This is a genomic window from Dyadobacter sp. LHD-138 (assembly GCF_030929615.1).
In the GTDB taxonomy this organism is placed as follows: Bacteria; Bacteroidota; Bacteroidia; order Cytophagales; family Spirosomataceae; genus Dyadobacter.
This window is the reverse complement of the sequence record NZ_JAVFVU010000022.1, coordinates 115,343-167,176: the sequence shown is the minus strand read 5'-3', so window position 1 is coordinate 167,176 and position 51,834 is coordinate 115,343. Positions and strand designations below refer to the sequence as shown.

47 protein-coding genes (1 of these 47 running past the window's edge) are annotated in these 51,834 nt (G+C 43.7%); 33 read left to right on the top strand and 14 right to left on the bottom strand.

Going from position 1 to position 51,834, the window contains the following annotated elements; translation table 11 throughout:
- The 5 genes from RB622_RS17780 to RB622_RS17760 all read left to right on the top strand — a co-directional run.
- The coding region (locus tag RB622_RS17780) for a hypothetical protein (protein WP_308047931.1) at nt 1-222 on the top strand (222 nt) is incomplete at its 5' end.
- 168 nt (nt 223-390) lie between these two features.
- Complete coding sequence (locus RB622_RS17775; RefSeq protein WP_308047930.1) at nt 391-1,014, top strand: DUF6134 family protein; 624 nt, start codon at nt 391-393, stop codon at nt 1,012-1,014.
- A gap of 181 nt (nt 1,015-1,195) precedes the next feature.
- Nucleotides 1,196-1,591: a hypothetical protein gene (locus RB622_RS17770; RefSeq protein WP_308047929.1), complete on the top strand. Its 396-nt coding sequence runs from the start codon at nt 1,196-1,198 to the stop codon at nt 1,589-1,591.
- Between the two features lie 91 nt (nt 1,592-1,682).
- Nucleotides 1,683-3,254 (top strand): serine hydrolase domain-containing protein, encoded by a 1,572-nt coding sequence (locus RB622_RS17765; RefSeq protein ID WP_308047928.1) that lies wholly within the window; start codon nt 1,683-1,685, stop codon nt 3,252-3,254.
- 4 nt (nt 3,255-3,258) lie between these two features.
- Nucleotides 3,259-3,630 carry a DUF1801 domain-containing protein gene (locus RB622_RS17760; RefSeq protein WP_308047927.1) on the top strand — a complete coding sequence of 124 codons (372 nt, stop codon included), beginning with the start codon at nt 3,259-3,261 and terminating at the stop codon, nt 3,628-3,630.
- Here RB622_RS17760 and RB622_RS17755 read toward each other — a convergent pair whose 3' ends face one another.
- The 3 genes from RB622_RS17755 to RB622_RS17745 are packed head-to-tail and all read right to left on the bottom strand — an operon-like array spanning nt 3,631 to nt 6,822.
- Nucleotides 3,631-5,442, bottom strand: a complete 1,812-nt coding sequence (locus tag RB622_RS17755; protein ID WP_308047926.1) for a PDZ domain-containing protein — start codon at nt 5,440-5,442, stop codon at nt 3,631-3,633.
- A 22-nt stretch (nt 5,443-5,464) separates the two neighbouring features.
- Entirely contained in the window at nt 5,465-6,190 is a 726-nt protein-coding gene (locus tag RB622_RS17750) for an alpha/beta fold hydrolase (protein ID WP_308047925.1), read from the bottom strand.
- A 35-nt stretch (nt 6,191-6,225) separates the two neighbouring features.
- Complete coding sequence (locus RB622_RS17745; protein ID WP_308047924.1) at nt 6,226-6,822, bottom strand: GDSL-type esterase/lipase family protein; 597 nt, start codon at nt 6,820-6,822, stop codon at nt 6,226-6,228.
- A 128-nt stretch (nt 6,823-6,950) separates the two neighbouring features.
- On the opposite strand from RB622_RS17745, the gene RB622_RS17740 reads away from it, so the two are divergent.
- The 5 genes from RB622_RS17740 (at nt 6,951) to lspA (ending at nt 11,455) form a co-directional block, all read left to right on the top strand.
- On the top strand, nt 6,951-7,451 hold the full coding sequence (locus tag RB622_RS17740) for a GNAT family protein (RefSeq protein ID WP_308047923.1): 501 nt from the start codon (nt 6,951-6,953) through the stop codon (nt 7,449-7,451).
- Nucleotides 7,452-7,502: 51 nt separating this feature from the next.
- Nucleotides 7,503-9,017 carry a glycosyltransferase family 39 protein gene (locus RB622_RS17735; protein WP_308047922.1) on the top strand — a complete coding sequence of 505 codons (1,515 nt, stop codon included), beginning with the start codon at nt 7,503-7,505 and terminating at the stop codon, nt 9,015-9,017.
- Nucleotides 9,018-9,043: 26 nt separating this feature from the next.
- The gene (locus RB622_RS17730) at nt 9,044-9,736 is read left to right on the top strand and encodes a DUF1080 domain-containing protein (protein WP_308047921.1); all 693 of its coding nucleotides are present in this window, start codon (nt 9,044-9,046) and stop codon (nt 9,734-9,736) included.
- A gap of 30 nt (nt 9,737-9,766) precedes the next feature.
- Complete coding sequence (locus RB622_RS17725) at nt 9,767-10,843, top strand: winged helix DNA-binding domain-containing protein (protein ID WP_308047920.1); 1,077 nt, start codon at nt 9,767-9,769, stop codon at nt 10,841-10,843.
- Between the two features lie 111 nt (nt 10,844-10,954).
- On the top strand, nt 10,955-11,455 hold the full coding sequence (lspA, locus tag RB622_RS17720; RefSeq protein ID WP_308047919.1) for a signal peptidase II: 501 nt from the start codon (nt 10,955-10,957) through the stop codon (nt 11,453-11,455).
- A 26-nt stretch (nt 11,456-11,481) separates the two neighbouring features.
- On the opposite strand, the gene RB622_RS17715 is transcribed toward lspA, so the two are convergent.
- Complete coding sequence (locus RB622_RS17715) at nt 11,482-12,732, bottom strand: serine hydrolase (protein WP_308047918.1); 1,251 nt, start codon at nt 12,730-12,732, stop codon at nt 11,482-11,484.
- Between the two features lie 48 nt (nt 12,733-12,780).
- The gene (gene rluF, locus RB622_RS17710; RefSeq protein ID WP_308047917.1) at nt 12,781-13,524 is read right to left on the bottom strand and encodes a 23S rRNA pseudouridine(2604) synthase RluF; all 744 of its coding nucleotides are present in this window, start codon (nt 13,522-13,524) and stop codon (nt 12,781-12,783) included.
- Nucleotides 13,525-13,660: 136 nt separating this feature from the next.
- Between rluF and RB622_RS17705 the strand changes: the two genes are divergently transcribed.
- The 3 genes from RB622_RS17705 to RB622_RS17695 are packed head-to-tail and all read left to right on the top strand — an operon-like array spanning nt 13,661 to nt 17,197.
- Nucleotides 13,661-14,986 (top strand): acetylxylan esterase, encoded by a 1,326-nt coding sequence (locus tag RB622_RS17705; protein WP_308047916.1) that lies wholly within the window; start codon nt 13,661-13,663, stop codon nt 14,984-14,986.
- Nucleotides 14,987-15,042: 56 nt separating this feature from the next.
- On the top strand, nt 15,043-15,861 hold the full coding sequence (locus RB622_RS17700) for a purine-nucleoside phosphorylase (RefSeq protein ID WP_308047915.1): 819 nt from the start codon (nt 15,043-15,045) through the stop codon (nt 15,859-15,861).
- A gap of 31 nt (nt 15,862-15,892) precedes the next feature.
- Complete coding sequence (locus tag RB622_RS17695; RefSeq protein WP_308047914.1) at nt 15,893-17,197, top strand: Gfo/Idh/MocA family oxidoreductase; 1,305 nt, start codon at nt 15,893-15,895, stop codon at nt 17,195-17,197.
- A 71-nt stretch (nt 17,198-17,268) separates the two neighbouring features.
- On the opposite strand, the gene RB622_RS17690 is transcribed toward RB622_RS17695, so the two are convergent.
- Both RB622_RS17690 and RB622_RS17685 read right to left on the bottom strand, forming a co-directional pair.
- On the bottom strand, nt 17,269-17,625 hold the full coding sequence (locus RB622_RS17690) for a hypothetical protein (RefSeq protein ID WP_254560451.1): 357 nt from the start codon (nt 17,623-17,625) through the stop codon (nt 17,269-17,271).
- A gap of 183 nt (nt 17,626-17,808) precedes the next feature.
- The gene (locus RB622_RS17685; RefSeq protein WP_308047913.1) at nt 17,809-18,135 is read right to left on the bottom strand and encodes a tetratricopeptide repeat protein; all 327 of its coding nucleotides are present in this window, start codon (nt 18,133-18,135) and stop codon (nt 17,809-17,811) included.
- A 138-nt stretch (nt 18,136-18,273) separates the two neighbouring features.
- Between RB622_RS17685 and RB622_RS17680 the strand changes: the two genes are divergently transcribed.
- The 9 genes from RB622_RS17680 (at nt 18,274) to RB622_RS17640 (ending at nt 26,128) form a co-directional block, all read left to right on the top strand.
- Nucleotides 18,274-19,011, top strand: a complete 738-nt coding sequence (locus RB622_RS17680) for an electron transfer flavoprotein subunit beta/FixA family protein (RefSeq protein WP_308047912.1) — start codon at nt 18,274-18,276, stop codon at nt 19,009-19,011.
- Between the two features lie 58 nt (nt 19,012-19,069).
- A complete protein-coding gene (locus RB622_RS17675; protein WP_308047911.1) occupies nt 19,070-20,035 on the top strand; it encodes an electron transfer flavoprotein subunit alpha/FixB family protein in 966 nt (321 codons plus the stop codon).
- Between the two features lie 276 nt (nt 20,036-20,311).
- The gene (locus tag RB622_RS17670; RefSeq protein WP_308047910.1) at nt 20,312-20,911 is read left to right on the top strand and encodes a bifunctional nuclease family protein; all 600 of its coding nucleotides are present in this window, start codon (nt 20,312-20,314) and stop codon (nt 20,909-20,911) included.
- 136 nt (nt 20,912-21,047) lie between these two features.
- The gene (locus RB622_RS17665) at nt 21,048-21,932 is read left to right on the top strand and encodes a permease-like cell division protein FtsX (RefSeq protein ID WP_308047909.1); all 885 of its coding nucleotides are present in this window, start codon (nt 21,048-21,050) and stop codon (nt 21,930-21,932) included.
- A gap of 42 nt (nt 21,933-21,974) precedes the next feature.
- On the top strand, nt 21,975-22,190 hold the full coding sequence (locus RB622_RS17660; protein WP_254560457.1) for a DUF3098 domain-containing protein: 216 nt from the start codon (nt 21,975-21,977) through the stop codon (nt 22,188-22,190).
- Nucleotides 22,187-22,966, top strand: a complete 780-nt coding sequence (locus RB622_RS17655; RefSeq protein ID WP_308047908.1) for an undecaprenyl-diphosphate phosphatase — start codon at nt 22,187-22,189, stop codon at nt 22,964-22,966. Before RB622_RS17660 ends, RB622_RS17655 begins: the two co-directional genes overlap by 4 nt.
- 50 nt (nt 22,967-23,016) lie before the next feature.
- The gene (gene truB / locus RB622_RS17650) at nt 23,017-23,718 is read left to right on the top strand and encodes a tRNA pseudouridine(55) synthase TruB (RefSeq protein WP_308047907.1); all 702 of its coding nucleotides are present in this window, start codon (nt 23,017-23,019) and stop codon (nt 23,716-23,718) included.
- On the top strand, nt 23,715-24,650 hold the full coding sequence (locus RB622_RS17645) for a bifunctional riboflavin kinase/FAD synthetase (protein ID WP_308047906.1): 936 nt from the start codon (nt 23,715-23,717) through the stop codon (nt 24,648-24,650). Before truB ends, RB622_RS17645 begins: the two co-directional genes overlap by 4 nt.
- 140 nt (nt 24,651-24,790) lie before the next feature.
- Nucleotides 24,791-26,128 carry an amidohydrolase family protein gene (locus tag RB622_RS17640; RefSeq protein ID WP_308047905.1) on the top strand — a complete coding sequence of 446 codons (1,338 nt, stop codon included), beginning with the start codon at nt 24,791-24,793 and terminating at the stop codon, nt 26,126-26,128.
- An 8-nt stretch (nt 26,129-26,136) separates the two neighbouring features.
- Here RB622_RS17640 and RB622_RS17635 read toward each other — a convergent pair whose 3' ends face one another.
- From RB622_RS17635 to RB622_RS17620, 4 genes are all read right to left on the bottom strand, one after another.
- Entirely contained in the window at nt 26,137-27,192 is a 1,056-nt protein-coding gene (locus tag RB622_RS17635) for an AI-2E family transporter (protein ID WP_308047904.1), read from the bottom strand.
- Nucleotides 27,193-27,372: 180 nt separating this feature from the next.
- Nucleotides 27,373-29,067, bottom strand: a complete 1,695-nt coding sequence (locus RB622_RS17630; RefSeq protein WP_308047903.1) for a RagB/SusD family nutrient uptake outer membrane protein — start codon at nt 29,065-29,067, stop codon at nt 27,373-27,375.
- A gap of 10 nt (nt 29,068-29,077) precedes the next feature.
- The gene (locus RB622_RS17625; protein ID WP_308047902.1) at nt 29,078-32,143 is read right to left on the bottom strand and encodes a SusC/RagA family TonB-linked outer membrane protein; all 3,066 of its coding nucleotides are present in this window, start codon (nt 32,141-32,143) and stop codon (nt 29,078-29,080) included.
- 431 nt (nt 32,144-32,574) lie between these two features.
- A complete protein-coding gene (locus RB622_RS17620; RefSeq protein WP_308047901.1) occupies nt 32,575-34,278 on the bottom strand; it encodes a hypothetical protein in 1,704 nt (567 codons plus the stop codon).
- An 83-nt stretch (nt 34,279-34,361) separates the two neighbouring features.
- Between RB622_RS17620 and RB622_RS17615 the strand changes: the two genes are divergently transcribed.
- The 11 genes from RB622_RS17615 to RB622_RS17565 all read left to right on the top strand — a co-directional run bounded on the left by RB622_RS17615 (nt 34,362) and on the right by RB622_RS17565 (nt 48,489).
- The gene (locus RB622_RS17615; protein ID WP_308047900.1) at nt 34,362-35,384 is read left to right on the top strand and encodes a hypothetical protein; all 1,023 of its coding nucleotides are present in this window, start codon (nt 34,362-34,364) and stop codon (nt 35,382-35,384) included.
- A complete protein-coding gene (locus RB622_RS17610; RefSeq protein WP_308047899.1) occupies nt 35,384-36,535 on the top strand; it encodes a glycosyltransferase family 4 protein in 1,152 nt (383 codons plus the stop codon). Before RB622_RS17615 ends, RB622_RS17610 begins: the two co-directional genes overlap by 1 nt.
- 50 nt (nt 36,536-36,585) lie before the next feature.
- Nucleotides 36,586-37,734 (top strand): glycosyltransferase, encoded by a 1,149-nt coding sequence (locus tag RB622_RS17605; RefSeq protein WP_308047898.1) that lies wholly within the window; start codon nt 36,586-36,588, stop codon nt 37,732-37,734.
- Between the two features lie 60 nt (nt 37,735-37,794).
- On the top strand, nt 37,795-38,721 hold the full coding sequence (locus RB622_RS17600; protein WP_308047897.1) for a glycosyltransferase family 2 protein: 927 nt from the start codon (nt 37,795-37,797) through the stop codon (nt 38,719-38,721).
- The gene (locus RB622_RS17595; RefSeq protein ID WP_308047896.1) at nt 38,678-39,244 is read left to right on the top strand and encodes a WcaF family extracellular polysaccharide biosynthesis acetyltransferase; all 567 of its coding nucleotides are present in this window, start codon (nt 38,678-38,680) and stop codon (nt 39,242-39,244) included. The genes RB622_RS17600 and RB622_RS17595 overlap by 44 nt, the downstream gene beginning before the upstream one ends.
- The gene (locus RB622_RS17590; protein WP_308047895.1) at nt 39,241-39,984 is read left to right on the top strand and encodes a glycosyltransferase family 2 protein; all 744 of its coding nucleotides are present in this window, start codon (nt 39,241-39,243) and stop codon (nt 39,982-39,984) included. The genes RB622_RS17595 and RB622_RS17590 overlap by 4 nt, the downstream gene beginning before the upstream one ends.
- Nucleotides 39,985-40,159: 175 nt before the next feature.
- Nucleotides 40,160-41,356, top strand: a complete 1,197-nt coding sequence (locus tag RB622_RS17585) for an MraY family glycosyltransferase (RefSeq protein ID WP_308047894.1) — start codon at nt 40,160-40,162, stop codon at nt 41,354-41,356.
- Nucleotides 41,357-41,466: 110 nt separating this feature from the next.
- Entirely contained in the window at nt 41,467-43,737 is a 2,271-nt protein-coding gene (locus RB622_RS17580; protein ID WP_308047893.1) for an NADP-dependent malic enzyme, read from the top strand.
- Between the two features lie 333 nt (nt 43,738-44,070).
- On the top strand, nt 44,071-45,183 hold the full coding sequence (locus tag RB622_RS17575) for a T9SS type A sorting domain-containing protein (RefSeq protein WP_308047892.1): 1,113 nt from the start codon (nt 44,071-44,073) through the stop codon (nt 45,181-45,183).
- Nucleotides 45,184-45,293: 110 nt separating this feature from the next.
- Nucleotides 45,294-45,821: a hypothetical protein gene (locus RB622_RS17570; RefSeq protein WP_308047891.1), complete on the top strand. Its 528-nt coding sequence runs from the start codon at nt 45,294-45,296 to the stop codon at nt 45,819-45,821.
- A gap of 199 nt (nt 45,822-46,020) precedes the next feature.
- Entirely contained in the window at nt 46,021-48,489 is a 2,469-nt protein-coding gene (locus RB622_RS17565) for a TonB-dependent receptor (protein ID WP_308047890.1), read from the top strand.
- Nucleotides 48,490-48,693: 204 nt separating this feature from the next.
- On the opposite strand, the gene RB622_RS17560 is transcribed toward RB622_RS17565, so the two are convergent.
- The 3 genes in view from RB622_RS17560 to RB622_RS17550 are tightly spaced (at most 51 nt apart) and all read right to left on the bottom strand, a layout consistent with a single transcriptional unit that may run on beyond the window.
- Nucleotides 48,694-49,551, bottom strand: coding sequence for an AcvB/VirJ family lysyl-phosphatidylglycerol hydrolase (locus RB622_RS17560; RefSeq protein WP_308047889.1), 858 nt, complete (start codon nt 49,549-49,551; stop codon nt 48,694-48,696).
- A gap of 51 nt (nt 49,552-49,602) precedes the next feature.
- Entirely contained in the window at nt 49,603-50,094 is a 492-nt protein-coding gene (locus tag RB622_RS17555; protein WP_308047888.1) for an AcvB/VirJ family lysyl-phosphatidylglycerol hydrolase, read from the bottom strand.
- Between the two features lie 2 nt (nt 50,095-50,096).
- Nucleotides 50,097-51,834 carry the 3' portion of a phosphatidylglycerol lysyltransferase domain-containing protein gene (locus RB622_RS17550; protein ID WP_308047887.1) on the bottom strand. The gene runs 878 nt beyond the window's last position, so the window shows 1,738 of its 2,616 coding nt (coding positions 879-2,616); its start codon lies off the right edge, out of view; its stop codon occupies nt 50,097-50,099.

The following is a 51,834-nucleotide window of genomic DNA, read 5'->3' as shown; positions in this document are numbered from 1 at the left end:
TGCTTGGAAGTCAATCTACTCTCACTTCTTTTTCACTTTACAAGTCAAATTTATTGGTATTTACAAAATATTAAACCAATATTTATCACTACCGTAAACATAGGAGAAGTCAAGACTGGGCGTCCCCGTTTCCAAAACTTGATTTCTCTTTGCCTTCTCCCTGCTCCTCTTCATTTTTTGCAACAATTATCTTTCCGTTTGCTCAGTTATTTAGTACATTAGGAAAGCGATTACTATCATTGTTTCGTAAATCATCTAAATGTAAACGGGGATGAGATTTCAATGCGCCAGAAAGCGCATTTTATCGAATGGCATGCTAATTGTAAACCTTTCTTTGAAGGAGCGGTGTGCAATGCAATCGCGCCCGGTCATTCATCAACAAAAGAAAGTATGCCGGTAGATAAATTCCATACATATGTTTCCGCTGGCCTCAAACAGGTTTTCATCCTGATGATCTGTTTGTTTGCCCACGATGCGTATGCCCAGCAATACAGAAATTATTCGGTGCTGTGGCGGGGAAAAGAGGTCGGTTTTTTGAAGGCAACATCGCAAAGTCAGCCGCACGGACAGTTTTACGCAACCGATAGTGAGATGAATGTAAGCATGTTATTGTCCTTTCACATTCAGTCCAACACGACCAATTTATTCACAAACTCGCGGCTTAAAGAGGCGCAGGTGCAACGTTATGTGAATAAAAAAAAGAAACTGACAAGCACCACCTATTACAACGATAACCAATACGAATTAAAAAAAGACAAGAACGATGTTGTGAAAATGAAGAGCAATATACCCGCAACTGTAACCTGGTTATACTTCAATGAACCCATTGCAAAAAGTGAAATCTATTCGGAAGTTTTCCTCACTTTTCTTAAATTCAAGGAAATTGCAGCTTCGGTTTACGAAACCACCCTCCCGGATGGTGACGTCATGACATACACCTACAGGGCCGGCGTTTTACAGCGCGTCGAGATCGAATCGGGGTATGGAGAATTTATTTTTAAATTAAAAATTTAACTTCTTTTCTACCAACACATTAACAGGAAAAAGAATTATTTCATCCCTGAAATACCAAATTAACGAAAACAAAAAACTCTTTTCATGCGTTGTTAATTAACCTGGCACCGAAAAAAGATCAAAACCTGGGTTCAAAACAGGAACGATTTTTTAAGCATGAACTGTAAACCAACCAATCGTTATGAAGAAACTACTATTGTGCATCTTTGCCGTTGTGGCACTGCTACATCTCAGTTGTTCAAAAGATAAGTCTTTGGACAATGATGTGGAAGCAAAGGGCGATGTAGAAATCAGAGTAAAAAACGCAAGTTTACTGCCTTTTGAAAACATAGAAGTAAACACAAGTGGCGGGACCAACAAATATGGAACACTGCCTGATAGTCAGATCTCTGATTACAAAAAATTCGATTTCGCCTACCGGTACAGCTTCGTAAAACTCAATATTAACGGAGAACCCTATGTCATTCAACCCATTGACTACGTAGGAGAAAACAAGCTTAAAGGAGGAAAATATACATACGAAATCCATCTGGATCCGGAAGGAAATCAGATTTATATGAAATTGTTGAACGACTGATATCTTAAATTGAGAAATTCCTGAGGTTAATGGAGGACACATTGTGGATTCCATTAACTTCACGAAGAAATAAATACTCAATTACTGTATCATGAAAAGATTTATTCTCCCGCTATCTGTTCTGTTATATCCGGCTGCCTACGGCCAAACAAAAAATCCCCCGGTAAAAACTTCCGTTACCACACATTCACAAACCTATCAACCGCCCGTATTCACCGATCCCGATCGTCTTGCTAAGATTAAAGCCGCTTTGCCGATTGTAGAGAAGCTATACAGGGAGTACGCAGAAAAAAATAATTTCCCCGGCCTGGCTTTTGGCGTGATCGTCGACGATCAGGTTTTGTACGCAGACGGATATGGTTACACTGATCTGGCTAAAAAGACAAAAGCATCCGGAAAATCGCTTTTCCGAATTGCTTCCATGAGTAAAAGTGTCACAACGATGGCGATTTTGAAACTCAGAGACGAAGGTAAATTAAAGCTGGACGACCCGGCTTATCGCTACATTCCGGAGTTAAAATCAATGCCCCTGCTTACAACCGATTCTCCGGCCATCACAGTCCGGAATTTGATGACGCATACAGCAGGTTTTCCCGAAGACAATCCATGGGGCGACCGCCAGCTCGACACCCGAGACGAAGCGCTGATTCAATTGATACAAAATGGCCTGTCAAATTCCAATGTTCCGGGTGTTCAGTACGAATACAGCAACCTCGGCTTTGCCATGCTTGGGAAAATTATTGGCAATGTCACCGGTATTTCCTATCAGCAGTATATCACCGATAATATTTTCAAGCCGCTTGGCATGACAAACACGCTTTGGGAATATTCGAAAGCGCCCGCAGATTTGCTCGCCCATGGTTATCGTCGGGAAGATAACCAATGGAAAGAGGAAGAATTACTGCACGACGGCACCTATGGCGCGATGGGTGGCATTTTGACATCAATCGAAGATTTCGGAAAATACATGGCATTTCATCTGACTGCCTGGCCTCCAAAAGACGGCAAAGACACGGGGCCGGTCAAACGTAGCTCGGTTCGCGAAATGCAGCAGCCCTGGACTTTCAATAACCTGAACACAAAATTCAAATATCCAAACGGCCGAACCTGTGCCTTGGTAAGCAGTTATGGTTACGGACTGCGCATAAGCCGGGATTGTGATAACCGCCTATTTGCTGGTCATACGGGTGGATTACCAGGATTTGGCAGCCAATGGTGGATTATGCCGGAATACGGGTTTGGCGTCATTGCCAATGGAAATTTAACCTATGCCGGCATGAATACCGTCAACTTTGCGGTAATGGATACGCTCATTTCCATTGCGGGACTAAAACTCCGGGAACTTCCCGTTTCGCCGGTTTTGAAACAGCGTAAGGCTGAACTGGTTAAACTCCTTCCCGACTGGATAAATTCCGCAGCATCCGGAATTTTTGCCGTCAACTTTTTTCCCGACAAATCCTTAGAGATCAGAAAGAAAAACACGCAGCAGCTTTTTGCTAAAATTGGTAAAATCAAGCATGTAACGGAATTGATACCAGAAAACCAGCTTCGAGGTAATTTTCATATCGAAGGAGAAAACGGGACGCTGGAAGTATATTTTACATTAACGCCGGAAAATCCTGCGCTTATTCAACAGCTGGACATAAGGGAAGTTTCAAAATAAGCCGATGAAAGAAACAGATAATTATTATTTGCAGAAAGACGAGCCCGTTAAAAGCTGCCTGTCGGCGTTACGTCAAATAATACTCGACAGAAATCCGGATATCACGGAAGCCTGGAAATACCGTATGCCTTTTTTCTGCTATAAAGGCAGAATGTTCTGTTATCTGTGGATCGATAAAAAGACAAACTTCCCCTATCTGGGTATTGTTGAAGGGAAAAGGATCAATCATCCCGGACTCGTCCAGGATGATCGATCCAGAATGAAAATTATGACATTTAACCCCGTCGAAGACCTTCCACTGGAGACAATACAAAATATTCTGGACAGCGCGTTATTCCTCTACACAAGCGGATTGATCAAAACGAAAACCCGATAACTACCTAACCTTTGAATCCAGCCAGCTCTTTCTGAACGCTTGCATGGCATCGGTTACCGGAAGATTCAATTTTTCATTTGGCACAAGAACCAGCCTTGGGTTTTCGGCAAGTTTCATCATGGCCAGCTTTGGCTCGCCGCGGTGTTCATATTCCACACTGATTTCGTCACCGGGTTTATGACCGGTCAGCAGCGTTTTTATGTCCGATTCCGACTTAACCGATTTCCCGTCCAGTTTGAGGATCTGGTCATCAATATCCAGTCCCGCCTGATAAGCCGGCGTACCCTTTATCGTGTTGGCAGCGATAACAAGTTCACCGTTGTAACGCAAATTGCCAAGCCATGCCTGTCCTTCAAATTCTTTCTTTAAAGTCAGGCCTGCATTTTGAAACCATGGCGTGTAATCAAAAGATTCGTGACCATTAACATACTTTTTGAAAAAATCCAACGCAAAAGCCTTGTCGCCGGTTACCGTTTCCAGCACCTGCTGCAAATCCGAAATCGTATAGGCAATTTCTGTTTGACCATATTGGGCCCAAACAGCCCTCATATACGCATCAAGCGAAAGCTTGCGGCTCATCAATTCCAGATCAAGTGCCAGGGCAATTGATGCGCCATACGGATAATAGGAAGTATAGGTGTTGGGATAATTTGTTTTGTCAACTGCCACACCGGCATCGACAAACACAGCCATGCAACTCGCCTCAGCGGGTGACACGCGCCTGGCGCCTGGCGTATTTTCTTTTGTATTAACAAGTCCGGAAAAAGTCCTGGCAATGTCTTCTAATGTGGTAAAACCGGCTCTTTTCAAAATCAATTCGCCATAATACTGGGTAAATCCTTCCGCAAACCACAACGCCTGGCTCATGTTGCTTTTTTCATAGTTAAACGGTTCCAGACTTTTCGGACGGATACGCTCCACATTCCAGCTATGAAAAAACTCGTGCGAAAACACGCCCAGCAGATTATTTGAACCATCGAACTTCACAGGCAGTGCGATCATCGTGCTGTTACGATGCTCCATGCCATCGCCTTTTACATAAGGATTGATGCTCGCAAGAAAGGTATACTGGCCATAGTCGAACGAAGGAAACTCTCCAAAAACCGCTCCGGACTCCTCCGTGATTTTCTGTATCTTATGGGCAAACTGTGTCGCACCCGACTGATCGGTGTCAGCCTCCAGCGCCAGTCTGAAATCCAGATTTTTGTTATCCTTATTTTTCAAGGACCATTTTTTCACGATCAGCTTGCCAATTTTCACCGGCGAATCCATCAGGTACTGCAAATCCGGCGCCGTAAAAACGTTGGCTTTCTCCGTCGGTTTAAGCTGCGTGGCTATCGTCCATCCCTTGCCTTCCGGCAACCTGAAATTCACCTCAGCAGGAGCCTTTTCCAGTTCTTTCACCCACATTAACGATGCGGGCATGTTAAGCTGAATGCTGTTCTGGTCAACACCTGCATAGGTTCCATCCGGGTGATTTGCATACAAAGTATAACGTACTTTGGCAAATCCGTCGGCGGTGTTTACCCGATAAACATCGCCATCCACCCGCTCCACAGGTACTTGTTTGCCAGCCTGATCCAGGGCGATAACATCGTATACATTTTTACCAAATTCGTGGGTGGCATAACGTCCGGGAGACGATCTGCTCATTCTGAACAATAACTGCTTTTGCGGAGCGCCGGTTACGGTTACCTCAATGCTGGCTTCGTGGTGAACCATATTTGGGAAGGAAACATCATAGCTGATCTTCTGCGCAGAAGCCGCATGCATGGTAACGAGCAGCGCAATCGTGTTCAAAAGTCGGGTCATTTATCGGGTCGGTTTATTAAATCTATAAATATAATTGTACCATCTGGCGCCAGTACCGCGACCGGTGTGCTTCTTCCTGCCATTCGTAATAGGCGTGCGGAATTTTCAGATTCGTCAGGGCATTGCTTAGCTGCCGGTTATTTTCAAGGAAAGAGTCTTCCAGTCCGATAACCAGGATGATTTCCAGTTTTTTGATCTGCCTGACGATCCGCTTATCTGAAAGCATGGCGATAAACCGTGTTGGCATATTGTAATAAATGGTATCATTGAAATACCCGTCAAACAGATCATCAAAAAATGGAAGTGAGATCGTCAGATCATACCGTGCACTCATACCAACCACCTTGGTGAAAAGCTTGGGATGCCGGAAGGCGATGTTCACCGCGTGATAACCACCCAGGCTGCACCCCGCAGATACCAGCCGCTTGTCACTATTTTGTTTCCTGATAAAAGGAATCACTTCTTTGAGGATATAACTTTCATACTGTCCGTGCCGTAAAATTCGGGCTTCGGGCAGTGCGTCAGAATAAAAACTTTCGTTATCAATGCTGTCCACACAGAACACCTGAAGCTTACCGGCTTCTATTTTCTCCCGCATGGCTTCGATCACCTTCCAGTTTTCAAAATCATAGAAACGAGCCCCTCTGGTCGGAAAAAAAATCACCGGCTCACCCGAATGTCCAAAAGCCAACAGCTCCATGTCCCGATCAAGTATCTTACTGAACCACTTATGATATCCTCTTTCCATGGCACTCCGACAGTTAAAACGGTTGCGTTATAAAGTTAATTATTCAGGCTGATTTCTTTACCTATTACTTCCTTCCAAACGGCATAGCCCGCATTACTCAGGTGCAGGCCGTCAGCCTCGAAAAACGCTTCCTGGGGATAACCAAATTCATTCAATGTTTCCGGAAAAATATCAATATAATGCTGGAATGCGTCTTTTTCTATTTCTGCGCGAATCAGCCTGTTAGCCGATTTTATCTGCTCAATAATTTCCCATCGCTGCAAACTTGGCTTGATAGAAACAAAGGAACAGGGAATATTCCCAAACCGGTTTCGTATCTGGCTTATTAGCTGACGATAAAACAGGCAAACCTCCTCCGGCTGCCTCCCGTCGCCAAGATCGTTGTCCCCTGCATAAATAATAATCGACTTTGCAGAAGTAACGGGGGCTAGAATCCGGTCAAAAAACCATGCGCAGGCGGCTAATGTGGATCCGCCAAAACCTAAATTTACAGGCTTTAATGTCTGAAAATCGCTGTACAACGTTTCCCATAATGTAAATGTGGAACTGCCATAAAAAACCGTTTCCGGCAAATAATCCAGACGCAACAATTCCTTCTCAACGCGCACGACTTCCTCTTCATACCAAAACATAGACCACTATACAATTTTACTTTAATACTTACCACTCCTACCAAAGATATAGGAATGATGTTAACTGTCGGTTAAGTTTAGGTCATAATTGAATAATTTTTCATAAAACCATTGCGCATTTCCAATTCATGAGGCTTCAAAACTATTCGCAAGATCATTTCGATTTGTTAAACAGCTGGGTCACAGATGCCGATCTATTATTTCAGTTCGCCGGAACTGCCTGGACGTTCCCCTTAACTCCGCAACAAATTACAAATTACCAATTGTCCTTTCCAAAGCGGCGATTCTACATGGCTTTTGACGATCAGGATGAAGCCTTTGCTTTTGGAGAAATAATCGTCGACGATATCAACACGCCTCGCCTCGGCCGACTACTGGTAGGAAAACAAAGCAGCCGCGGGCAGGGCTTAGGTCTTAAATTTGTTAACTTGCTGATTGACGAATGTAAACGGACCTTCTCCCCCGATCTCATTTATCTATACGTATTTGAAAATAATTTGCCAGCCATCCGCTGTTATGAAAAAGCCGGATTTGTGTTTGACGGAGGTAACAAAATCGTTTTTACACACGAAAGTAAAAGTCAGACGGCTTTGGTGATGAAATTTGCGGTGGATCTGGCCAAATCATAAATTTTGTAAAACCTGGTTTAATTATCTCCAAACCCTGAAAACAGCGTTCCTTTGAAGAAAACCCTTATACTCTGGCTTTTTATTCTTGTAAAATTTGTGCTGCACGGCATCATCATCGATCCCGGTTATGACCTCCATCGCGACGAATACCTGCATCTCGATCAGGCGAAACATCTGGCCTGGGGTTATTTGTCGGTTCCTCCCTTTACATCCTGGATTTCCTATCTGATTTTACTCCTGGGTAATTCCATTTTCTGGGTCAAGTTTTTCCCGGCACTGTTTGGTGCCTTGACCATGGTCATGGTTTGGAAAGCCATTGAAGTCTTAAAAGGGAATCCGTTTGCCTTAATTCTCGGAGCGACGGCTATCACTTTTTCTGTTTTGGTACGGATCAATATGCTGTATCAGCCAAACTCCGCTGATGTATTATTCTGGACACTGCTTTATTTCTCGATTCTGAAATACATCGATTCCGAAGACAATAAGTGGCTTTATCTGATGGCCATCGCACTTGGTTTTGGCTTCCTGAACAAATACAATATCATTTTCCAGGTTCTGGGACTTATCCCTGCCCTGTTGATCACTCCTCAGCGCAAGATTTTCGTCAATAAACATCTATACTTTGCCGCAGGGCTTGCATTGCTGATCGTTTTGCCGAATCTGATCTGGCAGTATCAGAACAATTTCCCGGTTGTGCATCACATGAAGCTGCTTGAAAAAACACAGCTGGTGAACGTGAACCGGCTCGACTTCCTTAAAGAACAACTCTTGTTTTTTATGGGGTCGATTTTCGTGCTTGCTGCTGCATTTATTTCATTTTTCCGCTATCCGGCTTTTAGAAAATACCAGGCATTTTTCTGGGCTTTCCTTTTCACGTTATCCCTGTTCACCTACCTGAAAGCCAAAGGATATTACGCGATTGGGCTTTACCCGATTTTCTTCGCTTTTGGCTCTGTGTATCTTGAAAACGCACTCCGGTTAAAATTTACCTGGCTTCGTCCGGTAGCTGTGCTGGTTATTTTGCTTTTGTTTATTCCCATATTCAGGGTAGCTTTCCCGATCAACAGTCCGGCTGTAATGAGTCAGCATTCGAAACGTTATCAGGCGCTGGGTTTGCTGCGCTGGGAAGATGGAAAGGATCATGCTTTGCCTCAGGATTTTGCGGATATGCTCGGATGGAAGGAACTGGCGGAAAAAGTAGATGCTGTGTATGAAACTATTGAGGATAAAAGACATACGCTTGTGCTTTGCGATAACTACGGACAGGCGGGCGCCATTAACTATTATTCCCGATACAATATCCAGGCCGTTACGATGAATGCGGATTATATAAACTGGGTACCGCTTGATACCGAAATTAAGCATGTGATCCTGATTCAGAACGCGGACGATGATGACAAAGAGCGAAAAAAAGAACAGCCGCTTTTCAAAGTTATTTTGCGTACCGGAAAAATAGAAAACCAGTTTGCCAGGGAACACGGGACCAGCATTTATGCACTACTGGACGCGAAAGTTTCCATCAATAAAATTCTGAAAAGCGATATTTCAGAAAACAAGTGGGATTAACAATTTAAACCAAATATAACCTAACCATGAGAAACCGTTTCCTTTTAATTATCTGCATTTTTATTGCCGTACCCCTTGTTTCACAGGCGCAAAAAGCCAAAAGTATTTTTAATGGAAAGGACTTAAAAGGCTGGCATACAGACGTGCCGGATATGGACAAAGATCCAAAGTTAAAAACGCCATTTATCATCAGAGATGGGTTGCTCGTCAGTTTGGGAAAACCGGGTGGGCATTTGATCAGCGATGCGCAGTACGAAAATTTCCGTTTTACGTTTCAGTACCGTTTCGCAGGGAAGCCGGGAAATTGTGGCGCGCTGGTTTTTGTATCCACGCCAAGAGCATTGTATGATATGTTCCCCAAATCCATCGAAGTGCAAATGATGCATGAAAACGCCGGCGATTTCTGGTGTATTCAGGAGGATATCACAACACCCGACATGGAAAAACGCCGTGGCCCAAAAGAAAAATGGGGTGTAAATGGTGATAAATTAAGAAGAATTCCCAACCTGACTGACGGAACCGAAAAACCGCTTGGGCAATGGAACAGCATGACCATCGAGTGTGTCAAAAACTCCATCAAAGTATGGATCAACGGCGTTTTTGTCAATTATGGTTATAATGCAACGGCACAGAAAGGCCAGATTGCCTTGCAGTCGGAAGGTTCAGAAGTTGAGTTTAAAAAAATCGAAATAACGCCGATCACACAATTGACAAAATAAATCAGAACCAGTTTCAAGTATTTAGAAGCCATGAATACTCAGGAAATTATTCATTCCAGGCTGATCAATCAGAAAATTGCCCATAGTACTTTTAATGATCCTGCGGAAATTGTGAAATATATGGTGGCGATGCAAGCGCAGGAATATGCCATGGCAAAATGGGCTATTGGTCTGCGTGTCCCTGGCACAACAGAGGCCGATGTAGAAAAAGCCTTTAATCAAGGGGCTATTCTCCGAACGCACATCATGCGCCCAACCTGGCATTTTGTTGCACCGGAAGACATTCGCTGGATGATTACATTGACGGCGCCGCGGGTCAACGCAATCAATGCCTTTATGTACCGAAAATGCGAAATCGATGAAAAAACGTTTAACCAGTGCAATGATATTCTTACCAAAACGCTGGAAGGAGGAAAACATTTAACCCGCAATGCTTTAAAATCAGAACTCGATAAAGAAATAATTACCGGCGATGGGGTCCGGCTCAGCTGTCTGATGATGAAAGCTGAGCTGGACGGACTGATATGCAGCGGTCCGCGTGAGGGCAAGCAATTCACCTACGCACTGATTGACGAACGGGTGCCCGCCGCAAATGTTCTGACAAAGGAAGAATCGCTTGCAAAGCTGGCAAACCGGTATTTTTCGAGCCGCGGCCCTGCCCAGTTGCAGGATTTTGTAATGTGGTCAGGATTGACCGTAAAAGACGCTAAAACAGGGATTGCTGCTTTGCCTGATGATTTTATCCACGAACAACTTGACGGTAAAACTTACATATATTTACCGGTTCCAGAAACTTCCGTAAAAATGCAGACCACTTTTTTGATGCCGGATTATGATGAATACGGCATGAGTTACAAAGACCGGTCCTCCTTGTTCAGTCTGCCGCCAAAAATCCTGGAAAATCCTAAACTAAATATCCCATACAACCGCATGATTGTTGCAGATGGCCAGATTGTGGGCAGTTGGAAACGGACGATTAAGAACAAGGAAGTCGATGTGGAAACCGATTATTTTAAACCTATAAATAAAAAGCAGCAAGCTGCGGTTCAGCGAGCCGTTAAAAAATACAGTACTTTTGTCGGAAAAGCTTTACTTGAATACGCCTAGAAGAAAGCCAGCCTGAGATAAAACCGAATTATTTTCTAAAAAGTTATGGGTCGGTTCCATACGCACAATCAGTTTTGCTGCGTTCTTATCCACGTCAGATGCATGTAAAAAATGAATACGAAAAAAATCATAACCAATATCGCAGTCCTTTTTGTTTTGGTCGCCAACATCGGCTGTGACCAGATCTCAAAAAATATTGTACGGCAGAAAGTGGATTATTACGAAAACATTAGCCTGATCAGCAGCTATTTCACACTTACCAAAGTGGAAAATACCGGAGCCTTTTTAAGCGTTGGAAGTGCACTGCCCGAGACGCTAAAATTTATCCTGTTATCCGGGATTCCCGTGCTCGCACTGGCATTTGGCGTGGGTTATATGTTTTTGCGAAAAAATATCTCCAAAATGAACATGCTCGCGCTGAGTTTCGCAATAGGCGGCGGTATTGGAAACATTTACGACAGAGTTGTACACGGTTCTGTCACCGATTTTCTGCATATCAATCTCGGAGTTGTCCAGACTGGCATCTTTAACATGGCCGATGTTTCCATTATGGTAGGCATGGGATTATTTTTGCTGCAATCTTTTACCCAGCGCTCTTCCATTGCGCATTAAGAACGGGATGCGCCGTTATTTTCTGATCAATAGCGCATCCTGAATTTTGTCAGATCTGGAATAAATTTCTTCTTTCTTTTTAGTTCTGTTTCATAAATAACCTGTCCCAGATTCCGCATAAACGGGTAACAGACCTGCTTGTATTCGTATTTCCCGTCATTGTAAACCCCGTCGTCATTAGACTGGACTACCGCAGTCAGCAAAAACTCTACGTTATTTTCAAAGTCTACGAAATAGGCATTATCAATAATAAATCCGTAAGAATCGCCGTATTTGTTGAAAATCCGGACACTAGGATTGGGCTGAATATTCAGATCTGCGCCATAAAACAGGTATTTTGTGCTCGTTGCCCAATGCTCTTTTGGGTCATATTTTGGATAATCACTTTCCGTAGGATACTTGCTCATGTAGGTATAAATCAGCTTGTAATCATCGGCAGTCAGTTTAAACTGCTCCTTTTCGGGAAAAACTTCCGGAAACATCAGTTTTTTCATCACCGTCTGCTGGTCTGTCATGCTGAAAGCATTTCGGTTGGTCATGTTAAACGGCTTGTTCACCAGACGATCCGAACTATCCAGATAAGCCTTTCCCATCACGAGATTGGTTAAATTGATTGGATAATTTTCAGGATCAAACTTTCCCGGTTGGCTATACACCTGTTTATCTTTATCAAAAAAAGTCACCGGATTTGTGTGTCGCGATGTGATCTCCGTATCTTTCACAGCATATCTGTTCAATATTCTGCTCGTCGTTAAACCATAACCTTTTAACCGCCGGTTCATCTCCGCGCGTCCCACAAACTCGTACAACCGGTTGTAGGCATCATTGTCGCTGACCAGCAATATTTTTTTGATATAATGTTCAATCGAAGGCAGGCCATTGGCAGCCGACGTATCCTTATCAACCGGGGACTGTTTATCAAAATCTGCACCGGTGATCATCGTGCTCATTTTAGTCAGCCCAGGCACTTTCAGCGCATTGATTTTTTCCAAAGCAAAGATCAGCGTCGGCAGTTTTACCGTGCTGGCGGGGAAAAAATAATGATGATCGTCCAGGTTATAGCTGAAAGTTGTAAAATGTGGAACATTGTTTTTGTCCCGATCAATCTGCGTGTACAAAATCTGCACCTGCTTTTTCTGCGAATCACCCAGTATGACCGAAAACAGTTCTGGCCTGCTTTCAAGGAGTTTTTCTAGAAAAACCGTATCGGGTTTCTGAGCATTTAAACCCAGGTTCAGTACCATCAAAAAAGCGATGAAGTTTATTTTTAAAAGCATCCCGGATATTGGTCTGAGCCGAACAGATTGTGTTTTACAAAAAATAAATTACTCCTCGTTCCAGTCCTCCGAATAAGACCCCTCCTCCGTTTTTATCGAACTTTGAACAGAATCATTGATCTGTTTTAACTCCTCAACTGTCAGATTTCTCCACTTTCCAATCGGCAGGTTTTCCAGTGTCACATGCATGATCCGCACACGTTTAAGTTTGGTTACACTGTATCCCAAATACTCGCACATCCTGCGAATTTGCCTGTTCAAACCCTGCGTCAGAATAATCGTAAAAACATAACTGCTGTCCTTGCGCACAAAACATTTCTTCGTAATCGTATCCAGAATCGGAACACCGTTGCTCATTTTCTGAACAAAATCGGGCTTGATCGGCTTATCAACCGTTACCACATATTCTTTTTCGTGGTTATTTCCGGCACGTAATATTTTATTGACAATATCGCCATCGCTGGTCAGAAAAATCAGTCCCTCGGAAGGCTTGTCCAGCCTGCCTATTGGAAAAATCCGTTCAGGATGTTTAATGTAATCGATGATATTACCGTTAATTTGCCGCTCCGTCGTACACGTTATGCCGATCGGTTTGTTAAATGCAATATAGATGCCTGCCTTTTTAGCTTTTAACGGTTTTCCATCCACCAATACTTCGTCGGCATCGGTGGCCTTATCACCCAGCACCGCTTTTTGCCCGTTCAGCGTCACACGCCCCTGCTCCACCAGCCTGTCAGCCTCCCGCCGGGAACAGAACCCCGTCTCACTTATAAACTTATTTATGCGAATCAAACTGTACTTCTCTTGTTAATGAATGATGATTTCAAGTTACAGGAATAAAGATTGCAAAAAAAATTGGATTGAAATCAAAGAAACCGCGACATTGGCTCTTTCTATACCAACGGTAAATTAAATTCAACTCATTCTTATGCAAAACACGATAAAATCCGATTTCAGGAAGTCTCATTTTTATCTATTAATCTGCTTTCTCTGCCTTTCGCTCGGCCACACATTTGCACAGCCAGTTGAGCGTGCTGTAAAAATTCTGGTGGCACCCGACCGCGAAGACTGGACATACAAAACGGGCGATAAAGTCAAATTCACCATTTCTGTTTTTCAAAACGGAAACCCTGTAAAAAATGCACCGGTACGTTATGAAATCGGGCCTGAAAAAATGGAGCCAACGATTAAGGAAAGCAAAACCGCTGCAAACGGAACGATCACGGTCGAGGCCGGCACCCTTAAATCACCAGGTTTTTTAAGATGCGTCGCCTGGACAAACGTCGATGGCGGGGAGTACAAAGGCCTGGCCACAGCCGGTTTCGACCCACAAAATATTCAGCCAACGGTGAGCAATCCGGCAGATTTTGACGCCTTCTGGGACGCTGCAAAAAAGGAACTGGCAACGGTTCCTATGGATGCAAAAATGACACTTTTACCAGAGCGTTGCACGGAAAAGGTGAATGTGTATCACGTCAATCTTCAAAACTTCAAAAACAATGTTCGTCTGTACGGTATTTTGACAATTCCTAAAAAGGAAGGAAAGTATCCTGCTTTGCTGAAAGTACCTGGTGCCGGCGTACGGGCTTATTACGGCGATGTGGCCATGGCCGAAAAAGATATTATCACCTTTGAAATTGGTATTCACGGCGTGTCAGTTATCATGGATCCAAGTGTTTACACAGATTTGGGACAAGGAGCACTGAACGGTTATCCGAACTATAATCTGGACGACAAAGACCGGTTTTATTACAAACGTGTTTATCTGGGCTGCGTCCGTGCGAATGATTTCCTGACCAGTCTTCCTCAGTTTGACGGAACAAATCTGGCTGTAACCGGTGGCAGCCAGGGTGGTGCATTATCGATCATTACAGCTGGCCTGGATTCCAGAGTTAAATGGCTGGGCGCCTTTTATCCCGCCCTAAGCGACGTAACGGGTTATCTCAGCGGAAGAGCCGGTGGATGGCCTCATTATTTTGAAAAAAACAGTGTAAAATTTAACAATACGAAAGAAAAACTGGCAACAATCGGTTACTACGACGTTGTGAATTTTGCACGCCGCGTGAAGGTACCGGGATATTATATGTGGGGATACAATGACGAAACCTGCCCGCCCACTTCCATGTACGCTGCTTACAACGTGACCACTGCACCGAAAGAGCTAAAATTATATCTGGAAACGGGCCACTGGACCTATCCCGAAGAACGCGAACTGATGAACAACTGGCTGGTCAATAAGTTAAAAGCTAAATAAACAGCCCACGCCATCATTCTCTCATTCTCTCATTCTATCATTCCATCATTGCCCAAATGTCATTCGAAGAAATAAAGGTTACCAGCGAATTTTTAAAAAAGTATACAGAAAACTATGCCCCTGAGTATGGAATTATTCTTGGAACAGGGCTAGGTTCTCTGGCCAGTGAGATTGATATAGCCTTTACCATATCTTATACCGACATTCCTCATTTTCCGGTTTCAACGGTTGAATCGCATTCGGGCCGACTGATTTTCGGTAAACTGTCGGGTAAAAAAATCATCTGTATGCAAGGCCGCTTTCACTATTACGAAGGTTATTCCATGCAGCAGGTCGTGTTTCCCGTGCGTGTTATGAAAATGCTTGGCGTCCACACGTTATTCGTTTCCAACGCTTCGGGTGGATTGAACCCAGATTTCAAAGTAAGCGACCTGATGGTGCTCCATGACCACATCAGTTTGTTTCTGCCGGGCAACCCGCTCATCGGTGCAAATATGAACGAACTCGGCGACCGGTTTCCAGATATGAGCGAACCGTATGACCCGGATCTCATCAAAAACGCACTAGAAATCGCCAGGAAGAACAACATTCCTGTACATACCGGTACTTATGTGAGCGTGACGGGGCCACAGCTTGAAACACGTGCGGAATATCGTCTGTTTCGTCAGCTAGGTGCCGACACGGTTGGCATGAGCACGGTTCCGGAGATTATTGCTGCCCGGCAGATGAACCTGAAATGTTTCGGATTATCTGTCATTACGGATCTCTGCATCCCCGAAACTTTGGAGAAAGCAGAAATCAGCAAGATCATCGCCGCCGCAGAAAAAGCGGAACCTGGCATGACCCTGATCATCAAAGCACTGCTTAGTTTATAGATTCCTAACATACACATTTCAACAGAAAGTAATGGACCGAAGAAAATTCATTGAACAATCTGTGCTGGCAGGCGCCGCATTTTCCTCCCTGCCACTCCTGGCCTCGCTCAAAAGAACGACCCAATACAAAACGGCGCTCATCGGATCAGGCTGGTGGGGAACCAATATCCTTCGCTGCGCCATCCAGGCGGGAGAATCCAAGGTGGTTGCCCTTTGTGATGTGGACGAAAACCAGCTGAAAAATACGTCCGCTGAAATTTCGAAACTAACGCCGGACAAGCCGAAATTGTACAAGGATTTCCGTGAAATGCTTTTAAAAGAGAAACCGGAGATTGTTATTGTCGCCACACCCGACCACTGGCATGCGCTGTGCTGCATTGCAGCCATTGAGGCGGGCGCACACGTGTACGTAGAAAAACCGATCTGTCACACCATTCAGGAAGGCCGGGCCATGGTTAACGCCACACGTAAATATGGCCGGATTGTACAGGTTGGTACCCATCGGAGGGTATCGCCACACAACATTTCTGGAATGGAATTTCTGAAATCTGGTAAAGCCGGTAAGGTTGGCATGGCCCGGGCGTTCGTTCATTACGGCGGCGGTCCCGGTCAAAAAGTGGCGAACGAAGAAGTACCCAAAGGGGTCGACTGGGATATGTACTGTGGCCCCGCCCCACTGGTTCTCTACAACAAAACCATTCACCCAAAAGGCTTCAGGAATTATCTGAACTTTGCCAACGGTACCCTGGGCGACTGGGGAATTCACTGGCTTGATCAGGTTCTCTGGTGGTCCGAGCAGAAATATCCTAAAAAGGTCTATTCTACCGGAGGCCGGGCGATTCGTCAGGACAATACGGACGCCCCGGATCACCAGGTAGCTGTTTATGATTTTGACGGTTTTACACTCGAATGGGAACATCGGAACTTTGCGGCCAATAATGCCGAGAAAACCCATCCGGGGCAGGCCGTAGGTGTTTATTTTTATGGAACTGAGGGAACATTTCACATGGGCTGGCTCGATGGCTGGACTTTTTACCCTACCAATCCAAACAAACCGATCATCCACCAGGATGCACAGCTAAACAAACCGGATGACCAGAATATTCAGCAGCTTTGGGCCAATTTTTTATCTTCCATCAAAACGAATACGCCTCCCATCTGTGAAATCGAGGTCGGGCAGCGATCAACAAACGTCGCCCTGCTCGGCATGTTGTCCTATAAATTGGGCAGAAGTATTGTCTGGGATGGTGAAAAGGAAATTATCCCCGGTGATACAGAAGCAAACAAGTTGCTGAAACGCGACTACCGCGGCGAGTGGAAATATCCGACCGTATAAATAAAGACACGAAAAAAACCGGCTTAATGTTTTTGTAAAACTTTAAGCCGGTTTTTTTATTCTGTAAGCAATTAGTCGATTTTAATGACCTCCGCCGGAATATTATATTGCGTGATAATCTCACGTGTGAAACGGACGTGACCGCGCGGCGCCATTAAATACAATTTCGCACCCTTCATTCCCGCCAATTCACTCAAAAGCTTCCATTTAGAAACACTTCCCCGAAGTTGATCTGTTTTCATGGACACTTCCAGATAATGCCTGTTAAACATATTCACACCTGTAACATCCGGCGTGAACTTCTCATTATCAGCAGCTCTCTCATACGACTTAGGTGTTTCAAACCCTTCCATATTGGCTTGAATTTCCTTAAATCCATGAGCTTGCGCCCATTTAACAACCATGGGAATAAATGATTCCTTTTCCATAAATAACAATGAATGATTTTCTCCCCACCAACGGGGAAACTCAACGTAAAATATTAAAATTAAAAACTGAGAAGAGTGAAAGCGTCGTACCCTAAAATAGTCGCCAAACAAGCCACATTTCTTACCAATTAGGAAAGCTACTACTTTTCCGGCAGACCACAAAATAAAATATTTTAAAAAGCATTAATCTTCCAGTTCATCCAGAAAGGAGCGATAAGCCCGAACCAGTTCCTGATGCGTTTTGGTATCCTTCTTATCTAGCGCCAGATCAATGCCTTTTTGATAAATGACTGCTGCCTTTTCATTTTTTTCAAGGCCAGCAAAGAATGCACCAGCCGAATAATACGTCGCCAGATAATCCGGATGTTCTGCCAATAATTTATTAAAATACAATTCCGCCTGTCCGACATCGGTCTTTTGATATTCCAGAGCAAGCGCATATATATTGAAAGGATCGTTGGGCTCTTCCTCGTAAAAAGCAATCAGATTTTGAAGCAGTGAGTTTTTCATTTTTAAAATATTGTTATGCTTGCATACTATTTAAGTTTTTCTGTATATTCGCCATTAGAAATTAATTCTTAAAAAAATTATAACCAATGACTGAATGACTCCCAGATGGGATTCATTCATCGACTTCTTACCTTAATCATGAAAATACTCGTATGTATTACCAATGTGCCGGATACGACGGCCAAGATAACTTTTACCGATAACGACACCAAACTTAATAAAGCTGGTGTACAATATATAATCGGACCTTATGATGATTATGCCCTGGCACGTGCCGTTGAGCTGAAAGAACAGCTTGGGGGATCCGTAACTGTCCTCCATGTAGGTGAGGCCGACGCCGATCCTCAAATCCGTAAAGCGCTGGCTATCGGGGCAGACGACGCCATTCGTATCAATGCTGACCCGGTTGACTCCTATTTCACAGCAGCACAGATTGCGCACGTGGCTGCGGAAAATAAATATGACCTTATTTTAATGGGCCGTGAGTCGATCGACTTCAACAGCGGTGTTGTTCATGGACTGGTGGGTGAAATGCTGGGCATTCCCTCCTATTCTCCCGTGATGAAACTGGATATTGACGGCACTACCGCAACACTTGCTCGTGAAATTGATGGCGGCAAGGAAACCCTGTCTGCATCGCTGCCTCTTGTTCTCGGTTGCCAGGAACCGATTTCGGAATGGAAAATCCCGAACATGCGTGGCATTATGACAGCGCGGACCAAGCCTTTGAATGTCGTAGAACCTGTTTCTGGTGAAGTTTTGACATCGCCTGAAAAATATTCTCTTCCAGCGCCCAAGGGAGCCTGCAAAATGATTCCGGCGGCAGAAGCTGAAACGCTTATCAAATTGCTGAGAACAGAAGCCAAGGTTATTTAACAAAAAATTTATTGACCGGATAACCTGATTTTTATCCAAAACTCAAAAATTGAACAACATGTCAGTACTCATATTTGTAGAATTAGATAACGGCGCAGTTAAAAAAACATCCCTGGAAGCCGTGGCCTATGGCGCCGAAGTAGCGAAATTGACAGGAACAACGGCAACGGTATTAGCACTAGGTAAGGCGGATGTATCATCTCTAGCACAAACGGGTGCATTCGGGGCGACCAAAGTCCTGCACGCGGCCGATGAAAAATTAACGCATGAAAACAGCCTGGCTTATGCCGACATTCTGGCACAGGCCGTTCAACAGGAGAACAGCAAAGTCGTTATCATATCCAAATCAGGACTTGGCGACGCCGTTGCCGCCCGGGCTTCTGCCAAACTAAAAGCAGGAATTGTTTCAGGTGTTACGGAATTGCCCGTCGTCAACGGAAGTTTTACCGTTAAAAGAAGTATTTACACAGGAAAAGCTTTTTCTAACGTCGAAGTAAAATCCGATATCAAAATCCTGGTCGTCAAGAAAAATGCGATCGAAGTTGTAGAATCGTCCGGAACTGCTGCGGTTGAGAATTTCGGCCCGACGTTGCGCGACTCAGACTTCCAGGCGTCGGTTGGTGCGGTTGAAAAAGCCAGTTCGGAATTGTCATTAACCGAAGCCGATATCATTGTTTCAGGTGGTCGCGGAATGAAAGGACCCGAAAACTGGCAGCCTTTGCTGGATTTCGCAAAAGCCCTGGGCGCAGCCACAGGTTGCTCGAAACCTGTTTCCGACCTTGACTGGCGCCCCCACCACGAGCATATCGGGCAAACAGGTATCAAAGTAGCACCGAATCTGTACATCGCCTGCGGGATTTCCGGAGCCATCCAACATCTGGCCGGTGTTAACGGATCAAAATATATTGTTGTCATCAATAAAGACCCGGAAGCGCCCTTTTTCAAGGCAGCAGATTATGGCATTGTAGGTGACGTTTTTGATGTTCTTCCTAAGCTTACCAAGGCCGTTGAAGACCTTAAATAACCAATTGTTTTCTGCTGATAGCCCGTCCTGCATTTTTTTATGCAGGGCGGGTTATTTATTTTTGCATACCAAAACGTTTATGAAGTTAGGAAAATGCAAAATAAACTGTATTTTTATTGTCATAGTCTACTGATTAACAGTCCTATTTCGTTTAAATATGAGCAAACAGTGCATTTTTGATAACCCGAGACGGAGCGGAAGTAATCTCAGTACCCATTGCGCAAAATCACCAGAACTGTTTACCAAAACGTTGCGTTAGCCCATTAAAGTCCAAACGTGAAAAAAATTAAGTTAGAAATATTGGGGCTTTCCCCAAGCCAGTCTCAGGCCGGTTCCTTCGCTCTTGTTTTGGGTGAAGAATTAGGAAACCGACGTCTTCCCATCATCATTGGTGTTTTTGAAGCGCAGGCAATCGCCGTGCAGATTGAGAACATTGTTCCGAACAGGCCAATGACACACGATCTGTTCAAATCGTTTGCCGAAGGAATGAATTATACCCTGAAAGAAATCGTCATTTCCGATTTGAAAGAAGGTATTTTTTATGCCAAAATCGTTTGCAAAGACAGTCTGAGAGAAGTAGAAATTGATGCACGCCCGTCTGATGCCATCGCGATCGGACTACGTTTTGATATCCCTATTTATACCTATGAAGCGATTCTTTCAGAAGCCGGCATCATTTCAAGTTCAATCACTGAGGATGATGAGGAAGACGAAGAAGAGGCGATCAAGGAAACTTTACAGTCTCGTGGAAGCCTTACCGACCAGCTCAGAGACCTTTCCTATGACGAGCTTCAACGCATGCTGGACGATGCACTTTCGAAAGAAGACTACGAGAAAGCGGCAAAAATCCGCGACGAGATGGGGCGCAGAAACTAATAAGTTTCTGTTTCATTCGTTAAAAATAGTTAAGGTTGATACCAAAAGGGTATCCATGTTGTATTAATCATTATTTTTGCCATCATTACTTCATTCGAAAGTCTGAATAAACCCGGTTTGCGAAATATTCCTTTTTATGCCTAAAAAAAAGAAGAAGATTGGTAGTTATCCCAATGCAATGATTGTCATGAGTCTAACGGCCGCATTATTTTTGATCGGCTTTTGCGGACTTCTCGTTATTCAATCGAAAAAACTGGTCTCTATCATACGTCAGAATATTGAGGTAAGGGTATTTATCGAAAAGGCCGAAACCAAAGCGGGCCAGGATTCCATGCTGACGGTTTTGAAAACCAAACCTTACGTTCTGAATACACCAGAAACACCCAATCCCATTAATTTTGTCTCGAAAGAAGAAGCTGCCAAAGAATTTATCGAAGGCACAAAAGAAGATTTTACGGCATTTTTGGGCACCAATCCCTTACGTGACAGCTATCGGGTAAAGATCGGTGAAGATTACTTCGAAGAATCTAAATTACAGCTGATTAAGAAAGATCTTGAAAAGGTAAAAGGCGTTTACGAAGTCGTTTACCAGGAAGATCTGGCTGATAATATCAACCGCAACGTTACCAAAATATATGCGGTACTAGCCAGTTTCGCGTTGATCATGCTGATCATCATCGTGCTCCTGGTCAACAATACCATCAAACTTGCCATTTATTCGCAGCGTTTCCTAATCAGAAGTATGCAGCTTGTGGGGGCTACCAATGGCTTTATTCAGCGCCCTTACATTCTTCGCGGCGCCATGCAGGGCACCATCGGCGGCATATTGGCCGGATGCTTACTCATTGGTTTACAGCAAATTGCTGTACGAAATGTAGAAGGTCTGGCGATGTTGCAGGAATATGATAAAATCGTTTTACTCGTGGCCGTAGTGCTTGGACTGGGTATTTTAATTGGCATCGCCAGCACCTATCAGTCTCTTGCCCGCTATCTGCGCATGGCTTTGGATGATTTGTATTAATTAAGATTGAAAATAAGAGTATTGACTATCAACAAATAATTTATGAGCAACACAAAAAACAATCTTCCGTTTGCGGCTTCAAACTACAAAATGATGCTGATCGGACTGGCCGTAATTCTTGGCGGATTTTTAATTATGAGTTTTGATACCGAAGAATTTGGTTTTGGTTTGCTTGGGTTAACCGTTGGGCCCGTGATCACGATCCTGGGTTTTATCATTGAGTTCTGGGCTATTTTACGTAAACCCGTTAATTCATGACCATCTGGCAGGCCATCATCCTAGCAATTGTTGAGGGAATTACAGAATTCCTACCCGTTTCTTCCACAGGACATATGATTATCGCTTCCTCATTTATGGGGATCAGCCATTTGGAATTCACCAAAATGTTTACGGTCAATATTCAGTTCGGCGCTATACTTTCCGTCGTTGTATTGTACTGGAAACGTTTTTTTCAATCCACAGATTTTTATTTCAAGTTGTTCGTAGCCTTCCTTCCGGCCGCGGTTCTTGGTTTTCTTCTCAATGATTTTATTGACGCCATGCTTGAAAATGTAATCGTTGTTGCGATTTCACTTTTAGTAGGAGGCGTCATTTTGCTCTTCATTGACCGTATCGCCAATGATACGACCCGGGAAAGAGAAATTTCTTATTTGGATGCTTTAAAAATCGGTTTCTTTCAGTGTATCGCGATGATCCCTGGTGTTTCCCGTTCCGCATCAACAATTATCGGTGGTATGCTTCAGGGCTTTTCCCGCAAACAGGCTGCTGAATTTTCGTTCTTTTTGGCTGTGCCTACCATGGCTGCCGCGGGTGGTTATAAGCTCTTGAAAACATACGATACCATTCAGGCTTCGGATATCCAAACATTGCTTATCGGTAACCTGGTTGCTTTTGTTGTTGCCATGCTGGCCATCAAATTTTTTATCAATTTCCTGACGAAGTACGGCTTCAAAGTCTTCGGATATTACCGGATTATTTTAGGAATTGTTTTGCTGGCCCTGCTGGCATCCGGTTATAAACTGGATATTGTGTAAGTTTTTTGGGATTGACTGAGGAGTATTTAATTTTAGTTAAAGCATATAGTTTGAGTAACGAGACGACCATACAAGACGAAGGGGAAGTTTTATTGATTGACAAACCACTCACATGGACCTCATTTGATGTTGTCAACAAAATAAAAAGAGCCTGTAAATACAATAAGATTGGCCACGCCGGGACTCTGGATCCCCTTGCCACCGGCTTGCTGATCTTATGTACAGGAAAAAAAACGAAGATCATTGATACCTATCAGGCGCAGGAAAAGGAATATACCGGCACTTTTGTTTTAGGTAAAACTACACCCTCTGTTGATCTGGAAACGGAATTCGATGCCGAATATCCCGTCGGACATATCACGGCTGAGGTGCTGGAAAACGCCCGCAAAACCTTTCTGGGCATGATCGAACAAATACCACCTATCTATTCTGCCGTTAAGGTTGACGGAGAACGTCTTTATAAGAAAGCGCGCCGCGGCGAAGTTGCCGAAATCAAGAAAAGATCGGTCGAGATTTCACTTTTTGAAATTGACAGCACCAACTTCCCAGCCATTGATTTCAGGATCATTTGTTCAAAAGGTACTTATATCCGTAGTATTGTAAGAGATTTCGGCGTGGCGGCAGGAAGCGGGGCTTATTTAAGCGTCCTTTGCCGTACAAGAATTGGTGCGTTTGAATTAAAAGACGCTTCCGGTCTGACCGATTTCATTTATAAAAAACGTGTTGAATTGAAGTTACCCGTTGAAGAATGAATATATACCACAGCCTGGACTCCTTTCACCGATTGGCATGTGCCGTCGTAACCAGTGGTACTTTTGACGGCCTGCATATCGGCCATAAAAAAATCCTGACCCGACTTAAGGAAATCAGTACCCAGTCGGGCGGAGAGTCCGTTGTACTTACCTTTTGGCCTCATCCACGTTTGGTGGTATCAGAGGATAGCCAGGATTTACATCTGCTTTCTACGATTGAGGAAAAAATTGAGCTCTTTTCACAAATGGGGATCGAGCACCTTGCCATCGTTCCTTTTACGAGGGCTTTCTCTGAGCTTTCGTCCGATGATTTTATCCGCCAGATACTGGTTGATAAAATTGGCACGAAAAAACTTGTGATCGGTTATGACCATCGTTTTGGCAGAAACAGGGAAGGAAGTTTTGAATTTTTGCAAAAAAATGCTTCGAACTACGGTTTTGACGTGGAAGAAATTCCCAGACAGGATATCGAAGATCTTGCGATCAGCTCGTCAAGAATCCGTCACTCGTTATTGTCAGGCCATGTAGATGACGCGCAGCATTTGCTGGGACGTCCCTACTCGATCACCGGCATTATTGTAAAAGGCAAACAACTTGGACGTACCATCGGCTTTCCTACCGCCAATATCCATTTACAGGAATCCTACAAACTGATCCCCGCCAATGGTGTTTACGTTATCAATGCCTATCATCAGGGTGCGGCCTATAAGGGAATGCTTAACATTGGCGTGCGACCGACGGTTGACGGAACTTTCAGGACGATCGAAGCAAACCTGTTTGATTTTGACAAAGAAATATACGGAGAAGATCTGACGGTTGAATTCCTGCATTATTTACGGCCCGAACAAAAGTTTAACGGCCTGGACGCTTTGATTCAGCGAATAAAAATAGATAAAGAGAGCGCGCTCGATTTCTTCAAAAATCAGCATTAAGCTTTTCCTCAGTAAATAAAAACCCCGTATCAGTTACAAAAATCTGGTACGGGGTTTTTATTTGTGCTTATCTGTGTTACTTTACCTATTGATTTCTCTTTGGTATCATTGTAATGCTTATCCCGAAAACTTCCTGAACCATGAAAAAGCTTTCTCAACTCTTACTGCTTCTGGTGCTTGTTTACGCAAATGTAAATGCCCAACAGAGCAACCGGATATTAATCAAAAATGCAAATCTGATCGACGGAACCGGCTCGGCAACGAAACAGAACATTGACATCCTGATCAAAAATGGAAAAATCGTTGCTATTCAATCTGGATTGAAGGATCCGGATGCCATACAAATTGATTACAAAGGCAAAACAATCATTCCTTCTTTAATCAGTGCACACATCCACATCGGTACACTGAAAGGAAATGCGGCGGCGGCGGAAAACTATACCCGGGAAAATATTTTGAGGCAGCTTAAAAGATATCAGGATTATGGTGTGAACACCGTGCTCACCATGGGAACGGATCGTCCATTGATATTTAATGGATTTATTGATTCAACGCAGGCGGGATTGTTGCCTGGTGCGAGGTTGTATTCAGCAGGCTACGGATTTAATACACCAGACGCCTCACCAGCCTCCTGGATGAACCTTTTAATCCGGCCAACCTCTGTCGATCAGGTTCCGGGACAAATCGCGGAACTGGCCAAGGTAAAACCGACCGTTGTGAAAATGTGGGTGGACGACCATGGGGGAAAAGCCGTGAAAATCACACCTGAGATTTACAAAGCCATTATTTCAGAAGCGCATAAAAAAGGGATTCCGGTTGCCAGTCACCTCTATAACCTCGAAGACGCACGTTCCCTAACAGAATCCGGATTAGACATCATGGCCCACAGCATCCGCGACAAGGAAATTGACGCTGATCTCTTAAAAAAGATGAAAGAAAAGGGTGTTGTCTATATCCCCACGCTTTCGCTGGACGAATTTGCCTATATCTACGCCAGAAAACCTGAATGGGTGGATAAACCCTTTTTCAAAGCCGCGCTGGAACCGGGTGTTTATGAAATGATCGTCTCGCAGAAATATCAGGATCAGGTAAAAAATTCTCCCGATTTCACACGGAATATGAATGGTTTTAAGGTCGCCCTGATTAATGTCAAAAAAATCCATGATGCCGGTATTCTGGTCGCATTGGGAACCGATTCGGGCGCCTTTCCGATTCGTGCACAGGGTTTTTCTGAACATCTTGAACTTGAATTAATGGTGCAGGCAGGATTAACGCCTATGCAGGCCATCACAGCAGCGACAAAGAACGCGGCAAAGGTGCTGAAAATCGATCAGGCCTACGGAACACTTGAAAAAGGAAAAATGGCCGACTTTATTGTTTTATCAGAAAATCCCGAAAAAAATATCCGGAATACCCGAAAAATTGAATCCGTGTGGAAAGACGGAAAGGAAGTAAGCAGCGGACCGATATCCAAATAGTTTTTGATTCAGGCTTTTCCTTGATTATCTTTTGACAATGGCGGTTTGTCGTCAAGCAAAATAGCCAATGGGCGCCATGAAGGTATTTTATCCGATATAATTTTCAGGATCCCAATGATCGGAGGTGTCAGTATGAGTCCGGCACCTCCCCATAAAATTCCACCGGCAATCAGGGACACCAGCATCATCAGCGTGTTGATTTTTAGTCGGTGCCCGACAGCACGCGGAAAAATCACATTCGCTTCCAGATACTGGACGACGATAAAAACGGTTATCACCCCCAGCGCCTTCGCCGGACTATCCGTTAAAGCCAACGCCACCGGAACAGCGCCACCAATCAGGATACCGATATAGGGAATCATCGTGAGTATGGAGGCTAAAAATCCAAAAAACATAGCATTCGGAATTCCCAGTAACACCAGTCCCACCGTGTTCATAATCCCGACGAACAGGTATACAATGGCCATCCCTTTTACAAACTCATAAAAGGTAGTAATGCTTTCATGCAGAATTTCATGCCACATTGATCGGCTTTCTTCGGGGACAGCACTCATTAATGAAGCCACCAGTATCTCGCGGCTTGCCAATATCAGCGCTACAAATACCGGAATGATAACCAGTGTAGCCAGGGCAGAGGCTGAAAAGGACATGAATGATTTTAACAAGCCTGCAAGGGAGGACAATACATCGGTTCCCAGTTGCTGCAAATACAGGTCCTGTCTCTCCTTTGAGATCGAAAACTGATCCGTCATAAACTGTCTGAACTGATGATTGGCCAACTGGAACTGGTCGTTAATAATCTCCTTCTGATGGGCAAGTTCCGCAATACCAATCACAGCCACGGCCGTCAACGCACCAACAAATGCAAAAAGCGCCATCAGGCAGGCTGTGATCGCCATCCAGCGCGGCCAGCTTTTCTTATCTTCCAGCCAGCGGCATAATGGATAACAGGCAAAACTTATCAAAAAAGAAAAGCAAAGCGGTATGAAAAGGGCTCTTCCCAAATACAGTAGTGTGGTCAAAAAACCCAGGGCAATGATCCATTTTGTCAAGTCACGCTTCATACAGGGTTTCCGTTTAAATACCATTCAATAAACAAAAAATGAGGTAAATAAATATTACTTCTACCTATTTATTTACCTCAAATAAGTTTAAACAACTTCATAAACAAAAAGAGTTTTGCAGAAAATTTCCGCAAAACTCTTTTCATAAGTAACTAAAAAGATCAGCTTAATCGCCGGATATTAATAACCCGTGTTCTGCTTCATATAGCCCGGAAGGTTTGAAGCTCCGTCGATTGCCGTTTGCGGAATCGGGAAAATACGTTTGTGCACATCTTTATTGGTCTTTTCAGTCCAGGTGCCTTCATATTTCCCGAAACGGATCATGTCGGTACGACGCACCATTTCCCAGTACAATTCAAAACCTCTCTCACGGAACAACAAATCCAGTGTGATTGAAGTAAGTGCAGGCGCAGGTGTTGTAGCCGTTCTTGCCGCTCTCACGGTATTTACGTCAGCCAAAGCTGTTGCATCACCAGCACTTTTCCGCAACTTGGCTTCCGCACGCATCAGGTAAATATCAGCCAGACGCAAGATGGAGATATCCGCTTCGCCTTTGTTTCTACCCGTATCCGACACGCGGCTGAACTCGTATTTCTCAACACGATATCCTGAACTGTAAGTACTACCGGCCGTCGTGAAGTCAATCTTTTCTGTAAAAATCACCGGCAAATCTGCACGGTTACGACTCAGGTTTGTCAGTTTACCGATTCTCAGTTTCCCATCAGGACATCTTAAAAATGCTCCGTTTACACGTACTGCACCATATTGCTGCCCGCGAAGAATCCCGCGGTTGATCTTGTAGCTGGCATCGGCAATACAGGTATCGGCCGGGTTTGAATAAGCCGACATGTTTTCCTGATAAAAACGCGGATCACGTTTTGGATCCTCCGTTCCGTAGGCCTGCACCCAGCTCTGATAAAAGTCCGAAGTGATCGCAGGGCCGTCCGTACCGTTTGCGCCCGGAAAAGTCGCCAAAGGAAACTGGTCGCCGGAAAGCGAGAAATAAGCAAGACGGTTATGTCCGTTCAGGTCAGGGCGCTGGTCCACGGCAAAGATCAATTCCGCATTATCATGGTTTGCATTCCCGAAAATTGAGAAATAATCCGCTGATAATTTGTAATCACCCAATGCGATAATTTTGTTCGTGTATTCGATTACTTTATCCATATCACCGCTGGCGAAAGTAAACTGAGCCGCATAGATATCACGGTATACGGCTGCATTTAGGTACAATCTTGACAAAAGTCCCCAAACCGCTGCCTTTGTCAGCCTTCCAGGGCCTACCGTTGCTTTATTCTGAACAAGCGGTTCGATGGCAAGCAATTCTTTTTCGATATAGGAAACCGCCTCAGCACCACGAATAATCGTAGAAGGCGTTCCCGGATCCTCTTTCACGAAAACAATGCCGAACAAATCCAGCGTCAGCAGAGAATAGTAAGCTCTCATCCCACGTGCTTCCGCCAGGTATAAAGCCGAGTTGGCGTCCTTGGCAGTAGCCAAAGTCGTGATCGCCGTAACAGATCTGGAAATACTTTGCACAAGTTGGTCCCAGGTTGCTTTGATGTTCGGATCCGTACTGGTAGAGTTGTGGGCATGCAAAGCCAGATAAATACCATTGTCACCCCAGTCCGTCCCGCCGCGATAAGGCAAAATCGCCTCATCCGTAGATATTTCCTGTAAAGCGAAATATTTGGTGTGGGTGTGCAACTCCGGCAAAAGTGCATAAACCGGCGCAATAAGTCCATTGGCAGTCTGTTCGTCCGTAAGTGTTGAACCCAACGTTTCGTCCAGCACTTGTTCTTTCAAATCGGTACAAGCATTGGTAATCATCAGCATGCTTGCAACCGTCAGTATGATGGGTAATTTCTTATTCATTGTCGTAAGATTAAAAACCAATATTTAAACCAAAAATCACCGTCTTCGCTTTTGGATAGCTCAGATAATCGATACCGTATGAAGTGATACCGTTAATCGATCTGTCGTTGTTCACCTCAGGATCGTAGCCGTTGTATTTGGTGGCAACAAACAAGTTCTGGCCCGTTATCGAAACACGGATCGTCTGCACCCACTTATTGATTCCCAAAGCGGTTGTGTTCACGTTGTAACCCAGTGCAAGGTTGTTCAATCTTAAAAAGGCGCCATTTTTCAGGTAACGCGTCGATACCGGAGCGGAGTTACTGATTGATTCTGCGGTATTTTCGAAGGCCTCAGGTATCACATTAAGTCCTTTTGACAATCTCAGTTTGTAGAAATTGGAGTTGGCTGTGTTGTCATAAAGTTTGTTTCCTGATACACCGTTAAAATTGGCAGTAAGGTCAAATCCTTTATAGCCGATGTTTCCGCTGAAATTGTACATTTTAGTCGGAAGGGCTGATCCTGACGCAACGCGGTCCTTATCTGTGATAATGCCGTCTCCGTCAACATCTCTGAACTTGCTGATACCTTTATCATCAAAACCTGTAAACTCTTTCAGATAAAAAGTACCGATAGGTTCTCCGCTTATATAACCGTTGATCGTTGCCGAAGTAAGCCCCGATCCTTGGGCAGCGCCTGAAGGAATCACCGAATAAGGAGAATTTTTTACATTGTTCTTAATAAAAGTGATGTTACCCGCCAGACCAAATCTCAGTCCGTTGGCAAGTGACTTTCTGTATGCCAGATCAACTTCTACGCCTTCATTGATAATTTTCATATTGTCAACATTGGTCCAGAAAGTACCAGCCGGCTGCACGGGATCGGAAGGAATAACTTCCAGAAGGATCTTTTCAGATGTTTTTCTGAAATAGTCAACCGATCCGCTCAATGCGCCTTTTAAAAGGGCGAAATCAATACCTAAATCGGTTTGCTCTGAAGTCTCCCACTGGATATTGGGGTTGGCTAGACGCGCGTAGGTCGTTCCGGCAAAATAAGCACCTGAGTTAAATAAAGGATAGGTTGTTTTGTCCGTAATGGTTGAAGTAAACAACGCCTGGGTAATTTTGGAAGGGATTTCCTGGTTACCAGTTTGTCCCCAGCCCGCACGGATTTTCAAGTCGCTGAAAGCAGATGATTTAAGGAAATTTTCCTCAGAAAGTCTCCATCCCAACGAGAATGATGGGAAAACCCCGTATTTGTTATTGGCACCAAACTTCGAAGAACCATCCACACGAACCGTCGCTGTTACCAGATATTTGTCTTTAAAGGCATAGTTAACCCTTGAAAAGAATGACTGCAGCTCGTTCAGCGGCGCCTCTCCCGTTGGTCGGTTGTTAAGCAGAGTTAGGTCCTGTCCAACGCCCGGGTTGTAGATAGGTTCTACCCCGCCCACAGGAAATTTGTTGATGCTGTAAGTCCTTTTTCGCCCCGATATTTTCTGATAAGAATGACCCGCCAACGCAGAGAAGTTATGGTTATTCTTGTCGATGGTATAGGTGATATAGTTTTCGACCAGTCTGTTGCTGATTCTTACGTCCCTGGTTTCCAAACGACCATCCTGAAAAGGCACCTTGTTGGCGAGTGATTGGAGATCCTGTGTCGAAGTTGAATTATCGATACCAAAATTCAGCTTGTAGACAAGTCCTTTGATAATCGTCACAGAAGGAGAAATATTACCGATCACACGGTTGGTAGTAGTTAAGTCTTTCTCCAATGCCAACGTAATTAAAGGGTTGGTACCATCAACATACTGGAACGGCTGGCCTTTATCATCGTATGCAGGATAGGTTGGATTTGCCGAAATGGCGGCACCGATCATCCCCTGAGTAGGACGCAGGTTTTTCGTATTGGTTGCATTCAAGTTGATATCCAGACTTACACGGTCGTTCAACAACTTTTGATTCAGGTTAATTCTACCTGTATACCGGTCAAGATTACTGTTTTTAAGAATACCTTCCTGTTTTTGTAGGCCTACCGAAGCATAATACGTCAGTTTGTCGGTTCCTCCGCCAAGGGATACATTATGATTTTGCGTAATTCCGGTACGGGAAATTTCCTTTTGCCAGTCGGTATCACCTTTTCCATCGATCAGCGTACCGCCTAACTTGGTTACCTCGGTACGGAATGCATCTGCGGACAAAATATCCAATGGTCTGGCCATTTTTGAAATACCAAAACTGCCTGAGTAATTAACGGTTGCCGCACCGGACTTACCCTTTTTGGTTGTGATCAAAATAACACCATTGGCACCTCTGGCACCATAAATGGCCGTTGCCGAAGCATCTTTCAAAACATCAATCGACTCGATATCCTGTGGGTTCAGAAAGCTAAGCGGGTTGGTTGCTCCACCGGTGCTGCTGTTGTCCAGCGCAAGTCCGTCCAATACAAACAGCGGCGTACTTCCCGTACGCACACCACCCGGGCCTCGAACAGAAATACTAACCGTACCACCTGGTTCTCCGGTAGCCGACGTTACGTTTACGCCGGCTACTTTTCCCTGAAACAATTGCTCCGGAGAGTTGATAATACCCGTATTAAATTCAGAACTTTTAAGCGATTTCACCGACCCGGTAATGTCTTTTTTGGCCGTGCTGCCATAACCAACCACCACGACTTCACTCAAATCCGACGCTGATTCTTTCAGCGTCACTTTAATGGAGCTGTTGTTGGATTCCGTCAGTAAAAAATCTGTTATCGTTTGTTTTTCAAAACCAATATAACTGAAATCTATGGTATATCTTTTGCCCGCTTCAAGGGCACTGAAGGTAAATTCTCCTTTTTCGTTTGTCGTTGTACCGTGTTTATTACTTCCGTCTGTTCCCGCTATCACTACTGTCACACCGGGAAGCCCCTCATTGTTGGCAGTCACTACCTTTCCACTTAGTGGAATGTCTTTTATTGTCCTTACAGACAAATAGGAATCGTGTCGCTTAGTTTCATAGCGTGCGCCCGCATTTGCGTTCAGGCTTAGCACCGCAGTGAAGGACAAAAAGCAACAGCAGATCCCTCTTTTGCTGACTAATAGAGTTTGTCTCATAATGTGGATTATTTAATTTAAAGATTGATAATAAACTATTCAGGAAGGGTTGTATACCGAATGAGTCAGATTGTACACCAAAATTACAAATTGTATTATTGATATAAAAAATATAAAATAGCTTACACCCCAATGCAAACGTTTGAAATTTTTTGCAAACGTTTGAAATAAATTTTTTGTACTAAAAGAAAGTTTTGAGAACCAGGTCTGGCTGTTATAATGAGGTAAATAAATCAATCCGGCTGAATTAAAATATGTCTTAATGCGTAATCTGGGGGCAAAAGTGCATTGACTATATTACCCTATGATTAAGCCAGTATCAACAAGCTATTGTCAATATCTAATATACAAAAAAGGCCATTCTAAAAGAACAGCCTTTTGTACAATTTAAATTTTATATTATAACGAATACAGGTAAAAAATTACCGGAATCACTTTTTCCCTCCCCTGTAAACGTAATAAGGACTCCCCCATTCTTTGTCAAAGACTTTGATGGGTTCCAAACCGTCGAGTTTTTTCTCGGTTACCACGTACTCGTATTTTCCATCCCGGAAATCTTTGAAAGCTGTTTCAGTCTGGATGCTGTGACTTGCCAGTTCTATGGCATCAAAATAGATGTCATAATCATACACTTTTCGTTTTTCCTGCGGTGTGAATTTTAACAGGATCCTGTATTCTGTATCATATTGTCTTTCGTCTTCAAAGGCAAATGCATTGGCTATAATAGGCAGATCGTTACCGTTAACCTCCATACCCGCTTTGTTTCCCAGCAGGAAATTAATCTTCTTAATCATTTTCTGTTTGTCCATGTTTTGTTCCTGCTCACGCAGCAAACAATTGTATGTTTTCGGGATAAAAAACTCAAATTCAGGATTGAGCAGCATTTTAGTTCCGGATGGCAACGTGAGTATCCAGTCATGGGCGTCATTCATATTCACCTTTTTATGGACGCGTGCATGGTATCCGTAAGACGCCGTAATGTTGGTGACAGCGATAATGACAATCATGGCCAAAGCCAGTTTCGGCCCAAAAACTTTGATTTTTTCGGCCACGAAACTTAACCCCAAACCAACCAGAAACAGGTTGACCACGGCGGCAGGCAATACGTGGGTGTCATAAATAAGCGAAGACCGCAGCACCAGAAAGAGAAACAGGAACATATTACCCAGCAATAAGTAATAAACCGTCTTTTTTGTCCTCAGCAATTGAAAAATGCCCAGTCCGCTCAACACCAGAATTAAATAGTTTACAGGCTGACTGAAGTACAGACCGATGTATTCCATATTAAACAAAGTCCCCATCGGCTTGTCGTTGAGTTTTGCAATAATGCCACCCACAAACGATTTAAGGACCACCAGCGTATCGGAAATGATAAAGGGACAGAAAACGATAAAGGACAATAACATCACCAGCAATGAAAACAGAACGGCCTGGAACCTGTTTTTATCAGCAAGTAAAAACACAGCACCGATGAAAAACGGCACGAAAAATGCGAATATCAACCGTTCTGCGAGTATGAGACCAAAGATCACAGACGCGGTAACGATATCTCGTGACGTAAGTGACCTGGCAAATAATACCCTGGCCATCAACAAAATAAACAAATTCCCCGAAAGTGCTTCCGGCCTTAGCACCGGCATATTATCCAGAACCAAAATTGAGGTTATCAAAACAATTGGCAGAAAAAAACGGGCCGAATCAGTCAGTAAAAAGTGCTCCCGCTTGTAAATAATCCTGGTGGCTTGCCAGAGAATTAACCCAACCGCAAGTATCTGAAAGGCCCTGCCTAACAAAATAAACGACTCCCGGTCGGCCAGGAACTGATAAGCCTCTTTATCAAAAATATCGAACACCGAGATCAGTCCGTTTATGCTGCCCAGGTTCTGAACAATGGATGCAAAACAGGATGCACCAAAGGCGATAAAGTAAAAAAGCATACTCGGCGCCGCCGGCCAGTCGAGCCCCCGTGGCGTATTGCCATACCACAATAACACGCCAGAGTCGGCGACAAAATTTTCGTCTGTGGTATAGTATCCGTGAAAAGGCGGAAAGACCACCCCACCGCAAAAAATGAAAAATATGACTAAACCTAGTAATGTGTAGGTAACTGTTTTGCGGTATTTGGTAGAAATCATGCCGTGAATTTCAATAAAAAATCAAAAATGAAAAAGTAATTATAAATTTGCATCTGCGAACATCGCAAAAATAGAATTACTTTATGCTAAAATTTGTTTTCAGGTTTATTATTTTTCTGATAATCGTTGTGGGTATTACCGAGGCTGTCCTTCGTTTCAAGTACGGATTTTGCAGTGCCCCACTATACGTTTCCGACCCTGACTTTGAATATGTATACGCTCCAAATCAGGAAGTAAAGCGGTTTGGAAATGTTGTTCGCACCAACAATTATTCGATGCGTAGTGAGCCCGTTTCTCCTGCCGATTCGATCGTGATTCTTTTAGTTGGTGATTCGGTTGTCAACGGAGGCAGTTTGACTGATCAGGACAGTCTTGCGACAGGTCTCCTGGAAAAGAGGCTCTCTGCCAAACTAAACAAGCGTGTTCGTGTGTTAAATATTTCGGCCGGATCCTGGGGACCCGATAATGTTGCGGCCTATCTTAAAAAATTCGGCCTCTTTAAGGCAAAACTCATTTGTCTGGTAACCAGCAGCCACGATGCACATGACATTATGGGACATGAAATGGTCGTAGGTATTGATCCAAACATGCCCGACAAACAATATAAATCCGCAATTTTGGAAGTATGGGACCGATACAAATACCTGTATCCGTATTATGTAGAATATTACTCGGAACGTATCCCGTTTTTCTCTACTCAAAAAGAGCCCGATCCCGTCGCGCAAAAACCAAAAACAGATGATAGTACCTCGGTGACGGTTACACCGCCGCCAACCCCTGATGCAGGTATCAGAAAGTCAGGTGCCGGTTTTAACCCGGGTTATGAGCAGCTTGTGAAAATAGCAAAAGAAAATTCCATACCGTTTTTCATTTACCTGCATCCCGAAATTTCAGAAATCGATTCCGGCCGTTTTAATGACCAGGGCGATGAAATTATTCAGTTTGCGAAAGACAACGATGTCAGGCTTATTAACGAATTTCAGTTGGGCATAACCAAAAAGCTATACCGAAAAATGGATGTTGTGCATTTTAACGATGCTGGTCAGCTTTTTCTGGCGAACAACCTCTATCCCCTATTTCTCGACTATTTTAACCCGAAACAATAATGCGTATACTGGTTATTCACAATCAATTATGGGCGCATTATAAGTCTAAACTTTTTAGTGAAATCTATTCCAACCTGCGTTCTTTCGAACCAGAAAGCGTATTTTCCGTTGCACATATTGCCCTGCACGAGGCAAGCAGAAGTGTAATGAAGGACGACGAGACGGTCAAATATGATTATCCTTATCAGGTTTTATTCAACCGAAGTCTGGATTCCGTAGGTTTCAAGGAACGGACGAAAGCCTTATTTAAAACCTTCAATGAATTCCAACCGACGATTTTAAATGTAACCGGTTACTTTGACTATGCCCAGATTGCGCTGATGGTTTACGCCCGCATGAAAGGCGTTAAAGTCGTACTTTCTTCGGAATCATCGACGATGGACCACAACAGGTCCGCCGTCAAAGAAAAGATCAAAAGCTGGATCGTCAGCAATGCCAACGCTTTTTTCTGTTTTGGAAAATCTTCTGCGGATTATCTGCTTTCCCTGGGTGTGAAAGAGTCACAGATCGCTGCCAGGCACGCCGCGGTTATTGATGAAGACATCGTCAGGACTAATTTTGATCAGGCCAGGGGTGCCGTGAACCATAACGTGCCCTCCGAAATAAACCGTCAATTTGTTTATGTCGGCAGACTGGCAGCGGAAAAAAATCTCGAAATGTTAATCGAGGCATTTAAAGCAATAAAAGAAAAATCAGCCGGTGCGCAATGGAATCTGCTGTTTGTGGGAGATGGCCCTGCGCGAAAAAATCTTGAATTATTATCCGGAGATCATCTTCAAAATAAAAGCATCATCTTTGCAGGCGGCCATCCTTGGTATAGAGTACCGGAATGGCTTGCTAAAAGTGACGTATTGATATTGCCCAGCAAGTCGGAACCATGGGGTCTTGTCGTGAATGAAGCCATGGTATGCAGCATGCCCGTTATCGTATCTGAAAAGTGCGGCTGTGCAGAAGACCTTGTAAAAAACAACCTGAACGGCTTTACATTCAATCCCGACAACCAATCACAATTGGAAAATGCCATGCAGTTCTTTGCCGATCATCCTGAAAAAATAGGCCCGATGGGTGAAGTCTCGCTGGCATTAGTAAAACCATTTTCATCAAAAACCGTAGCCAAAGAAATGGTCGCCTGTTACAAAAATTTAGGTTGACACGACGAATATCTGTCAACCGATAGCAGGTTATCACACATTACAAAATTATGCGAATTCTAAATATCTGTGCTTATACCTGGGCAATCGGAGGCCCGGCAAGAATTATTTACGACCATACCACCGAGGTATTAAGTCAGGGACACGAGGTGGATATTCTGAGTCCGATGACTCCAGGCGAAAAAATGTACCCGGCTCCCGAAGGCGCCAGACTGATCCCCTGTAAACGCACCCCGCCGATCAGTAACTTCTATCGTGAGTTTTCGATTGAAATGTATGATTATCTGAAAAAGAATATTCACCGGTACGATATCATTCATATGCACGGGATTTGGCATTTTGGAAGTCTCGCTCCGTTCCTGATCCCCCATAAAGCTGCACTGGTTATCACCATCCACGGTTTGCTGGATAAATGGGCCGTTGCGCACAGCAAGTGGAAAAAAGATATTGTTACCGCACTTTACCAGAAAAGAATTCTCGGTAAAGCCGATTTAATTCAGATCAACAACACGGACGAAGAGCAGGATGTGATCCGTTATCTGGGTTACCGCCCGGCCAATATGGTTATTGTTCCAAACGGCATGAAGGTTTCGGAATATATTAATTTACCTGAAAAGGGAATTTTCAGAAAGAAACACGGCATCGGTGCGGACCAGCAAATGGTGCTGTTCATGGGACGGCTTAATATAAAAAAGGGCCTGGATCTGTTGCTTCCCGCTTTTCAGCAGGTTTATCAAAAACTGCCAAACGCTGTGTTAATTCTCGCCGGCCCCGATGATGGATATCAGGCAGAAACCGAGGCATTTATCAGCAAGCATAACCTGGGCGACCGGATAAAACTTGTCGGCATGCTCACTGACACGATCAAAAAAGAAGCCCTGTCAGATGCTGATCTTTTCGTACTTCCCTCTTATTCCGAAGGTTTTTCGATAGCTGTGCTCGAAGCGATGACCTCCAAAGTACCTACCCTGGTTTCCGACCGCGTTGGTTTTGGCGATTACATCAAAAAATACAACGCTTCATACCTTACTCCGTTGAAAAGTGAAGGCGTAGCCGAGGGACTTCTTAAAATATTGCAAGATAAAACCTACGCCGATGAATTAAAAAATCAGGCTTTCAAGATGGTAACGGAGAATTTTGACATAACTGTCGTAGCGAACCAATTATTGGAAGAGTACAAGAAAATTAAAAAAATGTAATTACCTTTGACAAAGTAAAACATACACTAAGCCTCAATTTCCACAATTTCAGACCACCATATGGTTGATTTATCCGTCATCATTTTAACGAATAATGAATCAAAACACATAGGCCGCTGCATAAAAAGCCTTTTGCTGATCACGGATAAAATTTTCATCGTTGATTCTTATTCAACCGATAGTACTGTCGAAATAGCCGAAGGCCTGGGTGCAGTTGTTGTTCAAAATACGTGGGTTTCTTACGCTTTCCAGTTTAACTACGGCATTCAGCATAATCCGCATCAGACGCAGTGGCTGATGCGCATGGACGCCGATGAGTACATTACGCCGGAGCTTGCCGAAGAATTGAAGACATCCCTTGCCTCGACCCCCGAAAATATTTCAGGATTATATGTCAAAAGACGCGTTGTTTTCATGGACCAGTGGATCAATCATGGCGGTTATTATCCCATTTGGCTGCTTCGGATCTGGCGCCGCGGACTTGGCGTTTGCGAAGAACTATGGATGGACGAGCATATCAAATTAAACAGCGGTACCACGGCGCAGCTTCAAAATGATATCGTTGACCATAATTTGAACAATTTAACCTGGTGGACACAGAAACATAATAATTATGCAATACGAGAAGTTATAGATTTATTAAATATAAAATATAACTTTGGGAATAAAGAGACGGTTACACCCAATTTCTGGGGCAGCCAGGAGCAGCGGACGCGTTATCTTAAAATAAAGTATGCAAATCTGCCTCTTTTCACCAGACCATTTATGTATTTTTTATTCCGGTTTGTCATAAAAGGAGGTTTTTTAGATGGAAAAAAAGGATTGATCTGGCATTTCCTTCAGGGCTTCTGGTACCGGTTTCTGGTTGATGCCAAGATTTATGAAGTGTATCAGCGGGCCGGGAAAGGCAAGAATGATATAGTATCACATTTTAGGACAGAATATGGAAAAGACCTCCAGAGCCCAAACCAGTCTGTCAAGTTATAACAACAGTTGGTACAAACCTGGGAATATTTTCAAACAGGTTGCATGGCACATAATAGGAAGAATTACAATTAATACATACCTTCCCATACCAATGTTTTTTAAAGTGTTGGTATTGAGGATTTTCGGTGCTAAAATCGGTTCAAATGTCACGATTAAACCAAAGGTCAACATCAAATATCCGTGGTTTTTTATCGCGGAAAATGACATCTGGATCGGTGAAAATGTGTGGATTGACAACCTCACAACCGTTACTTTATGCAACAATTGCTGTCTAAGCCAGGGAGCCATGTTATTGACGGGAAATCATAATTTCACGAAGACGAGTTTTGATTTGATTGTAAAACCTATAACGATTGGAGACGGAGCCTGGATTGGTGCCAGGGCCACTGTTTGTCCGGGCGTAACGGTTCATTCGCATGCGGTGTTAACCGTGAATTCTGTTGCCACCATGGACCTGGAAGCGTATGGAATTTATCAGGGAAACCCCTGTACATTTATCAAAACAAGAAATCTGACACATTGAAAGTTAGTATTATCACGGTTGTCTTCAATGGCGTTTCAACCATAAACCATTGCATTGAATCGGTTCTTAAACAGGATTTTGATTCAATAGAGTATATTATTATTGACGGAAACTCAAAGGATGGAACTCAGGAAGTGATTGCGTCTTACGGTAGTAAAATTCATCAATTCCTGAGTGAGCCGGATAAGGGGATCTATGATGCCATGAATAAGGGCATTAAACTGGCGACAGGAGATTTGATCGGCATCTTAAATGCCGATGATTTTTACGCAAGTAACACGGTGATTTCCGAAATTGTCGGGGCAATAGAAAAAGACAATGCCGACGCATGTTACGGAGATTTAAACTATGTGGATGCACAGGACGAGTCGGTTATCAAGAGGAAATGGATCTCGGGTAAGTATAAACCCAATGCCTTTTTGATGGGCTGGATGCCTCCCCACCCGACGTTTTTTTTAAAGAAAAAATGTTATGAAAAGCTAGGCGATTTCCGGCTTGATATGGGCAGTGCGGCGGATTACGAGCTGATGCTGCGGATGATTTACAAGCATGGCATAAAACCTGCATATGTTCCCAGTGTCATCGTCAAAATGCGAACGGGTGGTGTAAGTAACAGCAATTTTCAAAACCGTCTGAACGCAAACAAAAATGACAGAAAAGCGTGGAAGATCAATGGTTTGAAACCTTATCCTTTCACCCTCTGGCTCAAACCGGTGCGGAAAATTTTACAGTTTATCTGAATAAAAATTACAGAAAACACATACTAAACCTTTAAATAATCACAACAGGCCATTAAATAAGTATTTTGAATTCCCCTGGCAAAGCGCATGAATATTTCCGGGAAATTCATCAAATTTGAGATGATAATCAGATTTAAATAGAATTGTTTAATCGGATCGTTCAACAACCAGAATTATGGAACTACAGTTACCAACATATATAATAAGCGAAGGATCATTTAGCAACATGGTTCACCATGATGTTTATCAATGTATCCTTTCTTTCCTTATTGCCTGTTTTTTGTCTATCATCTCCATTCCGATCATCATCAACCTGTCTAATTTGCTTCATTTAACTGCAAAACCAGGCTTCAGGAGCTCGCACGAGACAGAAACACCAACATTGGGAGGTATCGCCATCTTTGCGTCGACGTTAATTGCCTATTTTCTTTGGCCGCATTCGGAGAATATTGTTGACTCCAATATCATAAGCCTGTCCATGACCGGCATTATCATCCTGTTTTTCCTGGGTCTTAAAGATGATATTCTTGCCCTTGATTCCACGAAAAAGCTTTTGGTACAGATTTGTGCATCGCTGATCCTGGTGGCCATGGGGAATTTTAAAGTCGATAATTTCTATGGAATTTTTGGCATTCACCAGATCCCCTATTTTGTAAGCATTCCGCTTACTGTATTTATTTTCATCGCCATCATCAACGCCATTAACCTGATCGACGGGATTGACGGTCTTGCGGGCGGCATAAGCCTGATCGCCGGTGTTGGTTTCGGGATCTGGTTTATCCTGAACGACCACTTTTCATTCGGCTGTCTGGCCTTTGCCATGTCTGGTTCCTTACTTGGTTTTCTGCGTTTTAATTTCTCTAAAACAAGTAAAATATTCATGGGTGATACCGGGTCATTGATCATCGGATATCTCCTGTCTATTTTCGCCGTTGAATTCTTGTCGCTGAACGTTGGCTACAAAAATGACAGTCAGGCTTATTTCAATGCGCCTATTATTGTCATGGTACTTTTGATCGTCCCTATTTTTGATACATTGCGTGTTTTCATTGTCCGGATTGTCAAAGGAGGTTCGCCTTTCGTGGCCGATAGAAACCACATGCACCACATACTGATTGACTCGGGTTTAAATCACTTCTGGGCGTCGTTTACCCTTTGGATGATCACCATTCTCAACACAGCCTTGTTTTTTACTTTCCACGGAAATATCTCCAATACCGCATCTTTGTATATTTACATTGGTATGTTCATCGCCTACATGGTGCTGGCACATTTTCTAAAAAGAAGATCGGTCATTATAAAAGAGAGAAATAAATTCGCCAAGTCTTCATTCGAAAGCAAAAATATATCGTCTTCCAAGAAGGCTTTCTGATCTTGAAATCATCACGCTATTTATGTTAAAAAACCGGTTATAATAACCGGCTTTTTTCATTGCCTTGTAATGAATGTTTGTACCTTAGCGCGAAAAATTCCCACAATGGTATGAACAAAAAAATAAGAAAGGAAGATGCCCTGCAGTACCACGCCAAAGGCAGACCTGGCAAAATTCAGGTAGTTCCCACCAAAGAATACAATACGCAAAGAGACCTTTCTCTGGCCTATTCCCCCGGCGTTGCCGAGCCTTGCCTCGAAATCGCCGAGAATGTCGAAAACGCTTATTTGTACACGGCAAAAGGCAATCTGGTTGCAGTTATCAGCAATGGTACGGCGGTTTTAGGATTGGGCGATATTGGCCCCGAGGCTTCCAAACCTGTGATGGAAGGAAAAGGTTTGCTTTTTAAAATATATGCGGATATTGACGTTTTTGATATCGAGCTGAATACGAAAAATGTTGATGAGTTTGTCAGAACTGTTAAAATTCTGGAACCTACTTTTGGAGGAGTCAACCTTGAAGATATCAAAGCGCCAGAGTGTTTCGAAATCGAAGAACGTTTAAAAAAAGAGCTCAATATTCCGGTCATGCATGATGACCAGCACGGAACCGCCATCATCAGCGCGGCTGCAATGCTTAATGCCCTGGTGATCGTTAAAAAGAATATAGCAGACATCAGAATTGTGGTTTCCGGCGCGGGTGCTTCTGCCGTATCCTGTACCAAATTATACCTTTCGCTCGGCGCCACACCGGACAATATCGCCATGTTTGACACTAAAGGTCATATCCACAATGGACGTACCGACCTTAACAGCATGAAAAAACAGTTCGCGACCGATGTTGCCTATGATTCATTGGAACATGCACTGATCGGTGCCGATTTGTTTTTAGGATTATCGGCTGCCAATATTGTTTCAAAGGACATGGTCAGATCGATGGCGAAAGATCCCATCGTACTGGCGATGGCAAATCCAAATCCTGAAATTCCCTATCCGGACGCGATTGAGGCCAGGGAAGATGTCATTATGGCAACCGGCCGCTCGGATTATCCCAATCAGGTTAATAATGTACTGGGCTTTCCATACATATTCAGGGGCGCACTGGACGTAAGAGCCACCGAAATTAACGAAGCCATGAAATTGGCCGCTGTGCATGCTTTGGCAGACCTGGCCCGCAAACCCGTTCCGGATATCGTGAACCTGGCTTACGGAGAAACCAATATTGTTTTTGGAAAAAATTATATCATTCCCAAGCCTGTTGATCCGCGTCTGCTAACCACCGTGGCACCTGCGGTAGCAAAGGCTGCGATCGAAACCGGTGTGGCCCGAAAAGTGATCACCGACTGGGACGCTTATGAACAGGAATTATCCAGCAGGCTGGGTCGTAACGAACAGCTTTCCCGGGTTATTCTCAACAAGGCAAAATTATCGCCAAAACGTGTCGTATTTGCCGATGCTGAAAACCTCCAGGTTTTGAAAGCCGCCCAACAGGTTCGGGACGAAGGCATTGCTACGCCGATTCTGCTTGGCAACAAAGAAATGATCATTCAGCTGATTGATGACTGCAAGCTGGATTTGAAGGATGTAAAAATCATCGATCCACGCGCCGACGAAAATTCAGAGATCATCGATGCTTATGCTGCCAAACTTTTTGAAAAAAGAAAACGCAAAGGAATGACGCCGCTTGAAGCCAAACGGGCGATTTACTATCGCAGTTATTTTGGCTCCATGATGGTTGAGAACGGCGATGCGGATGCATTCATTTCGGGATTAACAAGGACTTATCCCGACACCATTCGCCCGGCTTTACATGTGATCGGGAAACAGGACCATGTCAACAAAGTGGCGGGTATGTACATTTTGCTTACACCACGCGGACCGCTCTTTTTTTCGGACACGACCGTTAATCTGGACCCAAGTGTCAATGACATCGTGGAGATTGCAGAGCTCACGGCAAGAACCGTCGAAAGGTTTAACATCCAGCCAAGACTTGCGCTGGTAACCTATTCCAACTATGGAAGTGCCCGCGGTGTTGATGCCGAGAAAATGAGTGAAGCTGCGGCTATCCTGAAAAAACGAAACCCTGATATGATCGTGGAAGGTGAAATGCAGGCGCATCTGGCTTTCAACACGGAGCTCCTAAAACAGCATCACCCGTTTAGTGATCTGGTCGACGGAGGAGCCAATACGTTAATTTTCCCAAACCTTTCGGCCAGTAATATTGCCTATAACTTATTGAAGGAGGCGGCAAATCTGGAAACGATCGGCCCTATTCTTTTGGGACTGAAAAAACCGGTACACGTCCTTCAATTGGGCAGTTCGGTACGTGAAATCGTTAACATGGTGGCTATTGCGGTTGTGGAAGCCCAGCTGAAACAGTGAACATACAAAAACGGTTCGGAAAATTTTCCGGGCCGTTTTTGTTTCATGATATTTGAATTTCTAAGGATTTACATTTCGCCGGTTATCGTTATAATAATAAAATCGTATCTACTCCAAAAGTTTAACCGCCGCCACCGTTACGCTGAAATCAACGATTTGAAAAATATAAAAACCTAGATTAAAGGTTATCAGCCGGTTAAAATCAGTATTTCTTCAAAACTTAAATAACCCATTGACGACAAAGGCAATTCTATTATATTGCAGATACGAATTGATCCATTTCTTTCGTTGAAGAGTTACATCCAGACTTCTCAGCGAAAAACCCTATTCTATATGAAAACCCTTTACAAAACGCTTTTTCTTTTTTTCATAACCACTTCCATTTGCTCAGCAACGCATTTGCTTGGTGGTAATATACGTGCAACCAATACTTCCGGCTTAACCTATAAAATCAGGGTTCAGCTTTATTTCGATGCAGTGGGTGGCGGCCAGACGGCTGACAGTCAAAACAATGTTCTGGTCTGTTTTGGTGATGGTAATACCGCACAGGCGGACAGAATCAGCTATACCGAGTTGACGGGGGATTCAAAGAGCGTTTCGGTTGGAATTTACGAATTAACACATACCTATCCGTCCACTGGTGTTTTTCAGATTTCCTCATCCTTGACAAACCGGACAGACGGCATGCTCAATTATTCGGGCCATGCAACAGAAATGTTTCTATGGACCGTAATCAATACATCCGTTTCCAATAACACGCCGGAATTACCCGATCCGTTATTTTCTACGGGTGCCAAACAGGTGCTCAAAATAGACTTAAAACCAATCAACAGCGATTCCGATAGTACATCAGCCCATTTACAGAAACTAAGTTCCCCTTCTCCCGGTACCTGCGGCGTTCGTTTGCTTGATTACAACTATGTTTATCCTAATGATGTAAGCAAAACCGGAACATTTTCGATCGATCAAGCAGATAAAAAACTGATCTGGAATGCCCCGGAAGCGTTAGGGAAATATGTCTATTCGGTCGTTATTGATGAGTGGAGAAATGGTATCAAAATTTCCGAAACCTATCGCGAAGGCGTGATTGTGGTCGTGGATAAACCCGGGCCTACGGTCGAAATCCCTCCATACGTGCCCGCAACCGAATCTGGTATTATCACTTCAAATCCTGATAAAAATTATGATGCGTTAACGCTGGTCATCGAAGCCTATCCGGTACCAACGCAGGATTATCTGACGGTGAAAGTATCGAGCAAAAATCCTACAACACTAAAAATTCAATTGATCAATCTGGAAGGTACCGTTATAAAAGAGATCAAAACATCGGCAAAAAGCCTCGAATGGAGTGAACAACTTGATCTGCGCCAAACGGTGAGTGGCTTATACATTATCAAAGCTGTGGACGAAACCGGTAAAACTGCGACAAAGAAAATTGTGCGTTAACACAGGTTAAACATGGCTATATTTTTTAAGGCCGGGCTATAAAGCGTTGAATTTCATCGGCTTCAAAGTATATTTGTCGTAGTCAGTATTTCGATCAAAAACCCGGCCGTGTGAAAACACTCGTTTCCATATTACTTTTCGGACTCCTCTTCTTTAACATGATGGGGTTTCCGATATATAATATACTGGGAATGAGTGAAGAGCAAAACCGGACAGACATATCAAATGATAACGATCTGTTGTTGAAGTTTCCATTGGCAATGCCTTATTTAAATAACTGGCAGCATCCGGAGCCCTCTGACGAAGAGGTTCTGAGGGGTAACGAATATTACAAAATCGTTTCCAAGCAAATTGTAAATGACACTTTGTACGTGCACTGCGAATTTAGCCAGACCGCGCGGGAACGCTTTTGGAGCCTGGTTTCTACATTTGACGACGAAGCCCGTACCCATAACAACACTCATAAAGGAGTACCACTTTCCATTCTTAAAAACTTCCTGAAAGAATACATGGCTATTGGCCGGAAACATACATTCTACTTTTTTGAATGGTCTTCGCCCGTAACCTACCATTATGTGGCTGAACGCCCGCTAATACCCGCTGTAAGCATACAGTCTCCTCCCCCGGATCTGATTTAGATTATTGTTTTTAATTCTCAGGAAAACCCATCAGGCATTTTTCCCGGTTTACTGTTTTCGATATAGATCAATTCTATATCGGGAAATAGTTTGTACGTCGGAGTTTTGTCCTGCATGATTGTCTATTCCCGCTATTGGAACGAATAAACACACCTGACTGCAATACTATCAATCAGATCTTTAAAAGGCCCATATGCTCTTGAAAAATTTTACATTAAAAAAATACACACCCCTTTCTAAAACGGATCAGCGACGGATTTTGACTTTATCCTTTTTAATGCTGATGCATATTGTCTGTTATGCGCAGAGTTCACTTACAGGCAGAATTATTGGCGGAAACGGATTAGGGATTGAAGGTGTCAGTATACGCGTTGAAGAGACAAAAAAAGGTGCATTAACAGACAAGGAAGGCTTTTTTACTATTGAAGCGCTACCCCTTGGCGAACAAACCCTTCATATTTCTTCAGTTGGCTATTTCTCGCAAAAACTAGGAACAAAAATTATTGCCAACCAGCGTAATCATGTAACGGTCACACTGCGTGAAGATATTCAGAGACTGGAAGAGGTTGTTATCCAAGAAAAGAAAAACAGCATTCAGGTAGAACGCCTACCTGATGTGCATGGCGTTTATCTGTCGGCAGGAAAGAAAAATGAGGTGATTCAACTCGGAGGCGTCAACGCCAATATCTCCGAAAAAACCGGTCGACAGATTTTTGCAAAAATTCCCGGCGTATTTGTCTATGATATGGACGGAAGCGGCAACCAGATTAACATCTCAACCCGCGGCCTTGACCCCCATCGTTCATGGGAATACAACATCCGGCAGAATGGCATTATCACCAATTCCGATATGTATGGATACCCAGCCAGCCATTACAGCCCGACCATGGAATCCATCGAGCGTATCGAGCTCGTTCGCGGATCGGCTTCGTTGCAATACGGTGCCCAGTTTGGCGGGATGATCAATTACGTAACCAAACAGCCTGACACCACCAAAGCATTTTCTTTTGAAACGATCAATTCCGGCGGCTCATTTGGTTTGTTCAGTTCCTACAATGCCATCAGCGGAAAGGTGGGAAAGTTAACTTATTCTGCCTACTATCAAAAAAGACATTCGGACGGATACCGTAAAAATTCGAAGTCGGATGCCCAATCTCAGTTTGCCAGTTTAACTTATGAATTCAGTAAATCATTGAAAATAAAAGCTGAGCTAGGCCGTTCATCCTATGTTTACCAAATTCCCGGGCCGCTAACAGACGCCATGTTTGCACAGGATTCACGGCAGGCAACGCGTTCTCGTAATTATTTCAATCCGGATATCTATATTCCTTCTGTTGTTATCGACTGGAAACTAAATCCCTCGACCAAACTGCGTCTGACAAATTCCGGTGTTTTTGGTAGCAGAAACAGTGTCATGATCGATGCCTTTGCAAATGTTCCCGATGTAATTGATCCGGCTACCAATCAGTACAAACCAAGACAGGTCGACATCGATAATTTCAAGAGTTTCACCTCCGAACTGCGTCTTGTCCATCAATACCGTATCGCCGGGCTTACCAGTTTTGTCTCGGGCGGGGTTCAGTTGATGAAAAATCACCTGCGCCGCAGGCAGCTTGGAAAAGGTACGACCGGAAGTGATTTTGACCTGACGCTAACGAACCCGGTTTGGGGCAGAGACCTTCATATGAAAACGACCAATGTCGCTTTTTTTGTAGAAAATTTGCTTTACATCACCCCAAAACTAACCGTTTCGCCGGGGTTTCGTCTAGAAAGCGGAACTACGGATATGACCGGCACAATTACCTATTACCAGCCCGAAGCCCTGCCAAACAGCATCAAGCACAAATTCCCGCTTTTCGGCATCAGCTCACAATATAAACTTGGAGCCGACAGCCGCATCTATGCAGGTTTTTCACAGGCTTATCGCCCGGTCGTTTTCAAAGATATTATCCCCGGTTCTGTTTTGGAGCAGGTTGACAAAAGTCTGAAAGATGCCAAAGGCTATAATCTGGAAGCAGGGATTAACGGAAAAATCGGCACCGCGTTTTCCTATGATCTGAGCATTTTTCAGATGCTATACAAAAACCGGATGGGGACGCTGGCTTTATCAGACGACCCGGGAAAGGCTTATATTTTGAGAACCAATACAGGAAACACCATGACAAAAGGGGTTGAACTGTATGCAGAGTATACCCCATTTACGAAAAACGGAGCGAAAGGAAACAAAACGGAACTCTCCGTTTTCACCTCTACGTCTTATTTCGATGCGCATTATTTGAAAGGCAGATCTGTGCTTAACAATGAAAACACGGATGTGAAAGGAAATAAACTGGAAGGCGTGCCTACATGGATCAGCAGAAATGGTTTGCAATTCGCCCACAACAAACTGTTCGCGACTTTACAGTACAGCTATGTAAGCGAATTATTTTCAGATGCCCTGAATACCGTGACGCCTTCCGCCAATGGAGCGAAGGGAAAAGTACCTTCCTATGGAATATGGGATTTCAACGGCACATTGCGTATTGCCAAAAACTACACATTAAGATTCGGAGTTAACAATTTTCTGGACAAAAAATATTATACAAAAAGACCAACGATGTATCCGGGGGCAGGAATCTGGACCTCCGACGGGCGTAGCTTCGTGCTCTCCTTCGGAATCAAAATCTGACACGAAAACCAGGTTCGTGCCAGACATTTTATCATAGGTTAATAATAATTCAGACAAACGGCCGGTCATTGACTGGTCGTTTTCTTTTGATTAACTAAGGTGACAAAATATTTGCTGGTTTTTCAGTACCAACAAATATTTTTCCATAATTAAGAAACATTCAAAACAATCGCGCTATTGAGAACTTAAATATTTACCTTTCAATTACTTCCCGATTTTCTCTGCTATCATTTCTACCAGTTCCTTAAACAGGTTGTCGTAGTGGTGCCCGCCAGGAATTGTCGAAAAACTAAGATCCGGATTGGCCGTTTTTCCTTTAATCTCAGCTTCTTCTTCCGAGCCATAGACGCACAGGGCTTTAACATTTTTCATCTTGTCAATTTCAGAAATCACGTCATACTGCTTACCTCCCAGCGAAAGGTTAAGCATATCGGTGATATGTATTTCAAAATCAGCTTCGGGCGCGGGCGATAACATGACCAGTAATTTTGTATTTTCCTGTAACTTTTTATCCATTCTGTTAAAAACAAACGGAAGCACGTCGGCGCCAAATGAATAGCCAATCAGGACTATCTTTTCGTTCTGCCATTTATTCTTATACAGATTGATCAGTTTCTCAACATCCGCGGTTGTAGACGCCGGCGTCTTCTCATTCCAAAAATATTTCAAAGCATCCAGCGCAACCACAGGCATTCCATTGGCGGCGAGCGCGCTGCAAAACGATTTATCAAAACTGGCATATCCGCCGTCACCGGTTATAAAAAAAAACATCGGTTTCCCGGGATTTGATGGAGACGATGTAATATGGATCGGCAGTTCTTTCATCTGGTTTTCTTCAATTTCTTCTTTATCCTTTGCAGTTTCAGCGGAAATCCTCGTCATGATCTCCCCATAAGCCCGGTTCATTTGCGGAACCCAGTTCTTTTTAACAGAAAAACCATGTCCAACCTTACTAAGGGCTATCAGTCTGGCATTAGGGATTTCCTTTACGAAACGGGCAGTCGCTTTAAAATCACATACCTGATCGGTGGTTCCCTGCAAGGCATAAAACGGCTCTTGCAAATTGGCATTGGCTTCAAGATAAAACCCCTTCGTACCGCCCAGCGCATGTAATTACAATCCTGAACCGGTACATAACGGTTTGGAAATTTGCAAATCAGGACAAAATCCAAGCGCAATAGCACCCGAAAAAGTGTTTGAAGGAGATTGTGCCAATATACCATAGACCAAAGTAGCGCCTGAGGAATAGCCCAGCAAAACGGGATTTGAATAGTTTTTAAAGTGATACTTTTTCTGAATGAACTTACTGAGATTTTCAAAATCCGCGGCGGGGTAATAGCACGCAGCCTTTGTTTTACTCAAATTTCCAAGATAACTCCTGATGTCTATGCCAATTACCGTGGCGTTCAGATCGACAAAACTCAAAGCCATATCAACAACGCCGCTGTTCCAGCCGCCGTCCCCACTCACAAATAGTACCAGCTGTTTTGGAGGCGTTGCAGGCTGATAAACTTTTATCTTACCGAAAACACCGAATTCCAGCGAATCGACAACGTGTGCACAAGCACGGTTTGCCAGTAAGACAAGGATTAAAAATAATTTCATTTTCATAAACTCCCCTTCTTTATTTTTACAACTTTGTTAAGCGCAGCAGGAATTCTGATTAAGGCATAGGCATCATCGTAAATAAGGTACTTGCTTCTCCACTCTGGCGAAAACTTGTTCTTGTATTCTCTCAGAGACTTGTAATAACCAAACTGTTTGACATTCTGATAAGCAAATTTAATCGTCCTTTCCGTGATGTCTTTCCCCGCTTCCGCACCGGAAAGCGGCACCATCCCGATATTCAGATATTGAAAATCCTGCGCTTTAAAATAATTGATTAGCTCAACCATCATGGCGTCCAGCGTTGTTCCGGGGGCATCTTTTGTTTTACGGATCAGATCATAAGTCCCTTCTCCCCTGACATAATCGGGTATAATGTTGGCAAACGCAATGATTTTCTCCTCGTCATTTTCCAGGGTAAGAATCGTTTGTTTGCTCAATTCATCCTCGCTGAAAATACCCTGCGAAAATACCATTTCATTGTAACCCGTCGTTTCAATCCATTCGTCACTGACAGCCTTCAACCGCTGCAATACCCCTTCTTTTACGGGTGAACTATACGTTTTCGTCACAAAACCTTTGTTTGCAATATTTCTAACGGCATTTCTTAAAGACTTTTTGTCCCCGCCTTCCAGCGTAAAAGCTTTAAGATCAATTACCGCCTCCTGTCCGATGATAATTGAATTTTTACCCAATGACTGAAAAATCGGAAGTGACAGCTCATCACAACGGTAATAAGCGCATTCCAGATCATTTTCCCGACAAAACTGGTCAAATTCCTTTATCAGCAAAACCATATCCTGCGCTCCGCGGCAAACCGGCTTTTCGAGTACAACGGCGAATCCGGCCCCGACCCGATAGGCGATAAACCCCTCCGTTTCCCTGCCAAAATACAGGAACTTGTCGTGATAGGTTTTGAAATAATCCAGGGAAGAATCACCGTAAAGCTGCACCAGATCCCCGGCTTTTTGCCAGCTCTCATCTTCCACTTTGGGTTGGAAGATATAGGGCCTGATGAAGGTATAGGCCAAAAAGGAAAGGCTGCCCCCACCCAACAAATTCAGGGAATAAAGAAAATCACGGCCAAAAATCGTCTTCGGGTCGAGATTATTTCCAATCAGCAAAAAGGACAATATGGTATTTTGGACAGATGCGTCCAAAGAAAAATCGATACCAAAATGTGCCGTATCAAGATAATAAAATCCTACAATGCCATAAACAAGCACGGCACAAATGGCCACCAGCACAGTTCGCAGTCCAAAGAGCTGAAAACGCTTATTTCCCCTGCGAAAGTATTGTTGTCGTGTAAAAACTAAAACCGCCATGACAAATCCCGCAATCAGGGATTCTTCATAGTCAATACCTTTGGTAAGATGGCCGACCAGGGATAAAACGGACAGAAAAAGTGACAGGTAATAGGCTGTCCGATACCCTTTAAGCAGAAATACCGACATAAAAATCAACACAATTCCAGTCAGCAGGACGAAATAATTGGAGGCCTCAATAAAACTCAGCGGGAGGATGTCCTGCAAGGTATGAACGCGGGAATTAATCGAAGGGGTAAGGACTGAAACAATATCAACGATGCCCAGCGCAAAGATCAAAAAAGCCGGCAGTATCCTGAGGATCAAATTATTCTTCCTGAAAAGAAAAGAAAATATCCCTACCAGAAGCGGAGCCCAAAATTCAAAAAAACGATAGAGCATTGTCACCGAAATCGCTACGACATTGTCCATTCCA

Coding starts and splice junctions, on each gene's coding strand:
- RB622_RS17770 (WP_308047929.1), top strand. CDS start 1,196: ATGAAGAAACTACTATTGTGCATCTTTGCCGTTGTGGCACTGCTACAT.
- RB622_RS17600 (WP_308047897.1), top strand. CDS start 37,795: ATGGTTGATTTATCCGTCATCATTTTAACGAATAATGAATCAAAACAC.
- RB622_RS17665 (WP_308047909.1), top strand. CDS start 21,048: ATGCCTAAAAAAAAGAAGAAGATTGGTAGTTATCCCAATGCAATGATT.
- RB622_RS17580 (WP_308047893.1), top strand. CDS start 41,467: ATGAACAAAAAAATAAGAAAGGAAGATGCCCTGCAGTACCACGCCAAA.
- RB622_RS17655 (WP_308047908.1), top strand. CDS start 22,187: ATGACCATCTGGCAGGCCATCATCCTAGCAATTGTTGAGGGAATTACA.
- RB622_RS17610 (WP_308047899.1), top strand. CDS start 35,384: ATGCGTATACTGGTTATTCACAATCAATTATGGGCGCATTATAAGTCT.
- RB622_RS17700 (WP_308047915.1), top strand. CDS start 15,043: ATGTCATTCGAAGAAATAAAGGTTACCAGCGAATTTTTAAAAAAGTAT.
- RB622_RS17660 (WP_254560457.1), top strand. CDS start 21,975: ATGAGCAACACAAAAAACAATCTTCCGTTTGCGGCTTCAAACTACAAA.
- RB622_RS17690 (WP_254560451.1), bottom strand. CDS start 17,625: ATGGAAAAGGAATCATTTATTCCCATGGTTGTTAAATGGGCGCAAGCT.
- RB622_RS17675 (WP_308047911.1), top strand. CDS start 19,070: ATGTCAGTACTCATATTTGTAGAATTAGATAACGGCGCAGTTAAAAAA.
- RB622_RS17685 (WP_308047913.1), bottom strand. CDS start 18,135: ATGAAAAACTCACTGCTTCAAAATCTGATTGCTTTTTACGAGGAAGAG.
- RB622_RS17555 (WP_308047888.1), bottom strand. CDS start 50,094: ATGAAATTATTTTTAATCCTTGTCTTACTGGCAAACCGTGCTTGTGCA.
- RB622_RS17575 (WP_308047892.1), top strand. CDS start 44,071: ATGAAAACCCTTTACAAAACGCTTTTTCTTTTTTTCATAACCACTTCC.
- RB622_RS17635 (WP_308047904.1), bottom strand. CDS start 27,192: ATGAAGCGTGACTTGACAAAATGGATCATTGCCCTGGGTTTTTTGACC.
- RB622_RS17585 (WP_308047894.1), top strand. CDS start 40,160: ATGGAACTACAGTTACCAACATATATAATAAGCGAAGGATCATTTAGC.
- RB622_RS17755 (WP_308047926.1), bottom strand. CDS start 5,442: ATGACCCGACTTTTGAACACGATTGCGCTGCTCGTTACCATGCATGCG.
- RB622_RS17645 (WP_308047906.1), top strand. CDS start 23,715: ATGAATATATACCACAGCCTGGACTCCTTTCACCGATTGGCATGTGCC.
- RB622_RS17775 (WP_308047930.1), top strand. CDS start 391: ATGCCGGTAGATAAATTCCATACATATGTTTCCGCTGGCCTCAAACAG.
- RB622_RS17620 (WP_308047901.1), bottom strand. CDS start 34,278: ATGATTTCTACCAAATACCGCAAAACAGTTACCTACACATTACTAGGT.
- RB622_RS17715 (WP_308047918.1), bottom strand. CDS start 12,732: ATGCTTTTAAAAATAAACTTCATCGCTTTTTTGATGGTACTGAACCTG.
- RB622_RS17705 (WP_308047916.1), top strand. CDS start 13,661: ATGCAAAACACGATAAAATCCGATTTCAGGAAGTCTCATTTTTATCTA.
- RB622_RS17765 (WP_308047928.1), top strand. CDS start 1,683: ATGAAAAGATTTATTCTCCCGCTATCTGTTCTGTTATATCCGGCTGCC.
- RB622_RS17680 (WP_308047912.1), top strand. CDS start 18,274: ATGAAAATACTCGTATGTATTACCAATGTGCCGGATACGACGGCCAAG.
- RB622_RS17640 (WP_308047905.1), top strand. CDS start 24,791: ATGAAAAAGCTTTCTCAACTCTTACTGCTTCTGGTGCTTGTTTACGCA.
- RB622_RS17750 (WP_308047925.1), bottom strand. CDS start 6,190: ATGGAAAGAGGATATCATAAGTGGTTCAGTAAGATACTTGATCGGGAC.
- RB622_RS17615 (WP_308047900.1), top strand. CDS start 34,362: ATGCTAAAATTTGTTTTCAGGTTTATTATTTTTCTGATAATCGTTGTG.
- RB622_RS17605 (WP_308047898.1), top strand. CDS start 36,586: ATGCGAATTCTAAATATCTGTGCTTATACCTGGGCAATCGGAGGCCCG.
- RB622_RS17630 (WP_308047903.1), bottom strand. CDS start 29,067: ATGAATAAGAAATTACCCATCATACTGACGGTTGCAAGCATGCTGATG.
- RB622_RS17740 (WP_308047923.1), top strand. CDS start 6,951: ATGAGGCTTCAAAACTATTCGCAAGATCATTTCGATTTGTTAAACAGC.
- RB622_RS17725 (WP_308047920.1), top strand. CDS start 9,767: ATGAATACTCAGGAAATTATTCATTCCAGGCTGATCAATCAGAAAATT.
- lspA (WP_308047919.1), top strand. CDS start 10,955: ATGAATACGAAAAAAATCATAACCAATATCGCAGTCCTTTTTGTTTTG.
- RB622_RS17760 (WP_308047927.1), top strand. CDS start 3,259: ATGAAAGAAACAGATAATTATTATTTGCAGAAAGACGAGCCCGTTAAA.
- RB622_RS17745 (WP_308047924.1), bottom strand. CDS start 6,822: ATGTTTTGGTATGAAGAGGAAGTCGTGCGCGTTGAGAAGGAATTGTTG.
- RB622_RS17730 (WP_308047921.1), top strand. CDS start 9,044: ATGAGAAACCGTTTCCTTTTAATTATCTGCATTTTTATTGCCGTACCC.
- RB622_RS17595 (WP_308047896.1), top strand. CDS start 38,678: ATGGAAAAGACCTCCAGAGCCCAAACCAGTCTGTCAAGTTATAACAAC.
- RB622_RS17695 (WP_308047914.1), top strand. CDS start 15,893: ATGGACCGAAGAAAATTCATTGAACAATCTGTGCTGGCAGGCGCCGCA.
- RB622_RS17625 (WP_308047902.1), bottom strand. CDS start 32,143: ATGAGACAAACTCTATTAGTCAGCAAAAGAGGGATCTGCTGTTGCTTT.